At 55.7% G+C, this 56,404-nt stretch carries 53 protein-coding genes and 1 tRNA gene (1 of these 54 cut by a window edge); 25 read left to right on the top strand and 29 right to left on the bottom strand.

Going from position 1 to position 56,404, the window contains the following annotated elements; genetic code table 11:
- Together maiA and ACR0BU_RS19465 are read left to right on the top strand one after the other, a co-directional pair.
- A protein-coding gene (gene maiA, locus ACR0BU_RS19470; RefSeq protein ID WP_480738608.1) for a maleylacetoacetate isomerase crosses the window boundary here: on the top strand, positions 1-637 show its 3' portion. Its footprint begins 2 nt before the window's first position; the window shows 637 of its 639 coding nt (coding positions 3-639); only part of the start codon is in view: it crosses the left edge, with 1 base visible at position 1; its stop codon occupies positions 635-637.
- Between the two features lie 99 nt (positions 638-736).
- Positions 737-1,078, top strand: coding sequence for a DOPA 4,5-dioxygenase family protein (locus ACR0BU_RS19465; RefSeq protein WP_480738606.1), 342 nt, complete (start codon positions 737-739; stop codon positions 1,076-1,078).
- Here the strand turns inward: ACR0BU_RS19465 and ACR0BU_RS19460 are convergent.
- Entirely contained in the window at positions 1,075-2,703 is a 1,629-nt protein-coding gene (locus ACR0BU_RS19460; protein ID WP_480738604.1) for an acyl-CoA synthetase, read from the bottom strand. The genes ACR0BU_RS19465 and ACR0BU_RS19460 overlap by 4 nt on opposite strands.
- Positions 2,704-2,924: 221 nt before the next feature.
- Here ACR0BU_RS19460 and ACR0BU_RS19455 point away from each other — a divergent pair, with 221 nt between their 5' ends.
- The 3 genes from ACR0BU_RS19455 (at position 2,925) to ACR0BU_RS19445 (ending at position 5,902) form a co-directional block, all read left to right on the top strand.
- Positions 2,925-4,316, top strand: a complete 1,392-nt coding sequence (locus tag ACR0BU_RS19455; RefSeq protein ID WP_480738602.1) for an aminotransferase family protein — start codon at positions 2,925-2,927, stop codon at positions 4,314-4,316.
- Positions 4,317-4,460: 144 nt separating this feature from the next.
- On the top strand, positions 4,461-4,910 hold the full coding sequence (locus ACR0BU_RS19450; protein WP_480738600.1) for a hypothetical protein: 450 nt from the start codon (positions 4,461-4,463) through the stop codon (positions 4,908-4,910).
- Between the two features lie 173 nt (positions 4,911-5,083).
- Positions 5,084-5,902 carry a DUF2189 domain-containing protein gene (locus ACR0BU_RS19445; RefSeq protein ID WP_480738598.1) on the top strand — a complete coding sequence of 273 codons (819 nt, stop codon included), beginning with the start codon at positions 5,084-5,086 and terminating at the stop codon, positions 5,900-5,902.
- Positions 5,903-6,035: 133 nt separating this feature from the next.
- Here the strand turns inward: ACR0BU_RS19445 and rplT are convergent, their stop codons facing one another.
- The 5 genes from rplT to pyk form a co-directional block, all read right to left on the bottom strand.
- Positions 6,036-6,401 (bottom strand): 50S ribosomal protein L20, encoded by a 366-nt coding sequence (gene rplT, locus ACR0BU_RS19440; RefSeq protein ID WP_120634483.1) that lies wholly within the window; start codon positions 6,399-6,401, stop codon positions 6,036-6,038.
- Positions 6,402-6,415: 14 nt separating this feature from the next.
- The gene (rpmI, locus tag ACR0BU_RS19435) at positions 6,416-6,616 is read right to left on the bottom strand and encodes a 50S ribosomal protein L35 (protein ID WP_010443552.1); all 201 of its coding nucleotides are present in this window, start codon (positions 6,614-6,616) and stop codon (positions 6,416-6,418) included.
- A gap of 181 nt (positions 6,617-6,797) precedes the next feature.
- Entirely contained in the window at positions 6,798-8,351 is a 1,554-nt protein-coding gene (locus ACR0BU_RS19430; protein WP_298937161.1) for an alanine/glycine:cation symporter family protein, read from the bottom strand.
- Between the two features lie 13 nt (positions 8,352-8,364).
- Positions 8,365-8,802 (bottom strand): universal stress protein, encoded by a 438-nt coding sequence (locus ACR0BU_RS19425; protein WP_120634485.1) that lies wholly within the window; start codon positions 8,800-8,802, stop codon positions 8,365-8,367.
- Positions 8,803-9,079: 277 nt separating this feature from the next.
- On the bottom strand, positions 9,080-10,525 hold the full coding sequence (gene pyk, locus ACR0BU_RS19420) for a pyruvate kinase (protein WP_298937162.1): 1,446 nt from the start codon (positions 10,523-10,525) through the stop codon (positions 9,080-9,082).
- A 117-nt stretch (positions 10,526-10,642) separates the two neighbouring features.
- On the opposite strand from pyk, the gene ACR0BU_RS19415 reads away from it, so the two are divergent.
- The 3 genes from ACR0BU_RS19415 (at position 10,643) to ACR0BU_RS19405 (ending at position 12,131) form a co-directional block, all read left to right on the top strand.
- Complete coding sequence (locus ACR0BU_RS19415; RefSeq protein ID WP_480738596.1) at positions 10,643-11,380, top strand: N-formylglutamate amidohydrolase; 738 nt, start codon at positions 10,643-10,645, stop codon at positions 11,378-11,380.
- A gap of 88 nt (positions 11,381-11,468) precedes the next feature.
- A complete protein-coding gene (locus tag ACR0BU_RS19410; RefSeq protein ID WP_299083645.1) occupies positions 11,469-11,708 on the top strand; it encodes a DUF6868 family protein in 240 nt (79 codons plus the stop codon).
- Between the two features lie 108 nt (positions 11,709-11,816).
- Entirely contained in the window at positions 11,817-12,131 is a 315-nt protein-coding gene (locus ACR0BU_RS19405) for a DUF1244 domain-containing protein (protein ID WP_480738594.1), read from the top strand.
- 58 nt (positions 12,132-12,189) lie between these two features.
- On the opposite strand, the gene ACR0BU_RS19400 is transcribed toward ACR0BU_RS19405, so the two are convergent.
- From ACR0BU_RS19400 to dgcN, 3 genes are all read right to left on the bottom strand, one after another.
- Complete coding sequence (locus ACR0BU_RS19400; protein WP_299083651.1) at positions 12,190-13,050, bottom strand: D-amino-acid transaminase; 861 nt, start codon at positions 13,048-13,050, stop codon at positions 12,190-12,192.
- Positions 13,051-13,061: 11 nt separating this feature from the next.
- Positions 13,062-14,027: an N-acetyl-D-Glu racemase DgcA gene (dgcA, locus tag ACR0BU_RS19395; protein WP_480738592.1), complete on the bottom strand. Its 966-nt coding sequence runs from the start codon at positions 14,025-14,027 to the stop codon at positions 13,062-13,064.
- A gap of 69 nt (positions 14,028-14,096) precedes the next feature.
- Positions 14,097-15,098 (bottom strand): N-acetyltransferase DgcN, encoded by a 1,002-nt coding sequence (gene dgcN / locus ACR0BU_RS19390; protein WP_480738591.1) that lies wholly within the window; start codon positions 15,096-15,098, stop codon positions 14,097-14,099.
- Between the two features lie 294 nt (positions 15,099-15,392).
- On the opposite strand from dgcN, the gene ACR0BU_RS19385 reads away from it, so the two are divergent.
- Positions 15,393-16,355 carry an L-malyl-CoA/beta-methylmalyl-CoA lyase gene (locus tag ACR0BU_RS19385; RefSeq protein ID WP_480738589.1) on the top strand — a complete coding sequence of 321 codons (963 nt, stop codon included), beginning with the start codon at positions 15,393-15,395 and terminating at the stop codon, positions 16,353-16,355.
- A 72-nt stretch (positions 16,356-16,427) separates the two neighbouring features.
- Here ACR0BU_RS19385 and ACR0BU_RS19380 read toward each other — a convergent pair whose 3' ends face one another.
- Complete coding sequence (locus tag ACR0BU_RS19380; protein WP_299892358.1) at positions 16,428-17,006, bottom strand: PA14 domain-containing protein; 579 nt, start codon at positions 17,004-17,006, stop codon at positions 16,428-16,430.
- Positions 17,007-17,122: 116 nt separating this feature from the next.
- Positions 17,123-17,584, bottom strand: a complete 462-nt coding sequence (locus tag ACR0BU_RS19375; protein ID WP_480738699.1) for an Lrp/AsnC family transcriptional regulator — start codon at positions 17,582-17,584, stop codon at positions 17,123-17,125.
- Positions 17,585-17,648: 64 nt separating this feature from the next.
- Between ACR0BU_RS19375 and ACR0BU_RS19370 the strand changes: the two genes are divergently transcribed.
- The gene (locus tag ACR0BU_RS19370; RefSeq protein ID WP_480738587.1) at positions 17,649-18,245 is read left to right on the top strand and encodes a LysE family translocator; all 597 of its coding nucleotides are present in this window, start codon (positions 17,649-17,651) and stop codon (positions 18,243-18,245) included.
- A 1-nt stretch (position 18,246) separates the two neighbouring features.
- Here ACR0BU_RS19370 and ACR0BU_RS19365 read toward each other — a convergent pair whose 3' ends face one another.
- Positions 18,247-19,080 (bottom strand): AraC family transcriptional regulator, encoded by an 834-nt coding sequence (locus ACR0BU_RS19365; protein WP_480738697.1) that lies wholly within the window; start codon positions 19,078-19,080, stop codon positions 18,247-18,249.
- 124 nt (positions 19,081-19,204) lie between these two features.
- Here ACR0BU_RS19365 and ACR0BU_RS19360 point away from each other — a divergent pair, with 124 nt between their 5' ends.
- Positions 19,205-20,167, top strand: a complete 963-nt coding sequence (locus ACR0BU_RS19360; RefSeq protein ID WP_298937174.1) for an acetyl-CoA carboxylase carboxyltransferase subunit alpha — start codon at positions 19,205-19,207, stop codon at positions 20,165-20,167.
- A gap of 4 nt (positions 20,168-20,171) precedes the next feature.
- Here ACR0BU_RS19360 and ACR0BU_RS19355 read toward each other — a convergent pair whose 3' ends face one another.
- The 3 genes from ACR0BU_RS19355 to ACR0BU_RS19345 form a co-directional block, all read right to left on the bottom strand.
- The gene (locus ACR0BU_RS19355) at positions 20,172-21,302 is read right to left on the bottom strand and encodes a lytic murein transglycosylase (RefSeq protein WP_480738585.1); all 1,131 of its coding nucleotides are present in this window, start codon (positions 21,300-21,302) and stop codon (positions 20,172-20,174) included.
- Between the two features lie 112 nt (positions 21,303-21,414).
- Positions 21,415-22,062, bottom strand: a complete 648-nt coding sequence (locus tag ACR0BU_RS19350; protein WP_298937176.1) for a GntR family transcriptional regulator — start codon at positions 22,060-22,062, stop codon at positions 21,415-21,417.
- 30 nt (positions 22,063-22,092) lie between these two features.
- Complete coding sequence (locus ACR0BU_RS19345; protein WP_480738583.1) at positions 22,093-22,788, bottom strand: M48 family metallopeptidase; 696 nt, start codon at positions 22,786-22,788, stop codon at positions 22,093-22,095.
- A 100-nt stretch (positions 22,789-22,888) separates the two neighbouring features.
- Here ACR0BU_RS19345 and ACR0BU_RS19340 point away from each other — a divergent pair, with 100 nt between their 5' ends.
- Entirely contained in the window at positions 22,889-23,215 is a 327-nt protein-coding gene (locus tag ACR0BU_RS19340) for a TIGR02300 family protein (RefSeq protein ID WP_298937178.1), read from the top strand.
- A 143-nt stretch (positions 23,216-23,358) separates the two neighbouring features.
- A tRNA-Ala gene (locus ACR0BU_RS19335) sits at positions 23,359-23,434 on the top strand.
- A gap of 215 nt (positions 23,435-23,649) precedes the next feature.
- Here the strand turns inward: ACR0BU_RS19335 and ACR0BU_RS19330 are convergent.
- Positions 23,650-24,321: a hypothetical protein gene (locus tag ACR0BU_RS19330; RefSeq protein ID WP_480738581.1), complete on the bottom strand. Its 672-nt coding sequence runs from the start codon at positions 24,319-24,321 to the stop codon at positions 23,650-23,652.
- Positions 24,322-24,479: 158 nt separating this feature from the next.
- Between ACR0BU_RS19330 and ACR0BU_RS19325 the strand changes: the two genes are divergently transcribed.
- Both ACR0BU_RS19325 and ACR0BU_RS19320 read left to right on the top strand, forming a co-directional pair.
- Positions 24,480-25,838 (top strand): hypothetical protein, encoded by a 1,359-nt coding sequence (locus ACR0BU_RS19325; RefSeq protein WP_480738579.1) that lies wholly within the window; start codon positions 24,480-24,482, stop codon positions 25,836-25,838.
- A gap of 310 nt (positions 25,839-26,148) precedes the next feature.
- Positions 26,149-30,060: a hypothetical protein gene (locus ACR0BU_RS19320; RefSeq protein ID WP_480738577.1), complete on the top strand. Its 3,912-nt coding sequence runs from the start codon at positions 26,149-26,151 to the stop codon at positions 30,058-30,060.
- A gap of 406 nt (positions 30,061-30,466) precedes the next feature.
- Here the strand turns inward: ACR0BU_RS19320 and ACR0BU_RS19315 are convergent, their stop codons facing one another.
- From ACR0BU_RS19315 to ACR0BU_RS19270, 10 genes are all read right to left on the bottom strand, one after another.
- Complete coding sequence (locus ACR0BU_RS19315; protein WP_480738575.1) at positions 30,467-30,700, bottom strand: FitA-like ribbon-helix-helix domain-containing protein; 234 nt, start codon at positions 30,698-30,700, stop codon at positions 30,467-30,469.
- A 311-nt stretch (positions 30,701-31,011) separates the two neighbouring features.
- Positions 31,012-33,651, bottom strand: coding sequence for an aconitate hydratase AcnA (gene acnA, locus ACR0BU_RS19310; RefSeq protein ID WP_480738573.1), 2,640 nt, complete (start codon positions 33,649-33,651; stop codon positions 31,012-31,014).
- Positions 33,648-34,121 carry a ribonuclease E activity regulator RraA gene (gene rraA / locus ACR0BU_RS19305; protein ID WP_480738572.1) on the bottom strand — a complete coding sequence of 158 codons (474 nt, stop codon included), beginning with the start codon at positions 34,119-34,121 and terminating at the stop codon, positions 33,648-33,650. The genes acnA and rraA overlap by 4 nt, the downstream gene beginning before the upstream one ends.
- Positions 34,122-34,128: 7 nt before the next feature.
- Entirely contained in the window at positions 34,129-34,767 is a 639-nt protein-coding gene (otnC, locus tag ACR0BU_RS19300) for a 3-oxo-tetronate 4-phosphate decarboxylase (RefSeq protein ID WP_480738570.1), read from the bottom strand.
- Positions 34,764-36,041 carry a 3-oxo-tetronate kinase gene (otnK, locus tag ACR0BU_RS19295; protein WP_480738568.1) on the bottom strand — a complete coding sequence of 426 codons (1,278 nt, stop codon included), beginning with the start codon at positions 36,039-36,041 and terminating at the stop codon, positions 34,764-34,766. Before otnK ends, otnC begins: the two co-directional genes overlap by 4 nt.
- Positions 36,035-36,718, bottom strand: coding sequence for an aspartate/glutamate racemase family protein (locus tag ACR0BU_RS19290; protein ID WP_480738566.1), 684 nt, complete (start codon positions 36,716-36,718; stop codon positions 36,035-36,037). Before ACR0BU_RS19290 ends, otnK begins: the two co-directional genes overlap by 7 nt.
- A 93-nt stretch (positions 36,719-36,811) precedes the next feature.
- Positions 36,812-37,897, bottom strand: coding sequence for an isocitrate/isopropylmalate dehydrogenase family protein (locus tag ACR0BU_RS19285; RefSeq protein ID WP_282027311.1), 1,086 nt, complete (start codon positions 37,895-37,897; stop codon positions 36,812-36,814).
- A gap of 50 nt (positions 37,898-37,947) precedes the next feature.
- A complete protein-coding gene (locus ACR0BU_RS19280) occupies positions 37,948-39,489 on the bottom strand; it encodes a tripartite tricarboxylate transporter permease (RefSeq protein WP_299637589.1) in 1,542 nt (513 codons plus the stop codon).
- Positions 39,490-39,501: 12 nt separating this feature from the next.
- Positions 39,502-39,933, bottom strand: coding sequence for a tripartite tricarboxylate transporter TctB family protein (locus tag ACR0BU_RS19275; protein ID WP_480738564.1), 432 nt, complete (start codon positions 39,931-39,933; stop codon positions 39,502-39,504).
- Positions 39,934-39,998: 65 nt separating this feature from the next.
- Entirely contained in the window at positions 39,999-40,979 is a 981-nt protein-coding gene (locus ACR0BU_RS19270) for a Bug family tripartite tricarboxylate transporter substrate binding protein (RefSeq protein WP_480738563.1), read from the bottom strand.
- Between the two features lie 397 nt (positions 40,980-41,376).
- Between ACR0BU_RS19270 and ACR0BU_RS19265 the strand changes: the two genes are divergently transcribed.
- Positions 41,377-42,297: a GntR family transcriptional regulator gene (locus ACR0BU_RS19265; protein WP_282027315.1), complete on the top strand. Its 921-nt coding sequence runs from the start codon at positions 41,377-41,379 to the stop codon at positions 42,295-42,297.
- 3 nt (positions 42,298-42,300) lie between these two features.
- Positions 42,301-42,717, top strand: a complete 417-nt coding sequence (locus tag ACR0BU_RS19260) for a methylglyoxal synthase (RefSeq protein ID WP_480738561.1) — start codon at positions 42,301-42,303, stop codon at positions 42,715-42,717.
- A 551-nt stretch (positions 42,718-43,268) separates the two neighbouring features.
- Here the strand turns inward: ACR0BU_RS19260 and ACR0BU_RS19255 are convergent.
- Genes ACR0BU_RS19255 through ACR0BU_RS19245 form a run of 3 tightly spaced genes read right to left on the bottom strand, consistent with a single transcriptional unit; the run spans position 43,269 to position 46,587 of the window.
- Positions 43,269-44,198: a sugar kinase gene (locus ACR0BU_RS19255; RefSeq protein ID WP_480738560.1), complete on the bottom strand. Its 930-nt coding sequence runs from the start codon at positions 44,196-44,198 to the stop codon at positions 43,269-43,271.
- Entirely contained in the window at positions 44,199-44,906 is a 708-nt protein-coding gene (locus ACR0BU_RS19250; protein ID WP_200818573.1) for an FCD domain-containing protein, read from the bottom strand. It lies immediately after the preceding gene.
- A gap of 58 nt (positions 44,907-44,964) precedes the next feature.
- Positions 44,965-46,587, bottom strand: coding sequence for a GMC family oxidoreductase (locus ACR0BU_RS19245; RefSeq protein ID WP_480738558.1), 1,623 nt, complete (start codon positions 46,585-46,587; stop codon positions 44,965-44,967).
- Between the two features lie 244 nt (positions 46,588-46,831).
- On the opposite strand from ACR0BU_RS19245, the gene ACR0BU_RS19240 reads away from it, so the two are divergent.
- The 8 genes from ACR0BU_RS19240 (at position 46,832) to ACR0BU_RS19205 (ending at position 55,838) form a co-directional block, all read left to right on the top strand.
- Positions 46,832-48,301: an aldehyde dehydrogenase family protein gene (locus ACR0BU_RS19240; RefSeq protein WP_480738556.1), complete on the top strand. Its 1,470-nt coding sequence runs from the start codon at positions 46,832-46,834 to the stop codon at positions 48,299-48,301.
- 56 nt (positions 48,302-48,357) lie between these two features.
- Positions 48,358-49,332 carry an ABC transporter substrate-binding protein gene (locus tag ACR0BU_RS19235; protein WP_480738554.1) on the top strand — a complete coding sequence of 325 codons (975 nt, stop codon included), beginning with the start codon at positions 48,358-48,360 and terminating at the stop codon, positions 49,330-49,332.
- Between the two features lie 69 nt (positions 49,333-49,401).
- Positions 49,402-50,928 (top strand): sugar ABC transporter ATP-binding protein, encoded by a 1,527-nt coding sequence (locus tag ACR0BU_RS19230; protein ID WP_480738552.1) that lies wholly within the window; start codon positions 49,402-49,404, stop codon positions 50,926-50,928.
- On the top strand, positions 50,925-51,932 hold the full coding sequence (locus ACR0BU_RS19225) for an ABC transporter permease (protein ID WP_480738551.1): 1,008 nt from the start codon (positions 50,925-50,927) through the stop codon (positions 51,930-51,932). The genes ACR0BU_RS19230 and ACR0BU_RS19225 overlap by 4 nt, the downstream gene beginning before the upstream one ends.
- Positions 51,933-51,936: 4 nt before the next feature.
- A complete protein-coding gene (locus tag ACR0BU_RS19220; protein ID WP_480738550.1) occupies positions 51,937-52,932 on the top strand; it encodes an ABC transporter permease in 996 nt (331 codons plus the stop codon).
- Between the two features lies 1 nt (position 52,933).
- Positions 52,934-54,034, top strand: a complete 1,101-nt coding sequence (locus ACR0BU_RS19215; RefSeq protein WP_085823076.1) for a mandelate racemase/muconate lactonizing enzyme family protein — start codon at positions 52,934-52,936, stop codon at positions 54,032-54,034.
- Complete coding sequence (locus tag ACR0BU_RS19210) at positions 54,031-55,071, top strand: zinc-dependent alcohol dehydrogenase (RefSeq protein ID WP_480738549.1); 1,041 nt, start codon at positions 54,031-54,033, stop codon at positions 55,069-55,071. The genes ACR0BU_RS19215 and ACR0BU_RS19210 overlap by 4 nt, the downstream gene beginning before the upstream one ends.
- Positions 55,068-55,838 (top strand): SDR family oxidoreductase, encoded by a 771-nt coding sequence (locus tag ACR0BU_RS19205; RefSeq protein WP_480738547.1) that lies wholly within the window; start codon positions 55,068-55,070, stop codon positions 55,836-55,838. Before ACR0BU_RS19210 ends, ACR0BU_RS19205 begins: the two co-directional genes overlap by 4 nt.
- The last annotated feature ends 566 nt before the right edge of the window (positions 55,839-56,404 follow it).

The raw sequence follows: 56,404 nt of genomic DNA, 5'->3' as shown, positions 1-56,404 counted from the left end.
GAGCAAGATTGTTCTTTATGATTTTTGGAGATCCTCGGCCAGCTATCGGGTCCGAATTGCGCTGAATTTGGCCGGGATCTCATATGACGCAGTTGTCGTGGACTTGGTCAGCGGAGAGCAAAAGGGCGACGCGCATCGGTCACGCAACCCGCAAGGTCTGGTCCCCGTTTTGGAGATCGACGGGTTGAGACTGACCCAATCCCTGGCCATCATCGAATATTTGGACCGCACACGACAGCTAAACCTGTTCCCCGAAAACCCGGCAGATCGCGCCAAAGCGCAGGCGCTGGCCCAGTCGATTGCGGTGGACATACACCCGATCTGCAACCTTGCAGTCGCCAAACATGCGACCGTGCTAAGCGCGGATGCCAGCAACATGCCCGGCGCGTGGATGCAACACTATATTCGGCCCGGGCTGGAAGCGTTCGAAGCACTGCTAGCTGAGTTCACGCAATCGCCTTATTGCACAGGCACACAACCCGGGCTCGCCGATCTGTGCCTGATCCCTCAGCTTTTTAACGCCCGCCGCTGGGAGGTTGATCTGTCACACTTGCCACGCCTGTTGGCTGTCGAGGCAGCCTGCAGCGATCATTCCGCCTTTGTCGCAGCCCGTCCCGACCAGCACGCGCCAGCATAGCAAATTTTTGTGGCGTTCAGCACAGACCCTGTGTGCTGGTGCGGGTAGTCCAGAGCGGCGATGGGACCTAGCTTTGTGTCATTACAAAATGAGGTTCAGATGTCAGAAATCACCGGCTATCACGCGCATATCTATTTCGACGCAGACACCCAAGCGACAGCGCAACAGATCTGCGAAGAGGCAGCGCACCTTTTTCCAATCCAAATGGGACGGATGCACGCGCGAAACGTTGGACCGCATCCCCGCTGGAGTTGCCAACTGGGTTTTGCGGCAGACGCGTTTGATCAGGTCATTCCATGGCTGATGTTGAACCGGCAGGGGCTCACGATATTCACCCACCCGGAAACCGGTGATCATCTCGCGGATCACCGTGATAGAGCCATATGGATGGGCGAGATGCTGGACCTGGATTTATCCATCTTTGACAAGGTTCACACCTAAACCAGGGCGCGCGCCTGATCCCGCAGAACGAACTTCTGAACCTTGCCCGTTGACGTTTTTGGCAAGGTTCCGAACACCACCGATTTTGGCGCTTTGAAATGGGCCATATTGTCCCGGCAAAAGGCGATCAGATCTGCTTCGGTCACCGATGCCTCCGGCTTTAGCTCGACGAAGGCGCACGGTGTTTCGCCCCATTTCTCATCCGGTCTGGCCACGACCGCGGCCTCCATCACGGCAGGATGTTTGTACAGAACGCCCTCAACCTCGACGGATGAAATATTCTCACCCCCAGAGATGATGATGTCCTTGGACCGGTCTTTCAGCGCGATGTAGCCATCGGGATGCATGACACCCAAATCACCTGAGGCGAACCAGCCACCAGCAAAAGCCTTATCCGTGGCTTCGGGGTTCTTCAGATACCCTTTCATCACAACGTTGCCCTGCATGAAAATCTCACCCATGGTTTCGCCGTCTGCTGGCACCGGATCCAGAGTTTCCGGGTCAGCCACCATCAGCCCCGACAAGGCGGTGTATCTGACACCCTGCCGCACTTTGAGCGCAGCGCGTTCTTCGGCGGTCTTGCTATCCCATTCTTCTTTCCACGCGCACACAACCGATGGGCCGTAGGTTTCGGTCAGCCCATAGACATGGGTCACTTCGATACCCATCGCCTCCATCGCCTCGATTACCGCTGCGGGTGGCGGGGCACCGGCGGTCATCACCTTGATCTGGTGGCCGAAATCCTTGAGGTGATCCGGCGCATGGGCGAGCATGTTCAACACAATCGGCGCGCCGCAAAAATGGCTGACTTTTTCATCCCTGAAGGCCGCATAGATCGGTTCAGCCCGCACCGCGCGCAAACAGACCGAGACCCCGGCGTTGGCCGCCATGGCCCAAGGGAAACACCAGCCATTGCAATGAAACATCGGCAGCGTCCACAGGTAGACGGAATGCTTTGGCATATCCCAGTCCAGAATGTCCGACTGCGCATTCAGCGTGGCCCCACGATGATGATAAACTACTCCCTTTGGGTTGCCGGTTGTTCCCGACGTGTAGTTCAGCGTGATTGCGTCCCATTCATCGGCGGGTAGGGACCAATTGAATTCCGGGTCACCTTCGCCCAGCAATGCGTCATAGGTCAGGTCGCCCAGACGCATGCCGCCATCAAAGCTGGGATCTTCGATATCGATGACCAGAAGGTTGCGCTCGACATGCTTCAAGGCCTCTTTAGCGACTTCCGAAAACTCAGGATCGACGATTAGCACCCTGGCTTCTGCGTGGTCCAAAATGAACGCAATGACCGGTGCATCCAATCGCGTGTTGATCGCGTTCAGAACTGCGCCTGCCATAGGCACGCCAAAATGCGCCTCATACAACTCGGGGATGTTGGCTGCGATGATCGAAACGGTATCCCCCAGTCCCACGCCCCTTGCATTCAGGGCGCTGGCCAGCCGGCGGCAGCGGGCGTAGGTGTCTGCCCAGGTGTATCTGCGATCGCCGTACACCACCGAAGGGTAATCCGGATACACCTGCGCGGTGCGTTCAATAAAACTGAGCGGTGACAGAGGCGTGTAATTTGCGCGGCATTTGTCCAAATGACGTTCATAGATGTTAGGGTCAGTCATCCGCCAATCCTCCGTTATCGCAGTGCGCGCGACTTGAGCATAAAGTTACCCGTCTGACAAACCCGTATAAATACGTCGGCCGCATCGACTGGCGATACGGGATGATGTGATCTGGCCCTATCTACATCCGGTCTTTCGCGGTGATCTGAAGCATCTTAAACACATGCAGGGACGTGGTCATTCCATCTCCCGCACACCGCATCTCATTGAAAGGACATGTCATGGACGGCACGTTCAACGAAAACGATCTTTCCCGCGTAGTCGAGGCCGACCGCGCCCATATCTGGCACCACCTGATCCAGCATAAACCCTTTGAAACCAATGATCCGCGTATCATTGTCGAAGGAAAAGGCATGCGGGTCTGGGACCAGAAGGGCAAAGAGCATCTGGATGCGGTCTCGGGCGGGGTCTGGACTGTGAACGTAGGCTATGGTCGCGAATCGATCTGTAAGGCGGTCTACGACCAGTTGATGAAACTGTGCTATTTCGCGAATTCAGCTGGTTCGATCCCCGGTGCCCTGTTTGCTGAGAAGCTGATCGAAAAGATGCCAGGCATGAGCCGGGTTTATTACACCAACTCCGGCTCTGAGGCGAACGAGAAAGCCTTCAAAATGATCCGCCAGATCGCGCATAAGCGCTATGGCGGCAAGAAGACCAAGATCCTCTATCGCGACCGTGACTACCACGGCTCGACCTTGGCAGCGATGTCGGCAGGTGGTCAGGACGAACGCAACATGCAGTACGGCCCCTTTGCACCGGGTTTCGTGCGCGTGCCCCATTGCATGGAGTACCGCAAGCACGAGCTGGACGGCGCACCGGAAGAGAACTTTGGTGAATGGGCGGCCAACCAGATCGAAGAGGTGATCTTGCGTGAAGGCCCCGAGACTGTTGGCGCCCTGTGCCTTGAGCCGGTCACCGCTGGTGGCGGCGTGATCGAAGCGCCCGACGGGTATTGGCCGCGCGTGCAAGAGATCTGCAAGAAATACGATATCCTGCTGCATATTGATGAGGTCGTGTGCGGCGTTGGCCGGACCGGCACCTGGTTCGGTTACCAGCAATACGGCATCCAGCCCGATTTCGTGACGATGGCGAAGGGAGTTGCCTCGGGCTATGCGGCGATTGCGTGCCTTGTGACCACCGAAGACGTGTTCGACATGTTCAAGGACGATGCCGCTGATCCGATGAACTACTTCCGCGATATATCAACCTTTGGCGGCTGTACCGCTGGTCCGGCGGCCGCGATCGAGAACATGCGGATCATCGAAGATGAAAATCTTCTGGGCAATTGTGTCGACATGGGCGATCGCATGACAGCGAACCTGCAGGCACTGATGGAAAAGCACAAAGTCGTCGGCGACGTGCGCGGCAAGGGCCTGTTCCTGGGTGCCGAATTGGTCGCGGACCGGTCATCTCGCGAACCTGTTGACGAGAAGCTGGCACAAGCGGTTGTGGCCGATTGTATGGCGCAAGGCGTCATCATCGGCGTCACCAACCGCTCGGTTCCAGGTCGCAACAACACGCTGTGCTTCTCACCGGCACTGATCGCAACAGCGGATGATATCGATCAAATCACCGATGCAGTCGATGGCGCGTTGAGCCGGGTGTTTGGCTGACCTGATACCTAGGCACCTGCCCTGTCGGAATTGTGAAAACCGGCGCTATCCGCGCCGGTTTTTTCTTTAGAACACCAGAGTTTGTCAATTTCCCGAACTCGGATAGCCTGTGATCACCACATCCCGACGCAGGAGACCCTCTTGATGTTACGCAATCTCGTCGCAGCCCTTATCCTTGCCATCGCCACTCCGGCCTCTGCTGATGACGGCAGCGGCTTTCCGCAGATCATCGGTACCTGGGCCGGCACCTATCTGGTGGCCTTCGCCAAGTCGAACCCAAACCACGATAAAGGTCTGCTGCAGACCGAAATGGAGTTGGAGATCACGAAGCTGGACGGCAACCTGATCACCGCCACCAACCGCTGGCGGCGGATCGGTGACAAAGACTGGATCGTTGAAGAAGCAATGGGCACCTTCAGCCTGGATGACCCAACCCGCTTTGTTCTGGCCGAGGCCGGGATATCGGGCGACGATGTTTCATCTGGTATTTTTAACGGGGTTTATGTGGATGACGTGATCATGGTTACTTATGCCGGACCCGGTACGGGCGTGGCGTTTGCGGTCCAGTTGGTGAAGAAAGACCCCAGCAATTAGGCACGAGGCTCCGCTAAAGCTAACTATGCACGCCAGCAGAATTTGGCTGCCATCCTACTTCTTGCTCTTATACCTCCACTGATGCAGACTTTAATCAGGAAGGATGTCTGCTTCACCGCTTAGCAAGTTGGCAGACCACCCAGCGCGACACCATTCTTTGAGAGGAGTGTGTCATGGCATCCAAAACTACAGGATCACCACCACCGGAAAACCTGACGCCGCAACATACGGCCGGGCCCCAAATCAATAAGGTAACTACGGGTGATATCACAGCATCGCTGAATGCAGGGTTTTCCGACTTTCTGGCGCGCCCCTTCATGAGCTGCTTCTTCGGCTTGTTCTATGCGGTTTTCGGAATCCTGATGGTTTGGAGTCTGGTCTGGCTCGGCAAGATCTGGATGATCATTCCTGCCATCGTAGGCTTTCCGCTGGTCGCGCCCTTTGCCGCTGCCGGGCTTTACGAAATGTCCCGGCGGTTGCAGAACGGAGAGAGTTTCGGCTGGTCAGAAATCCTTACCGTGATGGCCAATCAACGCAAACGCGAAATGGGATGGATGGCCTTTGTCACCCTGTTCATTTTCTGGGTGTGGATTTACCAAATCCGGCTTTGGCTGGCGATCACCCTGCAGAACGCATCCTTTTCGGATTTTGAAGGGTTCTTGAATACCGTATTCTTCACATCTCAGGGCTGGACCTTCCTTGCCATCGGCACCTGCGTCGGCGCATTTCTGTCGGCGGTACTATTTTCGGTGACCGTCGTTGCCATGCCCATGCTGCTCGACCGGGAGATCAATTTCGTTTCAGCCATGTTAACGTCCTTGCGCGTCGTTGCGGAAAGCCCGGGTGTCATGCTCACTTGGGCAGCGATCACCTCAGTTACGATACTGTTGTCGCTGGTCCCAGCGTTTTTGGGCCTGATTTTCACCCTGCCGATCCTGGGCCACACCACGTGGCATCTTTATCAACGGGCGGTATCACCAGCGCAGGAGTGATCTGTCCGAGCATCACCATGGGCGTTGTGCGAATTATTTTGCCGGAGTGTTGCTGAGTTCACTTTCGGCTATCAACAAAAAAAGGCCGCCCCATACGGGACGGCCCTTCATTCACTGTCTCTCTAAAAGACAATCAGGCGGTCAGAGCAGCCTGTGCCTGGGCGACGATCGCGCCGAACGCTTCCGGTTCGTGCACGGCCAGGTCGGCCAGAACTTTGCGGTCCACTTCAATACCGGCCAGAGTCAGGCCGTTGATGAAGCGGGAATATGTCAGAGCCTCGTCATGGCTGCGCACAGCGGCGTTGATCCGCTGGATCCACAACGCGCGGAAGTTGCGCTTGCGGTTCTTACGGTCACGGGTTGCGTACTGGTTGGCCTTGTCGACGGCCTGAGAGGCAACCTTGAAGGTGCTTTTGCGACGACCATAATAGCCTTTTGCGGCCTTGATGATCTTCTTGTGACGGGCGTGGGTTACGGTTCCACCTTTAACGCGGGACATCTCTAAATCTCCTCTTAGCGGTCGTAGGGCATGTAGCCCTTGACGATCTTGGCGTCGGGGGCGGACAGGGTGGTGTTGCCACGGGCATCGCGGATGAATTTCTTGGTCCGCTTGATCATGCCGTGACGCTTGCCGGCCTGGCCAGCAAGGACCTTACCGGTCGCAGTCACCTTAAAGCGCTTTTTCGCGCTCGACTTTGTCTTCATCTTAGGCATTTCCGTCTCCTTTCGGGGTTCGGTACTAAACGCGACTCGGCATGCCACATTGGCCGGTCACGCGATCAGAAGCGCCGTTTACGCAAGTTCGGTCATACTGGCAAGGGGGTTTGGACCAGAATCTGCGGTTTTTGCAGGTTGGTCAGGCACCGGGGCGACAAGGGCCGCCCCGGTGGTATGATTAGTGGCCGAATTTACGGATTTCACCGCTCTTCAGTCTTTCGCTGTAGGATGCAAGCTCCTGACGCACCACTTTCATCAGGAAGTAGAGCGCAAAGACGTTCACAACCGCCATCGCGAAGATCGCCGCATCCGAGAAATCGATGACCGGGCCGAGGTTGGCGGCGGCACCGATGACCACGAAGATGCAGAAGATGACCTTGAACACCAGTTCCTTGGTCTGGCCTTCGCCGAACAGATAGGTCCAGGCTTTGAGGCCGTAGTAGGACCAGCTGATCATGGTCGAGAAGGCAAACAGAACCACTGCAATCGCCAGCACGTATGGGAACCAGCTGAAGGCGCTGCCAAAGGCCGCTGAGGTCAGGCTGACACCCGAGTTGCCATCGACAGTGGCAATCGCGTTGCCTGCTTCGTTGAGCATGTATTTGCCGGTATCCGGATCGACGATCAGCTGCTGGGTGATGATGATCACCAGCGCAGTCATGGTACAGATCACGACCGTATCGATGAACGGCTCAAGCAGCGACACGAAGCCTTCGGTGATCGGCTCTTTGGTCCGAACCGCCGAGTGTGCAATGGCCGCAGAACCAACACCTGCTTCGTTCGAAAACGCCGCACGACGGAAGCCCTGGATCAATGCACCGACCATGCCACCGGCAACGCCCAGGCCGGTGAAGGCACCAGCGAAGATCTGACCAAAGGCCCAACCAATCTGATCGGCGTGCATGATGATGATCACCAGTGCCGCTGCCACATACATGACCCCCATAAACGGCACGACCTTCTCGGTCACGCGCGCAATGGATTTCAGACCGCCAACAATCACCATGAAGACGATTGCCGCAAAAACCAGACCGGTGATCCAGCCGGGATAGTCGCCGGTAATGCCCGCAATCTGCTGATGCGCCTGATTGGCCTGGAACATGTTGCCGCCGCCCAGCGCACCGAGGATACAGAAGATTGAGAACAGAACCGCCAGTATCTTGCCGCCCGGCAGACCCAGCTCGTCGAACCCTTTGGACATGTAGTACATCGGACCACCGGACACGGTGCCGTCATCATATTCGTTCCGGTATTTCACACCCAAAGTACATTCGGTGAATTTAGACGCCATGCCCAGCAGGCCCGCGACGATCATCCAGAACGTGGCGCCCGGCCCGCCGATACCCACGGCGACGGCCACACCAGCAATGTTGCCCAGACCGACCGTACCCGAGAGAGCCGTGGCCAGGGCCTGAAAGTGGCTGACCTCACCCGCATCGTTGGGATCAGAATAGTCGCCTTTAACCAGGCTGATCGCGTGGCTAAAAAACCGGAGCTGCACGAAGGCGAAGTAGAGCGTGAACACAGTGGCCGCAATAACCAGCCACCCCACGATCCATGGGAATCCCGTTCCTGGAAACGGGGCAAAGATAAAGCTGACAAACGGTCCTGTCAGATCAGCGAAAGCTTGGTTGATTTTATCATCGAGGCCAGGCGCCTCTTGCGCGGCTGCCGCGCTGGCCGTGAAAGCCGCAATTGCGGCGGGCAGGCCCAGTTGTTTTAGCGTTTTCATTCTTGCGCCTCCCTCAATTCACAACCGTGACCGGAACATCTGCGTGCATCACCAGATTTTGGGTCGAGCTGCCAAACAGGCGTTTCTTGAACCCATCCGCCGAAGCCCGGCCAACGACGATTTGCACACCGCCGTTCTCAACCGTTATGGAATTCAGCGTTTCCGCCACGTCTCCATGACGCACTATTCCATGTGCTTCAAATCCGGCTGCTTTCAGAGCGTCGACAGCCGGCGTGACAATGCGTGTTGTCGCCAGATCAACCTCTTCTTCGCGCCGCTTGTGACGCTGTGCGTTTTCTTCCGGTGTTTGGAAAGTGTAGGGGGACCATTCGATTACATACGCAACCAGAAGTTCGCATGTCCCGATCCGCTTCGCCAAGTCTTTGGCAAATGCGATCGCGCGCTCTCCGGTTTCTGTCCCGTCCAGTCCTATGACAATCTTTGTTGTCATCTCGTTCCTCCATTATTGTTGATTTCACCGGGGCCCGTGCCCCCGGCAGAGCAGCCGGAACTTGGAACATTTGGCTTTGACTGCCCTTAGGTCATTTATCAGGAAATTCTACCTGAAAAGGAAACTCATTTTGTCGAATTCGCTCATAAGTGTCATAAAATGCTGAAAATCAATGCTTTTTTTGAGCACCAGAAACGACAGAAGCGGCCTCATCAGGTGTCACACCAGATGAGGCCGCTGCCAGAATCTCTCTAATCAGCCGGGGTCTTGGCCCGGTTTACTCCGGATCAGTGCTGTAAATCAGGCGTTCGTCACACGGGGCAACGCGCAAGATATTTGTCGAACCGGGCACGTTGAAAGGCACACCCGCTGTCACAACGATCTGATCGGTTTCGGTGGCAAATCCACCCGCGCGGGCGGCGCGGGCTGCGTTCACAACGGCACTTTTGAACCGCTCCAGCTCGGGCGTCATCACGCAGTTGCAGCCCCAACTGAGGCACAATCTACGCGCCGTGCCTTTTTGTGAGGTCATGGCGATGATCGGCACACCGGGCCGTTCGCGCGCAGTCAGCGACGCCGTTGTCCCGCTTTGGGTAAAACAGCAGATCGCCTTGATGTCAGTTTTCTCGGCAATTTCACGGGCCGCTGCAACGATACCATCAGCAACTGTGGTTCCTTTGGCACTACGCGAGGCGGCGATGATCTGGGTATAGGTCGGGTCGGCCTCAACCTCGATCGCAACCTTGTTCATGGTCTGCACAGCCTCAATCGGATAGGAACCGGCGGCAGATTCGGCACTGAGCATGATGGCGTCTGTGCCCTCGTAGATGGCGGTTGCCACATCCGAGACCTCGGCCCGTGTGGGCATTGGGCTTTCAATCATGCTTTCCAGCATCTGCGTAGCGACGATCACGGGTTTGGCCGCACCGCGACACCGGCGAACCAAACGTTTCTGGATTGGTGGAACCGCTGAAACTGGCAGTTCAACACCAAGATCGCCCCGGGCGACCATGATCCCGTCTGACGCGTCGAGGATATCGTCGAACGCTTCGACCGCAGCGGGTTTTTCGATCTTGGAAAGAATGGCAGCGCGGCCATCGGCCAGTGCGCGCGCTTCGAACACATCCTTTGCACGCTGAACAAAGCTCAGCGCGAGCCAGTCAACGCCCAGTTGGCAGACAAATTCCAGATCGCCACGATCCTTGGCTGAAAGTGCTGCTAGCGGCAACACGACATCCGGAACGTTCACGCCCTTGCGGTTCGATATCGTGCCACCGACTTCTACGCTGCAATTGGCAAAGTCCTGACCGCACTCCTGCACAAACAGGCGTATCTTGCCATCATTCACCAGCAGGCGTGACCCGGGCTCAAGTGCTGCAAATATCTCGGGGTGTGGCAAACAAACGCGGGTTCCGTCCCCTGCTGCTGGATCCAGATCCAGACGAAAGGATGCGCCCTCTTCCAGCTCTTCCGCATCCGCGGCGAAAACACCCACACGCAGCTTGGGCCCCTGAAGATCAGCCAGAATGGCGATCGGGCTATCAAGATCCTTTTCGACTTGCCGAATAATCCGATGCCGTTCGCGGATTTCATCGTGACTGCCATGGCTCATGTTCAGACGAAACACATCGGCACCCGCCTCGTGCAAAGCGCGGATGGTGTCGTAATCATTAGACGCCGGTCCCAGCGTCGCCACGATTTTTACATTTCTCAGGCGTCGCATTGGTAGGTGCTCTCCTAGATCTCTCAATGTTACCGCAAACAGCGTTAGTGTGCTTATTGCGCAATTCCCTTTCTGAGGCAACTGCACTACACCTGCGACAAACTTGATGACAGGCACATGACGTACACCCCCTTCTTTACGCACGGCGAGGATCGCCCGTCCCGCTGGCTGATCACATGCGACCATGCAACAAACATGGTTCCCCCGGAAATCAACGGCGGAGATCTGGGCTTGCCCCGCGAAGATATGGAGCGTCACATCGCTTATGATGTCGGGGCCTACGAAGTTTCGAAACATCTGGGCGAGATCCTGAACGCCCCAGTGATTGCGGCCAATTTCTCGCGTCTGGTGATTGATCCGAACCGCGGCGAGGATGATCCGACGCTGTTGATGAAACTCTATGATGGGTCGATCATTCCGGGCAACCGCCGCGCCGATGCTGCCGAGCGTGAGCGACGTCTGAACATGTGCTACCGCCCTTATCATCAGGCTTTGGAACGTATGGCTGCCCTGCCCCATGCTGTGATCGTGTCCATGCACTCATTCACGCGGCAACTTCGTGGACGTGAGCCGCGCCCCTGGCATGTCGGTGTCTTACACACCCCGGACAAGCGGTTCGCGGATCCGCTGATCCACCGATTAGCGGCCGAAGGTGATCTGTGTGTTGGCGTGAACGAGCCTTACACGGGCGTGCTGCCCGGTGATGCGATAGACAGGCACTGCACGGTGCACGGGCGTCCCAACGCGCTGATTGAATTGCGCAATGATCTGATTGCGGGTCACCATGGGCAACGCGAATGGGCGGAGCGACTGGCAAAGATTCTGCAAGACGCTCTGGCAGATAGCTGTCTGTGACATAAGGGCCAGCAGCGGCCGTTTTAAGCCTCGAACTATTGTGAGACAGCCCGACAATTCCCACATTATTGGGACGAAGGAGGCAAAGATGACACAGGAATTCCTGACAACCGTTTTCGGCTGGATGACCGTTCTCAACATCGCCGTTTTGCTGTTTAGCACCCTGATGATCCTGATCATGCTGGACTGGATCGCCGGCATCCACGGGCGCATGTTTCAGATGGAGCGCGCGGACGTCAAAAAAGCCTATTTTCGATATTTGGCAAACTACAAGATCCTGATTATCGTATTCTGCCTGATGCCATGGCTGGCGCTGCACCTTGCATAAGGTATTCGCCGGCAATCGCCATCGGTCACAAGCGCGGTATCATTGTAACACAGCCTGAGGCTTGCTAGGTCACTCGAAACCAATACGCCAACAACTCGGAGCCCAACCATGGATCAGCAAACCGAAATCGAACTTCAGGCCGCTGCCTTCCGCCGGTTGCAAAAACACCTGATGCAGGACCGGACGGATGTGCAAAACATCGATATGATGAACCTGACCGGTTTCTGCCGAAACTGCCTGTCGCGCTGGTATCAGGAAGCGGCCAACGAAAAAGGCATCGAGATGGGCAAAGATGAGGCCCGTCAGGTTTTCTACGGTATGACGATGGATGAGTGGAAAGCTAATTATCAAACTGAAGCCAGCCCCGAGAAAAAGGCCGAATTCGACGTCGCGTTTGAAGAAAACGTAGGTAAGAAGGATTAGTTGGCCGGTTTGATATGTCGAAAGCCCGCCGGTCTGGCGGGCTTTTTACGTTTTGCCGTCAGATTGCGGCTTTACGGCTTTCGTCCAGGTAAATCTCACGCAGACGTTTGGCGATCCGACCCGGCGTTCCGTCGCCCAGCTGTACACCGTCAATTTCGACCACTGGCATCACAAACGCGCTGGCCGAGGTGGTGAAGGCCTCGTCAGCCTCTTTTGCCTCATCAATGGTGAACAGGCGCTCTTCGATTTCCATCTGTGCTTCAGCCGCCATGCGCAGTACTGCCTTGCGGGTGATTCCGTGCAGGATGTCAGTTGACAATGGGCGAGTGACAATCTTGCCGTTTTTGACGAAGTAAGCGTTATTACTGGTGCCTTCGGTCACATAGCCATCTTCGATCATCCACGCATCATCCGCGCCAGCCTTTTTCGCCATCATCTTGCCCATCGATGGGTACAGCAACTGCACCGTTTTGATATCGCGGCGACCCCACCGAATGTCGTCAATTGAAATGATCTTGGCGCCTTTACGGGAGGCTGGGCTATCCGCCAATCCAGGTTTGTTCTGAGTGAACAAAACGATGGTTGGTTTGGTGTCATCCGCCGGGAATACAAAATCCCGATCGCCGTCGCTTCCGCGCGTGACCTGAAGGTAAATCAACCCCTCTTCGATGTCATTCAGCTCGACCAACTTACGGTGAATAATGAGCAGATCCTCCTTGCTGCAAGGGGCAGCCATGTCCAATTCATCCAAAGACCGTTTAAGCCGTACCGCATGGCCTTCAAAGTCGATCAGCTTTCCATCCAGAACGCTGGTCACTTCGTAGACGGCATCCGCCATCAGAAAACCCCGATCAAAGATCGAAATCTTCGCCTCGGTTTCCGGCAAATATTCGCCATTCACATAAACGGTGCGGGTCATGTCTTCTCTCCTCAACCCCAGAGCGCCACTTCGGGTGGGTGCACTCCGGCGTTATCAAAAGTCAGCGGGGTGTTGCGGTCTTCGGCCAACAGAAGCGGGCCGTCAAGGTCCGTTACCATCGCACCCTGCGCCAGCAATGTCGCAGGCGCCATGGCCAGCGAGCTGCCGACCATGCAGCCAACCATGACGCTATACCCTTCGGCCAGCGCGGCCTCGCGCAGTTGCAGCGCCTCGGTCAGACCGCCGGTTTTGTCCAGCTTGATGTTGACCACATCGTATTTGCCCGTGAGCGCCGGAAGGCTTGACCGGTCGTGACAGGATTCGTCTGCACAAACGGGCACCGGACGCTCCATCCCGAACAGCGCATCGTCGTCCCCAGCAGGCAGAGGTTGCTCGACCAATGCAACGCCAAGCCGCACCAGATGAGGGGCCAGATCGGCATAAACCTCGGCCGACCAGCCTTCGTTGGCATCGATTATGATGGTTGCATTTGGGGCACCGGTCCGCACGGCCTCAAGCCTGGGCATGTCATCAGGTGTTCCCAACTTGATCTTCAGCAATGGGCGATGGGCGTTTTGGGCAGCCTGAGCGCGCATCGCCTCGGGTGTGTCTAAAGAAAGGGTGTAAGCCGTGATCTCGGGGGTTGGTACCGGAAGGCCTGCCAGTTCCCAGGCGCGTTGGCCTGCTTGTTTGCATTCCAGATCCCACAGCGCGCAATCGACCGCATTGCGGGCGGCGCCTGCAGGCAGCAAATCCATCAGACTGTCGCGCGTGAAATCTGCGGGCAGACCTGCGATCTCGGCCTCAACCGAAGCCAGCGTTTCATCGTAGCGGGCATAGGGAACACACTCGCCCCATCCCTGATGCGTGCCGTCCGACAGACGCACCGTCAGAACTTCGGCCTGCGTACGTGACCCGCGGGAAATGGTAAAAACCTGCGCCAACCGGAATACATCCCGCGAAACATCAACTTGCATGCTTGTTCCCTTGCCTACCTCATTGGGCGCCCCGCGACCCTCACATTGGGCACGTGGCATCCGAACCTCTTACATTGCCGCCAACGCGTCGACCAGCTTGCCCGAGCCAAAACGGAAAGGATCAGTCGCAGGCAGACCCATTTCTTCCTCAACCCTAGTCAGATATGCACTCGCATCTGCTTCGCTCATGTACTGAGTGTTGACCGAAATGCCAACGACCTGACACTCCGGGTTTGCAACCTTGGCCAGTGCCAACGCTGTATCCCGAAGAGTTGCAAGCGACGGCAACTGATAGGTTGGCAGTCCGCGCATGTGTTCACGGGTCGGCTCATGGGACAGGATCAATGCGTCCGGCTGACCTCCGTGGATCAGTGCCATAGTCACGCCGGAATAAGACACATGGAACAAGGACCCCTGCCCTTCGATCAGGTCCCAGTGGTCGTCGTCATTGTCCGGTGTCAGCCATTCGACTGAACCGGCCATGAAGTCCGCGATCACCGCGTCCAACGGAACACCGTCACCAGTGATCAGAATGCCGGTCTGACCGGTGGCACGGAAGGTGGACTTCATACCCCGCTTACGCATCTCGGCATCCATTGCCATGGCGGTGTACATCTTACCAACCGAGCAATCGGTGCCCACGGCAAGACAGCGCTTACCTTTGCGTTTGATGCCATTAGCGATCGGATATTCGACTTCGGGCACACGGACATCGTGCAATTTGCGACCGGTGGCCTCGGCAACGGCGACTAGATCCGGTTCGTCACGCAGCAAGTTATGCAAGCCGGACGCCAGATCGAAACCTTCCTCCAGCGCCATCACCAAAACCTTTTTCCATTCCTGGCTGATCACACCACCACGGTTGGCCACCCCGATGACAAGCGTCTTGGCACCTGAGTCACGCGCCTCGGCCAAGGTCATGTCGGTCAGGCCCAGATCCGCTTTGCACCCGTCCATCCGGTATTGCCCTACAGCGTTTTCCGGGCGCCAATCCTTAATGCCTATAGCCACTTTGGCTGCCAATTGGTCGGGCGCATCGCCCAAAAACAGCAGATACGGTGTCTCGATCATTGCGGTGCACTCCTTTGATTCTGGCATAAGCTAGAGAAGCAACAAGACGAGCGTTTCGCGTTTTAGTTGGCCGCCTTGTATATGCACGCAGTATTCTTGCGCATTTTTATGAATCGACGCGAAAATCTTCGAAGTTTCCAAAATGATCAAACTTTCATCGCTCGTTTCCAGCTTATCGACGTATATTCTGCGCTTGCATTGCCGCACTTGCACAATGAAGCTTGCGCTACTCCGCGCAATTTAATACCCCATTGAACAAGAAAATCGTAATTTCATTACTCACGTGAGGTCCAGATGAGTTTCCGCATCCAACCCGCCGCACCGGCTCGGCCCAATCGCTGCCAGTTGTTTGGCCCCGGTTCGAACACAAAGCTGTTCCCTAAGATGGCGGCATCAGCCGCGGATGTCATCAATCTGGATCTTGAGGACTCGGTGGCCCCGTCGGACAAGGATACCGCGCGCGCCAATGTGATCGAGGCGCTGAACACCGTCGATTGGGGCGACAAATACATGTCCGTTCGCATCAACGGGTTGGATACGCCCTATTGGTACCGCGACGTGGTCGATGTGCTGGAACAAGCCGGGGATCGTCTGGATCAGATCATGATCCCAAAGGTTGGTTGTGCGGCAGATGTCTATGCAGTCGACGCGCTGGTCACAGCGATCGAACGCGCCAAGGGGTGGACCAAACCGATCTCGTTCGAGGTCATCATCGAATCTGCAGCCGGCGTTGCGCATGTCGAGGAAATCGCTGCTTCATCCCCCCGGATGCAAGCGATGAGCCTGGGGGCCGCGGATTTCGCCGCTTCAATGGGCATGCAGACCACAGGCATCGGCGGCACACAGGAAAACTACTACATGCTGCGCGAAGGCGAAAAGCACTGGTCCGATCCGTGGCACTGGGCGCAGGCTGCAATCGTCGCCGCGTGTCGCACACATGGCGTGCTGCCGGTCGACGGCCCGTTCGGGGATTTCTCGGATGACGACGGGTACATCGCACAGGCCAAACGGTCCGCAACACTGGGCATGGTCGGGAAATGGGCCATTCACCCCAAACAAATCGCGCTTGCCAATCAGGTTTTCACCCCATCAGACGAGGCCGTGTCAGAGGCCCGTGAAATCCTGGTCGCGATGGAACAAGCCAAAGCGAATGGTGAAGGCGCAACTGTCTACAAAGGCCGGCTGGTCGACATCGCGTCGATCAAGCAGGCCGAGGTTATCGTTGCTCAGGCGGAACTGATCGCATCGAACGGCTAATAGCCGTAAGAACCCAAATCAAAGGCGCCGGTATGGCGCCTTTGATTGTTTCTAGTCGACCGTCTTTTCGGGTCAGCGGCCAAACACATCGTTCGGCGTCCAGGTGAAGCGTTCGCCCTGCTTACCCCATTTCATCATCAGGCAAGATGACCCGTATTTCTGGAAATACTTAATCTTCAATGGGTACCAACCCGCCTGCGGAACTTCGACCTCGGTCCGTTGATTGGCTTCGCACGGCTGACGCCCGTTCACATATCCAATCTGCTGGCCACCGACCCACGCTTCGAGCCCATCATTTGACCATGTCTCCAGCTCATAGACGCCAGCAGAGTCGAAACGGATGTATCCGGAAATGTCGGCGGCAACGTTGTAGGCCTTGCCAAACGTCAGAACAGGGTCGCCATCTTCAGTATCGCGATAGTCCAGGCCCTTCAAAGGCGGCCCCGCTTTTGCCTTCTTCAAAAGGTGGTCCACTTTGGACAGGTTCTGAATTTTCCGAGGGGGATTTCCCTCCCACGCGTATTTCACATCCAGCCCTGCCTTGGGGCTGGGCTGCGGGCTTGCAGGTTGCAATTTCAGAGGGGCTGCAACGGCAGCTCCAGCGATAAGCGCAATGGCAAACGCCATCGCCCCGGTTCGAACGTAGTTCATATTTGTCTCCCTGTGCGCGCCTTATTTTGGGATTAGCCCCGTTGGCAACGTCCTTGGAATGACACTAGGACGTGATTTTTTACCCTGCAAGAGCGTGAAAGTTCACAATTTCACCGTCAAGCCCGCAAATCCTTGGGCGATCCCATCACCACATAAGACGTAATTGAGGTGACATGCGGCAAGGTTCCCAGCACCTCGGTATGGAACGTTTTGTAAGATGGCAGGTCGGCACATTCGACCCGCAGCAGATATTCGATGGTGCCCGTGATGTTATGACACTCGACCACCTCAGGCGCCTGTTGCAGCGCGCGTTCGAAGCCTTCTTGAACCGCTTTGGTATGCTCTCCCAGGCCAACACCGATATAGGCAACAAACCCAACACCCAGTGCCGCCGGGTTCAAAATCGCCCGGTAGCCGGTAATGACACCAGCCCGCTCAAGCTCTTGCACGCGGCGCAGACAGGCAGATGGGGACAGACCGACGCGATCTGCAAGTTCCAGATTGCTGATACGCCCATCCAAAGAAAGCTCACGCAATATTTCTTGGTTTATTCGATCAGTTTTCGCCATTAGTTGCAGCAAATATGCATAAGCGCACGAAAACGCAATTTCATTTGCCCCCAAAGCGGCAATTATCCGCAACATGACTTATGACATATTGCTGGCCCTGATCACTTTTGCCTTCGTGTCCTCGATCACGCCGGGTCCGAACAATCTGATGTTGATGGCCTCAGGCGCAAATTTTGGGTTCCGGCGAACAATCCCGCATATGCTGGGAATTGGTCTGGGGTTTACCTTCATGGTTTTGCTTGTCGGCACCGGTCTGGTTCAGGTGTTCGACCGGTATCCCATCAGCTACACCGTCCTTAAATTCGCATCGATTGCCTATCTGCTCTATCTCGCCTGGAAGATCGCACATGCCGCACCGGCGCAGGGACAAGATCTGTCAGGCACACCAATGACGTTTCTCCAGGCCGCCGTCTTTCAATGGGTCAATCCAAAGGCTTGGGCGATGGCGTTGACAGCGACAACGGCTTACACACCTGATCAGACGTTGAATGCAATTGTGGTCGTCGCGCTGGTGTTTGGCGCGATCAACTTGCCATCCGTCAGCACGTGGACGTTGCTGGGGCAGCAGATGGCGCGGATCTTGACCAACCCGCGCCGGTTGCTGGTGTTCAATTGGACCATGGCAGCGTTGCTTGTGGCCTCGCTCTACCCGGTTCTCTGGCCAAGCTAGATCACTTCAGCGGCAGGCAGATTTCGGTCAGCAGTTCTTCTGGCGGGGTTTCACGGGGGTCGTTCAGGTAGATCTCGTAACACGGTTGATCTGCCGGTTCTTCACCCGATTCCGGAAGCCAGTTGCCAAACAAGCTGTGGTAGGCGGCGTGAAGGCCGGAATACGGTCCTTTGAACGTCAGCACTGCCGTTTTTCCACCCTGAATCTTAAGGTCATCCATTCCTTCAGGTGTCTGATCCCCTCGGTATTCGGCCCCCGCAAAGCTGTGCAGCTGATCTTCGGGCACCGTGTCAGGGCTGTCGAGGTACAGGCCAATCACCGGGCCCACCTTGGACCACAATTCGCGCGACTCGCACAGGGCACTAAAGGCCTCAAAGCTCTTGCCTATTTCGCCATAGGCCCCTTTGTGCGGCAGGGCGACAACGCGACGTGCGGGTTCGGTACGTGTTGTAACGGGATGCATTGGATATTCTCCGGTTTTGAAATGAGGGTTGGCTGGCAGAAACTGCCCGGCCTTGCGAAAGGCTGTGGGGCTTCTGCCGTAGGCCTCGGAAAAGGCCCGCGCAAAAGACTTTAGATTGGGATAACCGACCTCGACCGCGATCTGTGCAACTGGCTTGTCCGATTGCACCAGCCAGATGGCGGCGCGGTGCAACCGCAAGCGCCGCACGGATTGCGCACAGGTTTCACCAGTGAGCGCGCGAAAAACACGATGCCAGTGAAACCGCGACATGGCTGCGACATCCGCCAGCGTGTCCAAAGACAGGTCACCTGCGGGATTGTCATGGATATAGGCCAATACGCGCAATACGCGGTCTTCATAGCTTGTGGCCATAAGGATATCCCTTTCGTCTGCTTGCCCTACCGAGGTCGCATATTCCCAACCCACAAATCTTGCTGAGTTGCATCCCGGGCGACCTTTGGTCATATAGCAGGGAACTTCCGCGTTGAGAGGCGTCATGACCCAGTATCTGGATTTCGAAAAACCGCTGGCCGAGATCGAAGGCAAAGCCGAAGAATTGCGTGCGCTGGCCCGCGCCAACGAAGAGATGGACGTGGCCGAAGAAGCAGCTGCGCTGGATACCAAGGCCGCCAAACTGCTGGACGAGCTTTATGCAGAACTGACCCCCTGGCGGAAATGTCAGGTAGCGCGTCACCCTGAGCGCCCGCATTGCAACAACTATGTTGATGCGCTTTTCACTGAGTTTACCCCGTTAGCGGGCGACCGAAACTTTGCTGACGATCTGGCGGTGATCGGTGGTCTGGCGCGGTTCAACGATCAGCCCGTCATGGTGATCGGGCACGAAAAGGGCTCGGACACAAAGTCGCGGATCGAACGCAACTTTGGCATGGCGCGGCCCGAAGGGTACCGCAAGGCTGTACGCCTGATGGAAATGGCGGGGCGCTTTGGCTTGCCGGTGATCACTCTGATTGACACAGCAGGCGCGTATCCGGGCAAAGGTGCCGAAGAACGCGGCCAGTCCGAAGCCATCGCACGGTCGACGGAGATGTGCCTGAAGATTGGTGTGCCTCTGGTTTCCGTGATTATCGGTGAAGGCGGGTCGGGTGGCGCGGTCGCATTTGCCACAGCCAACCGCGTCGCGATGCTGGAGCATTCAGTGTACTCGGTGATTTCACCTGAAGGCTGCGCCTCGATCCTGTGGAAGGATTCCGAGAAGATGCGCGAGGCGGCCGAAGCGTTGCGTCTGACTGCTCAGGACCTTTACAAGCTAGGCGTTTGTGACCGGATCATCACCGAACCCAAAGGCGGCGCCCATCGGGACCGTGAAGCAACGGTTGAATCGGTACGGGCCGCGATCGCTGCAATGCTGAAAGAGCTGGACGGCAAGGATTCGGCGGCCCTGATCAAGGACCGCCGTCAGAAGTTTCTGGATATCGGCTCAAAAGGGTTGGCGGCTTAAACCGTCAACCACCCAGCTGGCGCAGCAGCGTAACAGACGGGTCTCCGGTCACCGGCAAACCATTGGCCCGCTGATACGCGCTGATCGCGGCTTCGGTGTTTTTACCAATCACACCATCCGCACCTTGCGTGTCATATCCTGCCGACGTCAGGCGGCGCTGAAGGTCCTTGCGATCTTCCAGCGTCAGGCCGGTGGCATCTGGTCCGAATGAGGCCTGAAACGGCGCACCACCCGCAATCCGGTCTGACAAATGCCCGACGCCAATCGCGTAGCTGACCGAGTTGTTATAGCGCTTGATCACCTGAAAGTTGCGGAATACGGCGATCCGTGGTCCCGGTGTCTGTGGCTGCAGAACGGCCACCGGTGTACCGGATACTGTTCCAGCCTCTCCACCCCAGGGTTGCCCACGTACCCAGCCGGCGCGCGACAGGTACGCGGCTGTCGAAGCCAGTGAATCCGTCGGGTCATCTGACCAGATATCCCTGCGCCCGTCCCCGGTGAAGTCCACGGCATAGGCCAGGTAAGAGGTTGGGATGAACTGGGTGTGCCCCATGGCTCCGGCCCAGCTGCCCGTCATATTGGCAGGTGTCGTATCGCCATTCTGCAGAATTTTCATCGCCGCGACCAACTGGCTTTCAAAGAACTGACCACGCCGCCCGTCATAGGCCAAGGTCGACAGCGCCGAGACCACAGGAACGTCACCACGTCGCTCGCCATAGCGGCTTTCAAGCCCCCAGACGGCGACGACCACTTCTTTGTCGACGCCATACTGCGACTCGATCTGCGACAAAACGGGGCCATAGCGTTGCAGCATCTGCTGACCGGTACTGATGCGCTCATCCGAGGCTGCGATCGCAAGATAGTCTTCCAGCGAGCGTTTGAATTCGACTTGATTGCGGTCACGCTCGATCACATCAGGCAGATACCCTGCCCCGACGAAAGCGCGGTCGATCGTGGTCTGAGAAATTCCCTGAGAGACAGCACGCCCTTTGAAATTTGTTACCCACGCATCCCAACCTGTGTTGGGAACCGGTCGCATGCGCGATGCTGGCGCGCTGGATGGCACTCCGCCACCTGTACAGGCGGCCAGCAATGTTGACCCAAGCCCGATAGAAAAGGTCCGTCGATTGATCATGACTGTAATCTGCTCTTGTTTGTGATTTGCCTCAGCGTAACGCAGTCGGCTTTCTCAGACCAGAACTGTGCGCATTGCCTTGCAGCCGGTTGGCAGGTCGGCAACAAGCCGCTCAACTCACCAAAAGACGCAGACCTTGGGTCACATCCGAGCGCACGGCCAACCGCAGCCCTGGCTCGTCTCCGGCCTTGAGCGCAGCGATAATCAGTTTGTGATAATGAGGAGGCTCGGTGCGTCTGAGCCGCCCGTACAACGCGCGCATCGTGGGGCCCAGTTGCAACCACACCGTCTCGGCAATCGCCAACATTGCTGGGGCTTGCGCGCGCAGATAAAGCGTCCGGTGGAATTCCAGATTGGCGCGAATGTATCCAACCGCATCGCGCTTGGTCACCATCTCAGCCACGTTCATGTTGATGCTCTGCAACCGGTCGATCAAAGCAATGTGCGCGCGTGGCAAAGCCCGGCTGGCCAGTTCAACCTCGAGAAGCGCTCGCAGCGCGGCCAGTTCCTCGATCCGGTCATTTGTAAGCTCGGGAGTCGACACGCGTCCAGATGATGACAAGAACAGCGCCCCTTCGGCGGATAAGCGGCGCACAGCTTCGCGCGCCGGCGTCATCGACACTCCGAATTCCTTGCCGATGCCACGCAACGTCAGCGCCTGGCCCGGGGCAATCTCGCCATGCATAATGCGTGATCGAAGGGCGCGATACACCCGGTCATGAGTGGCTGGCTGGCTGTCAGTTGGACGTGTACTTAGCATAGCCCCATGTGATCACAAAAACCTTTGGGGTCAACTGGGCGATGCATCAAACCTGTAGCGATGCAATTCTGCCCCATTATCCCGCAACCATCGACGCTGCTTTTCGTACGGGCCAAATATTCGCTCGACCTGCGACCAAAATGCGGGCGAATGGTTCATTTCGACCAGATGTGCCACCTCATGCGCTGCCACATAGCGCAAGACCTCTGGCGGCGCGAGGATCAATCGCCATGAGAACATAAGCCCACCTTGCGAACTGCAAGACCCCCACCGGGACCGCGTATCACGAAGGCTCAGGCTGTTATAGGAACGACCCAGAATCGCCGCATAGTCATCGCAGGCTCCGGTCAATCGATCCCGCGCAAGTTCTTTCAAAAACCGAGCCAATCGACGCGGCTCGGCCCCGGCAGGAACGGCGACCGCATCGGGCTGCAACAACACCCGTCGGCCGGACGTGGGAACGATTCGGCGGTCAGACCCTTCAACTGGGATCGTCAGTCCGACTTGAACCTCTGCCAGAACTGGCTGTTCTTGTAGGTGCTGCCTTATCCATTCTTCCTTGGTGCGCGCAAAACTCAGCGCCTTAGACTCGGGAATACCTTGCGGATAAGTCAGTGTAACCCGCCCATCCAATTGGGAAATCCGCAAACTGATACGCCGCGCACGCGCTGATTTTCGCAATGTCAGCGGCACAGGAGGCGTCCCCGGCAATGCGTGATCTTCCATATTGCAATTTCTCCTGCGCAAAGGCTTTGACAGTGCCCGCCGCCTGTGGCAGGTGAGCTGAATCATTTAGACGACACACCTGATATCAAGGGGATTTGACATGCCCAAGGAAGAATGGGGCGTAAAGCGTGTTTGCCCGACCACCGGTAAGCGATTTTACGACCTGAACAAAGACCCGATCATCAGCCCCTACACCGGCGATGTCGTGGAGCTTGAAACCGGCAAAAGCCGCATGATTGCGGCAGATGCCGAAGACGCTGCGTCGGCCAAGGCGCGCAAAGAAACATCCGAAGAAGAAGTGACTCTTGAAGAGGATGATACCGTCGACGTCGAACTCGACGACGATCTTCTGGACGATGATGATGACGGCAACGATGATGTATCGTTGGACGAAATCACCGACATCGCGGCAGAAGACGAAAGCTAAATTCGGTACGAGGCGGCAGCGGCCGCCTCGTACCAACTCGCGGCCGACGCGTGCGGAAACTTTTCTCGCAAATCCAATTTTGGACTTGAACTCAACCGCGCCGTCTCATAAACGTCCGCCCACCGCCGATGCGGTACCAGTATGGGGCCTTAGCTCAGTTGGGAGAGCGCTTGCATGGCATGCAAGAGGTCAGGGGTTCGACTCCCCTAGGCTCCACCAAATCCTAATTGATGATGCGCCACCCATAGTTCTTCCTTTTTGGCAGCAGAACTTTCCTTTGTGGCCGAAACGGAACTAAGTTCGCTGTGCAGTGAACTAAAGAGAACCCCATGCCATCATTGCTGCACCTGCGGAACTCTATCATTGCATTCGTAGCTCTCAGTCCAATGCGGCCGTTCGCTTACGTACAATTCCGAAGACAGCGGTCAACTGAGTCACCAAAGTCCCAGAAAAACATCTCCGAAGACGGCTTGTGTGATGTCCAGCGTTGGAAACGCTAGCAACACAATTCCCGTGATCCCAAGAATTAGTGACACGAAGCGCGCCAAACGGAATGTATGCATCTCGCCGGCCCACCATTCTCGCGAAAGGTAGCTGATGTAGTCGCCATGCTTGTTGAACATGAATGTTCGCACATCAGGCCGGTAGCCTGAAACCAGCGGCTTCTTGTTCCTGAACTTGTCATGCACTTTCCAGAACAATTGCAATCTCGGCTTCCAATGATCGGAAAACACTTGTGCTTCCATGCTGGCAAGCTCATGGACGCTATAGCGTTCACCGACTCTAGCGGCAAACTCCATGTCTCCCTTGGCTAGGTCCAAAACCTGAGGACGAAAAATCCGGAAGATCAAATTGGAAATCAGCAATAGTAGGCTACCAAAGAATACTAGCCTCATCTTGGTCAAGCCGGTCAGATAAAACGGTGTTTCTGCGCCCGGTTCAACACCTGCGATCAGCCGAAATGAAGCTATTTCTGCGATTTGGTCGTTGAACAGGATCAGATACCCAATGATCGGCACCAACGCGACGACACGCGTTAAGTCATTGTTGGCAACTCGTTCAACTGACTGCCATTGCATGAGCTTCCAATCAGAATGGAACTTCATTGAAATGCGCTACTCCCAAACAATCGTGGTCTCCCAGCGACACGAGAGGCTGTACCCCTCAACGTTCTGAGGACGATACCTCATTGAAAACTTGACGGAAAGCTGCAGCGGCTGTCTATTTGAGACATGATATTCAATTTCAAGTTGTAGGCGCATAGATGACTGAAAAGTTGCCAGATTACTTGGCTCAAGGCGAAGCTGCCCGTTTGTTCCCCGTTCTCTCAACCACGTCAAAGGAAGGCCGAACAACATCCATTGTGCTGGCCTGTATGGTTCAGATTGAAGAGCTCGGAGCCGCGCTGCTGCAGTCAATAGGCCAGAAGCGAGGAAAACGGGCCCAGGTTCATGCTTTCACCGAGGTTGTGTTCAAGAACCAATCCAAGACGATCAAGGATCGGCCCGACGGCTTGATTGTCCTGAAGGTTGGCTCTCGCGAGTGGAAGGCCCTTGTTGAAACCAAAGTTGGGAACAACGCCCTCGATGCCGAGCAAATTGAACGATACCGTGCTCTTGCCAAAGAGAACGGCGTCGATTGCGTAATCACGATATCTAATCAATTCGCGACTACGCCGACAGCGCACCCTGTTGAGGAAGTCAGGAAGAGCAGGTCCAAGATTCCCGTGTATCACTGGTCTTGGATGCATGTGGTCACGACTGCGGAGTTGCTGATCAGCAATGAGCAGGTCGAGGACAAGGACCAGCTACTGTTGCTGAATGAGCTTAGGCGCTTCCTCAATCATGAGAGCGCTGGCGTCCAGGGCTTCCATAGGATGCCCAAGGAATGGGGCGATCTCAACAAACTGGTGTCGTCTGGCGGCGTCATTCCAGCACGGTCGCCAGAGGCACAGATCGTGGTCGACGCTTGGCACCAGGAAACACGAGACCTGTCGCTGATCTTGAGCCGATTGGTGGAAACATCCGTTAGTGAGAAACTGCCGCGCAAGCACATCAGTGATCCGGCTCAGCGGAAAAAGGATGAACTGCTGATGCTTCGCGAACAGCACCAGCTACAATGCGCATTGGATGTCCCTGACACGGCAGCCCCTATCGAAGTCACTGCAGACCTGAAGCGACGGTGCGTCGACGTCGGTATGACCATCCGAGCGCCTGAGGATAAGAAATCGACAAAAGCTAGGTTGAATTGGCTCCTGCGACAGATAAAAGTCGATAACATGGAGGGGCTGTATGTTCGCTTGCTTTGGCCTGGTGCTAGCGAGCCGACGCAACACTTGGTCTCAGATCTGCGGGAAGACATTGATATTTGCCAAGAAGGTAAGGACCATCTGGTTACGCACGGCTTCCACGTTTTCCTATCAAAGCGCCTCGGCGGGCGGTTTACACAACAGGCCAACTTCATATCAGATTTGGAAGAAGTCGTTCCTCTGTTTTACGGCGAAGTAGGCGCAAATCTATCTGTCTGGAAAAAATCAGCCCCGCGGATCAAACAGGATAAGCCAACCGCTGAGGACGTTTCCATCGACGCAATCGCAGAAGATGCAGAGGACTTTGATGGTTGATTTTGCTTTTCAGACTAAGCTCTTTGAAACGTAGATCTGTAGTCTGATTGTCTTTTTAAGCGCGCACCCACCAGAAGCTCACATTTCTTTGCCAAGGCATGACAGAATAGCAACGGTTGGCTCGGGAGCGAAATCGGCACGTGTAGTCGTCCGAACGAACCTCCAGATATGGTGCGGCGCAAAAAGCAGTGGGATACATCCACCCAATTGCCTCGTTGTATTAAACCCATAGCCAACGGGGAGCCGAAAATTCGAGATTACAAAAGGCGAACCTGACAGATATCTGTCTGGTCAAAAAAATGAGGCATATGTGGCAGACGAAAATGAATTTTTCCAATTGATTTCGGACTTTGTTAAAGGCAAGGCAGGACCTCCAGATGCACATTCCGCAATTGTTTCCTTCAATTCTGACATTGATCCTGCCGGCTTTGTTCCTCCCAAGCTAAGCAATACATTCAAAGATTTCGGCTCTGAGTATCCAGTCGTGAGTAGAGCCCTTGGGAAATGCCGCTTCTTAGATTGTCTCGCCGTTTTTGGCGGGATGGCCACGTTACCGGAGTTGCAATCCAACGCGTTTCGCTTGGATGTTTTGGTCCACCTGACCTTTCTCTACGCTAAGGGCAAAAATAGACCTAAACCTTCTCAAATAGCTGCTTGGTTCAATAAACTTGATAGTGGAACTTGCGGGCGTCAAGAAGATGCAGCTGAAGACGTTTTCTTGACAAATGTTACCTTCGAAGGGAGTACATATCGCCTATTTGAAGGTACGAGCGAAGGTAATCGCTTTTACACACAGCTGTTTTTGACGATCATTGAAAGTATGCCCTCAAGCGGGCAATTTCTCTTCATCAAGGATGCCATACACTCTATACTGAAGCTGTCTGACGCCATAGCGGAACGCGCAGGTCTTCCAGCATACTGTGTCGGAGAGGTGGCACCTCGATCGCATCTTGGAGCTCCGGACAATAGAGTGATTTCTGAGTTGCGCTCGCGAGTGATGTTCTCAATGAACGATCTTGTCTCGTTGGGCATTTCTGTCGAGTCTCTGAACCCATTTTTTATCGCACAAGATGCATTCCCCAATCTTGGTGACTTTTCGTCAGGCCATACACCCTTAGAAGCAATGCCCATTACCCAAGGCAAAGATGGCGTTGTTGTCTTTCTTCCATCTTGTATCGGCCTCGCTATCCGGCATTTTTCCATCACCTACTGCATCAATACCGGCATGAAGCAGCGGGTCGAAGAAGCATTGGTTCGAGCGTATATTGCTCACTTTGCAAATGAAGGTATTCTGAAATCGGCTCCTCCACCCTTGCAAACGCAACGGATTGGCAATCAAACGATCTCTCAATTGGTGAAAGAGATCGATGAAGGCCGCTACCTTCACCTTCTTTTTGTCTTCGATACTTTCGATGGCTTCGAGGACGGCTCGTTCGCATCAATGAACGCAAGTGACGCAGACTCCGTGTTGGTTGGGAAGTGCATTGAGCACACGCATAAGGTATGTTCAGAGAACGAGGGTTTCCGTGAGGGGTTCACCGTTATCGTACCCTGCGGTTGGGGCCGATACTTTGGTATTGGGCTAAATGAAAACCCAGATAAGTGGCGTTCGGAGATGATCCCTCCACACGACTTGCTTACGTTACATCACACCCCATCATTCGATGTACTTGACCTTCTCAGGATTAGAGATGCTCAAGATCGGTTCGAAACTCTTGGTTTCAGCTTCTTGAACGGCAACGGCTTTTTGAACCTCTACGGTTGGATGGTTGGCAACGATGGCCACATCATCAAGCATGATGAGTTTCGCAACACGGCAGACGAAAAACCAATTGGTGGGATGACGATACCAATGACATGTGCTTTGTTGCCACGCTTCAAAGCCTACATGGGCACCGACATCAAAGCCATTCGAAACCCGGAAGGCGAAGTTGCTCGCTTGCGTCGCGTTCACGGATCCCCACGCTATGGTTCAGAAACACTTTCGCCGTTTTACGCCGACATAGAAGCTTTCAAGACGCATACGTTCCGCTCTGTCTACATCGGGCAGAACAATCTTTATTGGGTTGACGTGTCAGCCGCAAAAGAACTCGATCCCGACGTTCGGTACCAAATGCTTAGCATGGCAAACCATTGGGCAGAGTTCGTGTTCAAACATCTAGACGAGCAATCAGAAACTCCATCGGGTAAAATAATTCTTTGCAAACTTCACTTTGACGACACAGCAATGCCGGATGGGAATGATCCAGCTTTGACAAACGCAGAGGTTATGTCCCTCTTCTCGCAGACAGACATTGAACATGGCCCGAACTGCCATGAATGCTTAATAACCGTGAATGAAGGTTTCTTATCTGCTCAAAGGCGCGTCGACAATCTGGCTGAGCGCTCGCTGGTACAGTCGATCATAGAGGCTTCTCTCAACTTATTAGGAATGAATGCCACCGATACGCATGTGTCGATCATGACTCAATCTGTGGTCAAATCAGACAGAGCTCGCCACTTTCATGCGTTTTCAGTTCCCAAGGCACATGATTTTATTCGCGAAGACCTAAAAGACGACCCTATTTTTATTTCTCGTTTTGACGATGCCACCCTGCGTCTTGGCCTAGGCTGGATGGCGCAAGAACGCTCCGCACCGTACCAAATCGAAGGGGTAAACGACTGTACTGAGTTTTTGAAAGACTTAGTGCGTGCGTTGGTCTCGAAATTTAAGTCTGATTTATCGGTTTTCGAAAGAAGTGCAGTGGTTGATTTATGTCTGCGCAACCATGAATGTGCCTCTAAAGAGATCGACACTTGGAAACGAACCTTCGGCGCAGTCGAGGCTCTGAGCGATGAAACAGCACTGGCGTCTGAGGAGGCCGTTGAAAAGCTAGGCCAACTCAATGCCACTTGTATGACTTCGCGTATCATCGTGGAAGCGGCTTTGTGCGAGTGTCCTTTGGGGGAAGGGTTAGTTCCCGGTCACCATGATATCGGCCCATTGATGGTGATGGCTTCATTCATGCACCATATGGGCGGATATTCTGATGCAATTAGGTCGGGAGCGATGCCTCCCAAAATAGAACTGTCGCTTGCTGGAGAAGTCATGATGGATCATGGTTTCTCAGATCAAGTCATAAATCCCTTTGGAGAAATGTATCAAGGGGCGGGTTTGACACGAGCGAGTGCAAGCTATGGAAGCCATTTTGGCGAAACAGAGCAAATAGTCGAAGAAGATGCTGAAACCGAAACAGCCGATAGTGAGGAGGCTTCAGAGCACGAGAAGCGGAATACTGATTTTGCAGGTGTTTGGCAGGACGAATACGACTGCCCGTTCGATGTCATGCAAGCGGTTTGGAATGGTTTTCATAACGTCTTGGAGGACGAGAGGAAGGCACTGATAAAATGGACACGCTCAGAACTGGTTGCCCGTCTAGTCAAGGAGACAAACCTTACACCGGAAAATGTGCAGACTTGCCTCGATCCGTTTATCTATACACCGCGCGAGACATGGAATTGCTCGCCTGCGGGTTTGGGAGATTGGGCCTGGGCGCCTTGGAGGTTTCAGAGGCCACTATCCATTGTCACACGTCCAATTATTCAGCTGGATGATGCGGATGACCCGTCCTTCATTATCGCTCCTGCGATGGTTACAACTCACTTGAATAACTTCATTATTGGAGCGCGCACGGGTGATATTGAGCGGCGACTATTCCGCAAGAATGGCCCTATGTTTAAATGGATTGATCGGATCAACGCCGAGGTCGGGGAAGCATTCAATGAAAAGGTTGCTAGGCGCTTCCGTGAAATCGGTTGGAAAGCACGAGCCAATCTTTCTGACGGGCAGATATTCAACAGAAAGAAGACACAAGGTTTTGGTGACGTGGATGTGATGGCTTGGAATGATGCAGAGGGTCGTGTTCTTGTAATTGAATGCAAGGATTTATCGACGGACAAGACAATCGGTGAAATCGCGAAGCGGCTTGAAAAGTATCAAGGGGCAGTAAAGGACAAAGGCAAGAAAGATGATCTGAGGAAGCATCTTGATCGATGTGAAGCCATTGAAATGGAAACCGACAAGGTGGCCAGCTTCTTGGACATGGAGATCAACCAGATTGATCGCGTCTTGCTCTTCAGCGACGCGACACCGTTACAATATTCGTCGATTACAGAAACGCATAACGTCGCCTTGGTGACGTACGAGGAAATTGCTCAAAACTTTGGGCTAGAGATCACTTAAATACCGCAAAATCCTAGGGGGCCCATCTACAGTGCGTTAGTCGGGGGCTTTCGCAACCTGGGAGACCGCTGATAGTCGAAGAATACCTGCGCGAGTATCCCGTCTTGAAACATCGGCGGGACCCTTCACTTTAAACATCCCTTCTACAATCAAAAGTAGAACAGGGGTGAAATAACAAAGTGAGAACATCGCTGAAAGGGTGTTATGTGAAGCAATCCCTGGTTGAGTAGCTGTGGTGCACGGCACCTTCTATGACCCACATCGAAACGGAAGTCCTATCGCGAAAAGAAGCTGGAGTAGAGGGCTTGGGTTGTGGGGACTTCTGTTCGCTTTACCACTGGGCCGATGAAACCAGGCTTTGATCTGCGACCATTTACTGAAACAAAGATGATCGCACCTTAAAAAGTCAGCTGAAGTCTGTCGGTTCTGGGGCTTCGTCGCTCCGCTTGATTTCAGGAAGAAACGCGTTCAGGCTCTGTACGTATTCCACAATTACATCACCAACTTTTTCTGACGGTCGTGACACGTCGTCGAGAAGTTGCCGCGCGGCTTCCTCGATGCTTACACCTCGTTCCGCTGCGATAATTCGCAGACGCCCATAAGCTTCGAACGATAAGTTTTTGACAGTCAAATTCGCCATTGGAACCTCCACTTCGGAACCTACTATCATATCCTAGACGCAATTGCGTTGCCGTCATTTTAGTCATTTGCACTAAAAAAACGATCCCTGCCAGATAGTTTTGGCCCGCCCATCGGACCGTCGGAGCACCTTGCGGCTAAGGTCCAAAGCGAGCCCAAAAGTACAAAATGCTGCAAAATCTGCCAATGACTTCGAATTCGCAAAACTGGACGTTGGTTTGATTGAAAGCAATGCAAACAGTGCATTTGCCTAGCATTTCCAGTTACAACCGCATCAGCCAGCTCTGCCCTATTCGTTCAAAGCAGGTCGTTCTATTCGCGGCCTTCAAGGCTGAGACCCATGATCTTTGACAGGACGCCGCCGTGTCGCAGCAAGTCGACCTCTTGGAATGTTTCCACCGCCACTTTGCAACGGATATCGCCCAGCACTTCGGTGCCGCGCTGCCACTGCAAAGTAGTTTCCAGACCAGGCACCAGCGTCTCAGGTGGCAGGTTCACAGCGAAGCGATCCTCAGCGCGAATGCCCGCCGTCTTGGGATCGAAACCGTCAATGATCTGCACCGGTACCACGCCCATACCGATCAGGTTGGTGCGGTGGATGCGCTCGAAACTTTTGGCGACCACGGCGCGGATGCTCAGCAGTGCTATGCCTTTGGCCGCCCAGTCGCGGCTGGAGCCCATGCCATAGCGGTCACCGGCCAGAATGATAGTGGGCTGCCCTTGATCCGCCAGGATTTGGGCTGCTTCGTGCAAGGGCAGGATGCGCCCATCCTCGAGCGTTGTCTCAGCAGGGGCCAGCCCCTCTTGCAGGAAGTTCACCGCAAGCCTGTTTGTGAAGAGGCCACGTAGCATGACCTCCCAATTGCCGCGATAGGCGGCATAGACATTCATGTCCTTGGGATCACCGCCGCGAGCGCACAGCCATTTGCCCGCCAAACTGGTTGGATCCACCCACCCCGCCGGCGAAATATGGTCGGTCGTCATATCATCCCCAAGCACCATCAGAGGCGTGGCGGTATAGTCGCCTAACCGCGATTGCTGAGGCTCGGCGGTGAATTTCGGCCGCCGCAGATAGCGCGAGGTTAGCTCCCACGAGAAGCGCGTGCTGTCATGGACCTTAATCCGGTTCCACGCGGCATTATGGGTGGCCGCAGCAAAGGCGGCGGGAACGTCCGCCTGACGATAGCCCGCGTTTAGAAGTGCCTTTATTTCAAAGATATCGGGCCAGATGTCGCGCAGATAGATCGGCTGACCCTCTGCGCCCTTGCCGATCGGGTCATTCAAGATATCGCCAAAAATATCGCCCTTCAACGCATAGGCAACGACCAAGGGTGGCGAGGCCAGATAGCCCAGATCCAGCTTCGGATGCACCCTCCCCGGAAAGTTGCGATTGCCCGACAGCACGGCGCTGATCGCCTTGCCGTCCTTCAGCGCGGTCTCGATCACCTCGGGCAAGGGGCCGGAATTGCCGATGCAGGTGGTGCAGCCATGGCCAACCAGATCAAACCCCAGTGCCGATAAATCGGGGATAAGGCCCGCGCGCTGCAGATAATCCCGTGCCGACGGCGAGCCCGGCGCCATCGAGGTTTTAACCCAGAACGGCGTCGTCAGCCCTAGCGCCCGCGCCTTGCGCGCCAACAACCCGGCCGCGATCATCATGTAGGGATCCGAGGTATTGGTGCAACTGGTGATCGCGGCAATTCCCACCGCGCCGTCGGGCACCACGCCTTCGGTGCGGGGCGCACGGGACAGCGGACGGTCCAGCGCCGTCTCGACCCGAACTGCGGCATGTGCCGGGGCGCAGGTGTCCTGTGGGCGACGCGGACCAGAAATAGTCGGGGTGATCGCGGTCAGATCAATCTCGATCGCCCGGTCAAAGCGCGGTGCGGTGTCGGGATCGAACCATAGACCCATGGCGCGAAAAACGGGTTCGATACTGCCCGTCAGACTGACGGGCCGCGCGGTGCGTTTCAGATAGGCAACGGTTTCGCCATCCACCGGGAAAAACCCGGTCGAGGCACCGTATTCCGGCGCCATATTGGCAATCACGGCGCGGGCATCGGCGCTGAGCGTAGACAGGCCGGGGCCGCAGAACTCGACAAAACTGCTGGAGACATCAAGCACCCGCAACCGGTGCGCCACTTCAAGCGCCAGATCGGTCGGCATGGTGCCCTCGGGCAGCTGACCAGTCAGGCGCACGCCCACCACTTCGGGCATGCTCAGGGTCGTGGCTTGGCCGAACATGACGCTTTCCGCCTCGAGCCCGCCGACACCCCAGCCCAGCACGCCAATGCCATTGATCATTGGTGTGTGGCTGTCAGTGCCCAGCAGCATGTCGGGGTGGGCCTGTCCATCGGCGCAGATCTCAAGCACCGTTGCCAGTTGTTCAAGGTTGATCGTGTGCATGATCCCGGTGCCCGGCGGATGCACCGTAACCCCATCCATATTCTGCGATGCCCATTTCATGAAGCCATACCGCTCGCGGTTGCGGGCGATTTCGTTGCGAGCATTGGCCGAGAACGCCGCCTGCGTCGCATAGCGATCCACCGCCAATGAATGATCAACCGAGACGTTGACCGGCAGGTTCGGAGAGAGAACGCCCGGGTCGCCGCCGGCCTCGGCCACCGCGTCACGCATCCCGGCAATGTCCGCCAGTGCGGGCGTGCAGGTGGTGTCGTGCATTAGGATGCGGTTGGGCATGAAGGTGAGCTCAAACCCATCGTTTCGCCCCTCAAGCCAGGCATCGAGCGCAGCTACCAGCGCGTCCGACTGGCCGGTGGCGCGTAGGTGGTTTTCGGCTAGAAGACGCAGGATAAAAGGCAATCGATCCAGTCGGTCGCCCAAAACACGTGGAAGGTCCGTGGCCCTTAAACGGCGCGTCCCTGCATCAATTTCCAGATCGGGGATCACCTTATCCTCGCTGGAGTCCAAATGGATAGTGGCCGCAGTCACACGAGTTTGACCTTGCTATGCAATACTCCATCGGCGTCGCCATAGATCCAGTCGCCCGGCGCAATGGTCACACCACCGATGTGAATATCGCAGCCAGCTTTGCCCCAGCCCATTTTCGCGCTTTTCACCGGCGAGGTTGCCAGTGCGAAGACCTGCGTCGCCATCTGCTCGATCTCAGCGCTGTCGCGAATGGAGGCGTTGAGAACCAGCCCCACCCATCCGTTATTGATCGCCATTTTCGCGATCATATCCCCTAGAATGGCAATGCGGGTGGAACCGCCGCCATCTACGACCAACACGCGGCCCTCGCCGGGCCTTTCCAACTGCGCGCGCATGACCATGTTGTCTTCGAAACACTTCACGGTCTGCACTGGGGCGGCGAAATGCGGTGCCGTGCCGAAGCGACGAAACGGCAAGTGAACAAGCGACAGTTTGTCGGCGTGGTCATCAATTAGGTCAGCAGTTTTCATTTCGGTCTCACATATTTGCGTAGGTTGCTTTCAGGTCGGCCACGTCGGCCTCGCTCAGGAGGCGCGTCTTTTGCCCGCGCAGTGCTACAAGAAGTTTGGCAGTTTCTTCCAGCTCTTCTGCCGCGCACACGGCCGAGAACAGATCCTTGCCCGACACCACGGGGCCGTGATTGGCCAGCAGAACTGCGCTGTACGCGCCCTTCAGGTCACGGATCAGTTCGCCCGATTTCGGGTCGCCCGGTTTGACGTAAGGCACCAGTTTCACCGTGCCCACGCGCATCACCACATAGGGTGTCAGTGGTGGAATGCAGTCATCGGGGTTGGTGTCTTGTAGACAGGAAAGAGCGGTCGCCCAGGTCGAATGCAGGTGCACCACGGCCCCCGCCTGCGGACGGGTTTCATAGAAGGCCTGATGCAGGAACACTTCCTTGGTCGGACGGTCGCCCGCCACGTGATTGCCATCCAGATCGATTTTGCTAATCCGGTCGGGATCAATCGCGCCCAAAGTAGAATTGGTCGGTGTCATGAGGATGCCATCGGGCAGTCGGGCTGAGACATTGCCAGCCGTCCCGACCGAAAAGCCCCGGTTGAACAGGGACGCACAGAGGTTCGACATCTCTTGGCGCAGATCTGCTTCGGTGCTCATGTCCACCCCTCCATGATGCGCAGAGCTTTAGTAAAGAAGTCCGGCGCGCCGAAATTTCCTGATTTCAGCGCAAGCGAGATCGGTTGATCCTCGCCCAGTGTCAGGACTGGAACGCCTGGGTCGATTTCCGCGCCGATACGCATCGCAGGCGAGCCAAGTTCGCCCGCCACTGCCTGCGCCACCGCGCCCGAAGTTTCGCCGCCCGCCACAACGATCCGGCGATAGCCGCGTTGCACCAGTGCGCGGGCGGTGTCGGCAAACAGAGCGTCCAGCTTCTCGGCCACGGCCTCGCGACCGAACTTGCCTTGAATCGCTTTCACCTCGTCGGGGGTGCCAGAAGAATGGACCAGGGGCGCATTGCCGGTGTTCTCAGCGATGAATTCCAGCAGGTCATCCATTGTGACCCTCCCATTCATGACGCCGGGTACGTCGATGGCATAGGTCGGATGCGATTTCTGATGCTCGGCCAGCTGACCGCGCGTCGCACCAGAGCACGACCCCGCCAGAATGGCCTCGGGGCCTTGAATGCCTTCTGCAGAGGGCAAATTGGCCTTGGCCTGACCGCTGCGAATGAAGTTGCGCGGCAAGCCCAGCGTGATGCCCGAACCGCCCGTAACCAGCGCAGCGCCTTCAAGTGCCTCGCCCAGCGTCAGCAAGTCTTCGTCAGATACGGCATCGGTCACAGCATAGTGTTCTTCCGCACCTTGCAGCGCAGCCCGCACCTGTTCGGACCCGGCCAACACGGTCGACAGCGGCAAATGACCCACCGCATGCTCGGTCTGCAAGCGCAGGAAGCGGCGCAGGTCGGGATCCGTCATCGGCGTCAACGGATGGTTCTGCATCCCACTTTCGCTTAGCAGCATGTCATGCACGAACAGATGGCCCTGGTAGACCGTGCGCCCGGTCGTCGGAAAGGCCGGACAGACCACCACGCCGCGCGCCCCCAGCTTGGCGGCCAGAGCATCGGCCACCGGGCCGATATTGCCTTCAGGCGTTGAATCAAAGGTCGAGCAATACTTGAATACGATCTGCTTGCAGCCCTGATCCAGAAGCCATTTCAGCGCCTCGAGGCTTTCGCGCACCGCATCTTCAACCGGGTTCGAACGCGACTTCAGACTAACAACGCCGGCGTCGATGTCCGGTGCGGCAGGGCCAGTAGGCACGCCGGGATACTGGGCGGTTCTCAGACCTCCTTCGCCGTCAATGCCTTTGGCCAGAGTGTTGGCGACATCGCTGCCGCCAGTGAAATCATCTGCGATAACGCCAATTAGCATTGCTGAACCTCGTTATTGTGTTCGATCCGGCGGCGGATTTCTTCAATCGCGGCCTCAGGGCTGGTCAGAACAGGAACGTCAGTGCATTCGCGCACCGCATTCGCAGCGCTGGCCATGGAAAACTGCGCCAGCAGGATGACATCCGCATCAGTGATCATGGCGGCGGTATTGGCAATCAATCGGTCGTGAGTTTCGTCGTCGCCAGCCTTTTTGGCGTCCAGCGCGCCCTCGCAAAAGGCCGAGGTGATTTGCGCGATGCTGCCTTTCTCGCGAGCAGCCTCAAGGAACTCATCCTCCATCCCACCGGCGGCAGGTTGGAAAGTGTACAGCATGACAACTCGGTCTCCGTGGGAGAATGCCGCTTCGAACATAGCTTCGTTAGGCTTCATTACTGGAATGCCCGCCTCGAAATTGGCACGTTCGATGGCCGCCCCGAAGGCGGAACAGGTGAATAATACCCCATCGGCCTCTGCAGCCTCGGCATAGCGGGAAAGGTCGATTATCCGGCGCAGAAGGTCAGCGGAAAGTTCCGCCGATTTCGCACGATCCACCGAAAGACCCTCTTCCAATATCGAGATCATCTCGGCTTCCGGCCAAAGCTTATCTGCGGCGTCCTCGATCGGATCAATCGCCACTTTGGTTGCATGAATAAGCGCTATGCGCGGTCGGTCTTTCATCTTTTTTGCGTCCTGAAATATTCGGCGACACCACAGGGAGAGAGGCAGTGCCGCCGAAAAGCTGCGGGCAAGAGTTGCCCGCAAGGAGTATCCTCAAGCTGCAACGCTTTCGCGCGCTACGGCTTCTGCGACGAGGGAGCCAAAGGCGTCACAGTTCACGGATCCACCCAAGTCACGGGTGCGGTTTTCCGAGACGTCGATCACTGCGTCCACGGCGTCGGCAATGGCTTGACCGGCATCCATCAACTTCTGGATGCCACGCTGTTCGCCCAGCCAGGTCAGCATCATGGCCGCTGATAGGATCAACGAGGTCGGGTTGGCGACGTTCTGCCCCTGAATATCCGGCGCCGATCCATGTTGCGCCTGAGCGCAGCACAGACCGGTTTCAGCGTTGGCGTTGATCGACCCTGCCAGACCCAATGACCCAGACAATTCCGACGCTAGATCCGACAGGATGTCCCCGTAAAAGTTGGTAGCTACCACCACGTCGTAAGCTTCGGGTTTGCGCACAAGAAGTGCGGCGAAAGCATCGACGATCAGCTCTTCGGTTTCAACTTCGGGGAAGTCCTTGGCCACTTCGCGGAAGCATTCCAGGAACAGTCCGTCGGTCATCAGGAACGAGTTTGCCTTGTGGATCGCCGCAACCTTCTTGTTGCGTTGCATTGCCAACTTGAAGGCTTCGCGACAAATCCGCATCGAGCCGTGGCGGGTGATCTTGCGTACCGACAGCGCCATGTCGGGGTCGGGCATCATCTCGCCCACGCCCTTGTACATGTTTCTGTCAGGGTAGAAGCCCTCGGTGGCTTCACGCATGATCACCAAATCCATGCCTGGCGCTTTGTTCGGGATGAAGCTGCGGGTACGTGCGGGACGTACGTTTGCATAGAGGTCCAGCCCGATGCGGAAGCCAGCCGACACGTTGCGTCCACCTTCGACAACCGGGGGATAATCCATGTGTGACTGAGTGCCTAGGATCACACCGTCAAATTCGGTGCGGGCGCGATCCAGAACCTCTTCCCGCAGGGTGATGCCGTGGTTCTTTAAGCTGGTGAAACCGCTCTCTTCTTCATGGAAGGTCAGTCCCAGATCAAAGCGTTTGTTCGCAGCTTCGACAACTTCCAGGGTCGCCGCCATGATTTCCGGCCCGATACCATCGCAGGGCAGTGTCATGATACGCATACTAGTCTCCTATGATCGGCCATTTGGCCAAGTTCGTTGAGGGTGTCGGCTTAGTCGCCGACGAATTCTTCTTGATCGCGTGCGGCTTCCATCCGCTTCTTCATGCGACGCCCCATCAGCATGGGCAGCACGAAGCCGGCGATTGCGACAAGCCACAGGATAATGGCCAGGGGACTGCCGACGAGGATGAACCAGTCGCCATCCGAGATCGTCATGGCGCGGCGCAGGTTCACTTCCATCTGGTTGCCTAGGAGAATGCCAAGGATCACGGGCACCAGAGACACGTCGAGTTTGCGCAGAACCCAGCCAGCAATCCCAAAGCCCACCATCAGCATCACGTCAAAGGTCGAGCCGGTGATCGAATAGATGCCTACGAAGGAAATCATCGCGACGATCGGCATCAGGATCCGGGTCGGGACCATAAGCACACGGGTGAAGATGCCTACCAGCGGGATGTTCATGGCCAGTAGGATGAAGTTCGCAAGGAACAGCGAGGCGATCAGGCCCCACACGATGTCCGGGCTTTTCGAAAACAGCAGCGGACCAGGCGTGATGTTCAGCTGCAGCAGCACTGCCAACAGAACCGCCGTTGTCCCCGAACCGGGAACACCCAGCGCCAGCATCGGCACCAGTGCGCCACCCGAGGCCGCGTTGTTGCCCGCTTCCGGTGCCGCGACGCCGCGCGGGTCACCTTTGCCGAAGGTCTTGCCATCACGGTCAACCGCTTGCTTTTCCAGCGAGTAAGCCAGGAACGAGCCCAGCGACGCGCCCGCACCGGGCAGAACGCCCGAGAAGAAGCCAAGACCCGTGCCGCGCGCCATCGAGGGAAGGCAGCGCTTGATCATCTTGAAGTCGGGCATGATCCGGCCAATTTTGGTTGCCCCGGCTGAGCCGACTGCGCCACCGCGGTGATGCTCGAGGAAGATGAACACCTCGCTCAGTGCGAACAAGCCGACGATCGCAATCAGGAAGTCGATGCCGTCATAAAGGTGTACGTGGTCGAAGGTGAAACGCTGCGAGCCCGTCTGGCTGTCGCTGCCAATCATGGCAATGCCCAGTCCCAGCGCTGCCGCAAATGCCGATTTTGCCTGGTTAGTGGACGAGATGCCGCCAAGGGTTGCAAAGGCCACCGTGAACAGTACGAAATACTCGGCCGGTCCAAATAGAAGGGCTATTTTCACCAACTGCGGGGCCAGAACGACCAGACCACAGGTGGCCACGAAGGCACCTACGAACGAGGCAACCCCAGACAGCGACAGGGCCTCGCCTGCCTTGCCCTGCTGGGCCATCGGATAGCCGTCCAGACAGGTCATCATCGCCGGTTCGTCGCCGGGAATATTCAGTAGGATCGAGCTGATCCGTCCCCCATACATGGCACCGTAATAGACACTGACCAGCAGGATCAGAGATGCGGTCGGGCCCAGACCCAACGAGAAGGCAATGGGGATCAGGATCGCTACACCATTGGCTGGGCCAAGACCCGGAAGTGCACCCATCAACGTTCCCAGAAAGCAGCCGATGACCGCCAGCAACAGGTTCTGCGGGGTGAGTGCGATGGCAAAGCCATCTGCAAGAAGAGACAGAATTTCCATAGGTATCGCTCCTCAGAAACCAAGTGGACCTTTGGCCAAAGCAAGGCCGAGGATCAGGTGGAAAACGACGTAGATACCAACCGAGGTACAGACCCCCGTTACGAGGGACCAAAGGGGTTGTGTCCCCAGGCGCCACGTCAAGTAGGCCGTTGCGAATACAGTCGAAATCAGGAAGCCGATTTCGGGAAGCGCCCGGCTGTATGCAAACATGACAGCTGCCGCGAAGACGATTTCGGCAAATTCGCGCATATGCGGCCATTCCGGTTCGTCGTCGGGGCGCAAGATGAAGTAGAGCGAACAAAGCGCGACGATGGAGCCTACGATGTAGGGGAATGCACGCGGACCAACCACATCGACCATGAAGCTGTCTTTGATCGTTGACGCGGCCCAAATATAGAAGATGGCGAGCGCCAACCCAAAGCCGCCAAAGATGCGGTCACTCATTTTCTCCTCCCTTTCATTTGATGTGCAGTGGGCTGGCCGGTTCATGCGGCCAGCCCGAAGTCGCGTTATTGGATAATGCCAATCTCTTTCGACAGCTTGGTCACATCAGAGATGCTGCCCGCCACGAAGTTGTGCATATCGTCGCCGAAGTTGTTGAAGGGTGCGATTGCAGCTTCTTCAAGGGTTGCCTGGAAGCCCGGGTCGGCAACCATGGTCTTAATGGCGTTCGACCAAAACTCTTTCGCTTCGTCCGAGGCACCAGCGGGCATGTATAGACCGCGCCAGTTCGCACCAACCACGTCATAGCCCAGCTCTTTTGCGGTGGGGATGTCCGGGTAGTTGGCCAGACGCTCGGGCGCCATGATGCCGATGATGCGGATGTCACCCGACTCCAAGAAACCCAGCATTTCCGAGAAGTCACCTGACAGCGCTTCGGTCGCACCCGAAAGCAGACCTGTCATCGCTTCGCCGCCACCGTCAAACGAGACGTATTTCAGCTGCGTGACGTCTTCCATTCCTGCTTCGCGTGCCACCAGCATGGGCTTGATGTGATCGAAGCTGCCAACCGACGAGCCACCAGCGATACCGACCGAACGCGGATCTTCCAAGATCGCGTCCATCATGTCTTTTAGCGTCTGGAAGGGCGAGTCTGCGCGAACAGCGATGGCGCCATATTCCGCACCGAAGGTCGCCAGGAAGTGTACGTCATCCTGCGTCGCGTCCTCATAGATGCCCTGCGCCATACGCGCGCTGGTCGACATAGACGCTGCAACGATCAGGTTGTTGTCTTCGTTACGCTCTTTGGTGACGTGGGCAAAGGCAACACCGCCGCCGCCGCCCGACATGTTGGTGACTTGCATCGAATCTTCGATGACACCCAGATCAAAAAGGTGTTTGGCGGTTGTACGGCAGATGAAGTCCCAGCCACCACCCGGGTTGGACGGGGCGATGCACTGCGGGCTTTCAGCTTTGAATTCAGCGGATGCAGTACCCACACCGGCCAGCAGGGCAACGGTAGCGAAGGCGCTTGCACGAGTAAGTTTCATGAACACGAGGTGGTCCTCCCATTTTTTGATGTTCGGTAGCGCGAATCTCGCGCCAGTAACAGGAATTGCATATTTGATTGCAAAAAGCCAATTTAAATTTGCTTTTACGCGGTCAAAAATCCAAAGTCACATTGCTGCATATTAGCCGTACTGTTGCCGCATCGCTGCAAAAGCATTGATTAATAACAACTTACTTTTCTACCCGGCGTCACCGGAGCTTGGCTTTTGTTCTACCGGACTGGCAAAAAACCAATCATGGGCACGTGACAGTTGCAGAAAGGTGTAGACCTAAATCCAATTTTTTGGTTTTTATAACTCATAAAGCCAGAAAACTGGGGCGTTCTGGAAAGGCAAATGCAATCTGGGATGCCCCCAAATCAACCCATCGGTGATTAGGATGTCGGGAAGAACAAGCGAGCTTTCGAGGAAGATCTCCAACCGGCTACTACATGACATAGTGTCCGGCTCCCTAAGTGCCGGAGAGCATGTCAGCGCCCAGCAGGTTGCCGACAGATACGGCGTTTCGCGTACTCCGGTACGCGAAGCTTTGGTTAGCCTTGAAAACCAGAAGGTACTCGTCCGGCAACCAAACCGCGGATATTTTGTTGCAGACAAAATCCCATCAAAGATAAATTCTACCCTGGCAAAAGCGATGCCCGAGGGAAATGAGGACTATCAAACCCTCGCCAACGACTGGCTGACCAACCAGATCCCCGAGGACGTTACTGAACAGTTTTTGCGTCAGCGATATGGCTGGACTAAAACCAAGGCTCACGACCTATTGGCCAGGGCATCCCGGGAAGGATGGGCAGAACGCAAAGAGGGATACGGTTGGCGTTTTTTGCCGGTTGCCAAGACCCCAGAGGCTTTCGATCAGATCTATAGATTTCGAATGGCGATCGAACCCGCCGCCATGCTCGAACCCACTTTCGAGCTTGATCACAAAGTCTTGGATGAACAGCGGCGTATTCAGGAAGGCATGTTGAACATGGATGTGAAATCAGCTCCGGACGAGTCCTTGCTCAAGAACGGTTCGCTGTTTCATGAAGAACTGATCAAACTCTCGGGCAACCCATTTTTCCTGATGTCACTACAGAGAGCCAACCGGATGCGCCGCTTGATGGAGTACCGGGCTGAAGTCAACCGCGAACGCCTGATCGAGCAATGCTCTGAACATCTCGAGATCTTGTCTCTTTTAGAGCGCGGCAACGTTGCAGATGCCTCTTACCGGATGCGCCAACATTTAAGCGGTGCCCTGAAACGCAAATCGCCGCTGGCTTGGAGCTGGGCTGCGGACAATCCGACGGAGGCCGATTGAGCGATGCCGCAAGACGTTAGAACTGTGCCCATGATCCACTCGATGGCCTTGGTTGCGCATGACAAGATGAAAGATCAGATGATCGAATGGGCGAATGCGCATAAGTCCGAACTGGCAAAGATGGAATTGTTCGGCACCGGCACGACCGGGGGGCGTATCGCTACTGAAGTCGGGTTACAGATCACCTGTCTGAAAAGTGGCCCTCTCGGAGGTGACGCGCAAATCGGCGCGATGATAGCTGAAGGGCGCCTTGATGCGCTGATCTTTTTCATCGACCCGCTTTCCGCGCTGCCTCACGATGTGGATGTGAAGTCGCTGCTACGACTGGCCACGCTGTATAACACCGCGCTGGCCATCAACGTGGCAAGCGCGACGCTGCTGGTGCGCGCGGCTAGCGTTAAAACCGCCAAAACTACCTGAGGATTCACTTTCCGCACAATCTACCAAAATATGAATGTCTGCGGAGGGGCTTTAAGGGGTCATTCAGGTAAATAAAGCTAATATCGGTTTTGTCCGCGAATGGTGATTTCGTTCAGCGCCAAATCTTGCACGCGCAGCGAATGACCGGAACGCGGGCTGCGACCGCAGAATGCTAGCAGAGTACCGAATGTCTCTTATGGGCCGTCTGCGTGATCAGCTGGCAGCGGGGCAAGGGCTTCTGCTGCAACAGCACCGAGCTCCGAAATGAGCCCAAAATGACTAATGCTGCGCAACGCTCCAAGGTCCGTTTTGTTCGTCAGTAGGGTTATTTTGAAAAAACTTCCGATCTGCGGCGGCACAGTAAGTTCCCAGTTATGTCCACGCAGACATGCTGTTCGATCCTACTGACCACGATTCGCTATGCAAATCACTTTGGCACGCTATCTGCCGATCTAGTACCAGCCTCAGGTCAGCATCCGAAGCCTCGAACAGCACTCCATTTCCCAATTTCTCGGGGGCTTTGGTTTGCGCCAGAAGGCGCTTACATTATTTTAAATGCACTGTATTGGAGTGATTGCCCCATTCCATTTGATCACTTCTGCTGCCAGGTTGTGACCAGCTTTCAGACATTCGCGAACGCCCTTACTCTTGACATGTGCTGCGAGGAAACCAGCATTGAAACTGTCCCCTGCGGCTGTGCTATCAACGACTTCTGCTACGGTGGGCAAACCTTGGGCTTTCTGACAAGTAGTGAGATTGATTGGACCAAGAGCTCCCCGTTTCAGTGCGCCAAATTCCACACCAAGACTGCCTAAACGGCGCAAAACATCTGTTTCGTTTCGATCGCCAAAAAGCTCAATCTCATCGTCCAGTGAAGGCAGCGCGATATCGGTCAGCCGCCACATTTCACGATTTAATTCCCTAGCCGCTTTTGTGCTCTCCCACAGACGTGGCCGGTAATTACTATCGAAAGCAACAGTACCCCCTCCTTTGCAGAAGCCGCTTACAAAATGAAGCAGGTTTCTTCTCACCTCAGGCGTGAGAATTGCTAGTGAAATACCGGACAAATACAGTAAATCGTAGCCGGCCAATTCTTCCAATGGAACTGAGCACGGGGCTTGAAAAAGCGTGCGAGCAGCGGAGTCGGAACGCCAGTAAGTAAAGCTGCGCTCGCCGTTTTCGTCCGTATCTATGGCATAGAGACCTGGATTTTTGTCGTCGCGAATTTCAATGCTGGATGTGCCAATTCCGTGTGCGGAAATCGATTTCATAATGATCTGTGAATAGGGATCCGAACCCAACGCCGTACAGTACGCAACAGACACATCGGTGTCGGCTAAAATCCGGCTCAGGTAAACGGCGGTATTGAATGTGTCACCGGCAACGCCCAGCTTTGCGTTGACACCATCATCCGACACAATCTCGATCATCACTTCGCCGATGCAGCAGATCTTCTGAATCGGACGCTTATTTCTTGCCACCTAAATCTCTCCGAATGTTTGTCGCACCTGATCCCAGGCATTTTCGAGGTGGCGCTTGAGCGCATCCTCAGCTGCGTCTGGGTCGCGCATAAGAACTGCGTCAAAGATTTCCTTATGGGCCTTAAAGTTCTTTTGGTTTCGGTCCGGGAGTCGTGGCATTTGCATCCAATGGGGTGCTAGCCACGTTGTGTAGGCCCGGTTGACCGCTGGCAGCACCGGATTCCGAGGAATTTCATACAGGATCCGGTGAAACCCAATATCGGTTTCGTAAAACATTTCGCTGTTATCTATAGACGCCTCGTTTGCTTCCAGCGCCTGTTTCAATGCGGATATATCATGTTTGTCCGCTGTTTTGGCGGCTTCCCGAACCAGCGCTGCCTCAAGCAAGATGCGTGTGTCAAACAGATTTCTAACGCCTCCGGGCTGGTGCAACAGATGCGTGACGATGCTTTCGATCGCGCTGAAAGCACTGTCGTATCCCGGTTTTCGAACCAGCGGGCGGTGCCTCGGGCGCGCTTCAATCAATCCTTTGTTCGACAATGCGACAACTGCTTCGCGAACGACTGTTCGACTGATCCCGAATTCCTCCATCATGTCGCGCTCGGGTGGTAGTGGCTGGCCATCTCCAAGCTCACCGGTCTGGATTCTCTGAGCAAGGATTGCGACGACATTGTCCGCGGCCCGTCCATTTTCAGCTTGGTTTCGCACAAAGATTTCCTTTCGGTAGCAGGGACTACACAGACCATTGCCTCATGCAGATTAAGTATTACAAGCGCCCAAGGATCAGGTCGGCACAACGATCCCCCATCATCATGGCAGGCGCTTGAGTGTTTCCGGCATTGATATCCGGCATCGCAGACAGGTCGCAAACCCGAAGATTTTCAACGCCTCTCACGCGCATTCGCGGATCAAGAACTGCCAGTGGGTCGTTGTCAGCACCCATTTTCGCGGTACCTGCCGGATGGTAGTTTGTTTTGACAAAACGTCGGCAATACGCGCGCAGGTCTTGGTCTGAGCGCACCTCAGGCTGTGGCAACATGACTTTGTCGATCCGGTCGGCAAGAGGTGGCGCGTTGAATGCCTCGAGAAAGAACCGTTGGCCCTTAACCATCTGGTCCATATCCTCCTCGTCCTTCAAAAGGTTCGGCGACACGCTGGGCATGGCCTTGGGATCGGACGACGACAGCTTGACGGTCCCTCGGGACCTAGGTTTGATTACAACTGTTGTGACCGTCAGCCCATAGCCATCCTCGACCAAATGACGGGTATCGCGGTCGACATAGACGATCGGAACGCAAAAGGCCTGAATCGTTGGCTCTGCCTCCGGGTCCTGAGGATTGACGAAAGCACCTGCTTCAACACCAGCGCTTGTGATCGGACCACTTCCAAAGAGCTTAAACTGAAGGCCATTCCGGATCATGCGCCAGCCTTCACCCTGTCGGTAGTACCCGCCTTTCCCCTTGACGCGTGCAGTGATGGGAACTTCAGGGTGATCCACCAGATTTTCACCGACACCGGGCAAATCCACCGCGCATGGGACATCGAATTCCCGAAGATGTTCGGCCGGGCCTATCCCCGACAGCATCAGGATTTTCGGCGTTACCAAGGAGCCTGCAGAAAGTATCACTTCTCCGCTGCACCTTGCCGTGTGAACATTGCCCCTCCGATCAGCAAACCGAACACCGACGGCTTTGCCGTTCTCAATAACGACGCTCAGAACTTCGGACTGCAAACGCACGGTCAGGTTTGGGTCATTCTTCAGAGGCTCAATAAATGCATACGCTGATGATGACCGTCGACCGTTTCGGTTCATGAATTGATAGAATCCCACACCGCGCTGCCGCTCCCCGTTGAAATCCGGTGAAATCGGTTCGCCCAGGCCCTGAACGGCCTGCACGAACAGCCGGGACAGATCATCGATATGACCCGGGTCGGACACCAACAGCGGTCCACCTGTGCCGTGGAGATCATTGTACAGACGATTGTTGTCTTCCATGCCGCGAAAATGCGGTAGAACCGCATTCCAACTCCAGTCGACGCCGTCATTGCTGCCGTGCAAAATGTCCTGCCACGCGTCGTAATCTGATGGGCGCCCGCGCATGTAAACCTGCGCATTCACAGACGAACCTCCACCAAGCACATGCCCTTGGGGGATGTCGTGGACGCGCCTTCCCAGATGCTCCTGTTCTACAGTCTTGTGATAGCGCATGAATTTCGTGCCGTTAATCATTTTGAAAATACCCGGCGGCATGTCCAAAAGCGGGTGTTTGTTGGAATGCCCCGCCTCAAGAAGAAGAACCCGGTTTTTCCCGTCCTTGGCCAACCGAGCGGCGACCACGCAGCCGGCGGCCCCTCCTCCCGCAACGATATAGTCGTATTCGACGGCCATACTGCTCCTCCCATAGAACAACGCCTGTTTAGTGATGCATGCAGGACATGCGCCTCCGGCAGCCTAATAACCATTCTCGTTGGAAGGCTTTCGGAGTAGCGGCACCTCAGGCATATATGATCATACCAAAACTTTCAAGGGAGAGCCCAAAATATCAAATATGGCACATTTTTCACGTTTTCTCTTGACCTAAGCGCGAATCTAGGTGATTTAGAAAGATGTTTGGTACGACCAAAGGTGAATCGTGTTAGATTTTGATATCCAGTCCGGAAAGATCCTCAAAGCGCATATGCTCATCGATGGCGCGTGGGTCGACGACGCGGCCGGTGATCGGGTCGAAGTGGAAAATCCAGCGAACGAGCAAGTTTTCGCCACGGTACCGCTTGGATCGGAAGATGATGTGGCGCGAGCGTTGGAAGCGGCGCATAAAGCGCAATCTGACTGGGAAATGGTCCCGGCTGTGCAGCGCGGGCGAATTGTTCGGCGGCTTGGCGAACTCGTTTTGAAACGGACCGATGATCTGGCTCGGATCATCACGATGGAACAGGGCAAACCCTTCAATCAGGCGCTGAGTGAAGTCACCGCCTCGGCTGAGTTCTTGTTTAACGCTGCCGATAATGCGCGGCGCATCGAGGGGGATATTCTTGTCTCGGACAACCCCGATGAAGAGATTTTCATTCGACGCCACCCCTACGGTGTGGTCGTCGGGTTGACCGCCTGGAATTACCCGTCTGCTCTTGTCACCCGCAAGCTTGGCCCCGCCCTGGTCGCCGGGAACGGTTTTGTTCTGCTTTCGCACGAGATCACACCGCTTTCCGGTTTGTTTATCGCTGCACTTGCGCAGCAAGCGGGGGTGCCGACCGGACTGTTCAATGTGATTACGGGCCGAGGCCCTGTGGCGGGTCAAGCCCTTGTGCAGCACCCACTCACGTCTATGGTGACTATGACCGGCAGCAACCGGGCTGGACGCGAGATCTTTCGGGCCGGCGCCGACGGGATGAAAGTCTTGCGCCTGGAGCTCGGGGGAAAAGCGCCCTTCATCGTATTGGAAGACGCCGACATAGACCGGGCCGTTGAAGCGGCGATGGTTTCGCGATTCACGAATTGCGGTCAGATCTGTACTTGCAATGAGCGGATGTACCTGCATCGTTCAATCGCCGATGAGTTCCTCGAGAAATTTGTTTCAAAAGCCGCAGCCATGACGATCGGCGACCCTATGGACAACCCGGACATGGGCCCAAAGGTCAGTGGACCAGAGGTGGACAAGGTGGCTTCACTGGTCCGGGCGTCGATCGAGGCTGGTGCCGAAGTGCTTCTGGAAGGCGGCCCACTGAACCAAGGCCCCCACTCGAAAGGTCATTGGATGGCCCCAACGGTTTTGGAAGTCAAAAACAACAACACAGCCGTGGTTAAAAACGAAGTATTCGGGCCAGTGGTGCCTGCCATTCGAGTGGACGATTTTGATCAGGCATTGGCGATGGCAAATGACACCGCATTCGGATTGTCCGCCTATGTATTCACAGCAAATCATCGCCGCATCATGCGAACCCCTAAAGCGCTGAAGTTTGGCGAGATTTACGTCAATCGGGCCAATGGCGAACAGGTGCACGCGTTCCACAATGGCTGGGGTCAGTCCGGCTTGGGCGGAGAAGATGGGAAATATGGTTTCGACGGGTACCTGCGAAAGCAGAGCCTTTATCTAAACTGGGGGTGATCCCGGTAATTCAGCGGCTTGGAGGATGCGGCCGCTTTCAACTTGGAGGAGAAGTAATGAAACGTCGAATAATGCTTGGATCTGCAATTGCGCTTAGCGTCGGCCTGGGTGCCGGACTGGCCATCGCCGAGACACCGCCGCTGGAAGCCAAAGACACGTATCGTGTGGGCTTCCCACAAATGGAGTCCAACAATCCATGGCGCATCGCGCAAACCAAATCCTTCCACGATACAGCCGAAACCTGCGGCTGGGATTTGATAGCGACCGACGCCGCCGGGTCTGCCGCCAAACAGGTTGCGGATGTGGATTCAATGATCGCGCAGGGTATCGACGTTTTGTTCCTTCCCCCACGCGAAGAAAAACCACTCATCCCTGCCGTCATGAAGGCAAAAGCCGCCGGAATTCCGACCTTTCTGGTAGACCGCTCGGTTGATCCAAGCGTTGCGCAGGCGGGCGACCACTACGTATCATTCCTTGGGTCTGATTTTATTGAGCAGGGCCAACGCGCCGCAGACTGGCTGATAGCAAATTTTAGCGGTGAAAAAGGCGTTATTGTCGAGCTTGAAGGGACGACCGGATCTTCACCGGCAAATGACCGGAAAAAAGGTTTTGACGATCAGATCGCGACGGATGACCGGTTTGAAATCGTCGCTTCCCAAACCGGCGACTTTGCCCGTGATCTGGGGCGTCAGGTGATGGAAACACTGCTACAGGCGCATCCGGACGTGAATGTTGTCTACGCCCATAACGATGAAATGGCGATTGGCGCTATTCAAGCACTGGAGCTTGCGGGTCGTAAACCGGGGGAAGATGTAATCATCGTGTCGATCGACGGCACACGCGATGCCCTGCAGGCCATTATTGACGGCAAGATGGGTGTCACTGTTGAAAGCTCACCTTTCTTCGGTCCGCTCGCTTGTGACGTTATGAAACGGTACGCGGCCGGGGAAGAAATTCCCGGCTGGATCAAGGTCGAAGATCGGATCTTCACCAAGGACAACGCCGCCGATCATATCGACGAAGCCTATTAACCACTCCCTGTGTCGAAGGGGGCGGTATGCCGTCCCCTTTGATGCCTCTCATCGCAAGAGATCACGCAAATGACCGATTTGATCGAAATGAGCGGTATCTGTAAGGCGTTCGCCGGTGTGGTAGCCTTGCAGGATGCCCAGCTTCATTTGAAGCCCGGTGAAGTTCATGCGGTTATTGGCCAGAACGGCGCCGGAAAATCCACCCTTATCAAGATACTCACAGGTGTTTACCGCAAGGATTCCGGAAGTGTTAAAATCAACGGCTCTGAAACCGGAATTAGCACTCCCCGTGAAGCACAGGATGCAGGGATTGCAACGATTTATCAGGAGCTGAGCCTCGTACCCCTGCGCAGCGTGACGGAAAACGTGATGATGGGGTACGAGCCGCGCACGAAACTCGGGCTAATCGATTGGCAACGCGCGCACCTGCAGGCTGAAAAGATTTTGAAACGGTTCGGCGTGGACATCGATGTTCGCGCGCAACTTGGAACCTATTCCACCGCGATACAGCAGCTTGTTGCGATTGCCCGTGCCGCTTCGATGAAAGCGCAGGTTGTGATCATGGACGAAGCCACATCGTCCCTGGACGATCAGGAAATAGATATCCTTTTCGGGGTCGTGCGTGAACTGAAAAAGCAAGGCGTTGCAATCCTGTACATCTCGCATTTTCTGGATGAGCTCTACCAGATCTGTGATCGGGTGACGATCATGCGGGACGGCCAGACAGTTGGTCAGCATGTGGTCTCCGAGACAACCAAATTAGGGTTGATTTCGGAAATGCTGGGTCGCGACCCGGAAGAAATCGAAGCGGCAGGTATGACCGGTCTGGGCGGTGAAAAGCGAAACCAGCCTGGTGAGGTTTTGCTGGAGGCTGACGAGATATCCACCGGCCACGGATTGAAAGACGTCACGGTATCGGTGCGTAAAGGCGAGATCGTCGGTTTGGGCGGCCTGCTTGGATCTGGCCGAACTGAAGTTGCACGGGCACTGTTCGGGCTGGATGCCTTAAGCAAAGGTAAAATCGCCCATTGCGACGGCCCGGATCGTATCAGCAATCCGGCACATGCGATCGAAGCCGGAATCGGCTTTTTAACCGAAGATCGCAAGCGCGAAGGGATCATTCCGCATATGTCTGTGCGCGAAAACATGACTCTCGCCCTGCTGCCCCGGCTTCGGAAATTCGGCGGGGTGGATCGCAAGCGCGAGCAGGAGCTGGTGGGGTCTTTCATACGTTCCCTGGGCATCAAAACCGCAAGCATAGAACAGCCGATCCGTGAATTGTCGGGCGGCAATCAGCAAAAGGTCTTGCTCGCGCGATGGCTGGCGCTCGATCCAAGACTGCTGATTCTCGATGAGCCGACCCGCGGGGTCGATGTCGGCGCCAAATTCGAAATCCAGTCGATCATCCGAGACTATGTTGAAAAAGGTCTTGGCGTTCTTCTGATCAGCTCAGAATTCGAGGAACTGGTGGAAGGGGCGGACCGGATCGTCGTGCTGCAGGACGGCCATTCCGTCACGGAACTGGAAAACCCCGGGGTAACCGAGGAAAGGCTGATCGCTGCCATCGCCCACCACTATGAAAGGGGTGCAGCATGACCCCAGAGAACAAACAAACCTTGAACACCAGCAGAACCTCAGGAACGCGACTGCAGTTCGACTGGAGCTGGGTCAGCAACAACGGGGGAGTGATCGCACTAATCGTGATCCTGGCTTTCAACGTTATAGTGACACCAAACTTCCTGAACCCGCAGACCCTGTTCGTGAATATCAGTCAGGTAGCAACGATTGCAATTGTGGCTGTCGGGATGACACTGGTGATTGCCACTGGCGGCATCGACCTGAGCGTTGGTGCGGTCATGGCGTTGGCAGGGGCGATGGCACCCCTGATCTTCACGTCACCATTTGCCGAGGCGAACCCCCAAATAGGGCTGGTTCTGTCTATTGTTGTGCCTGTGTTGGTGGCGTTGCTTTGTGGTGCATTCAACGGGTTCATGGTGAGTTACCTCAATGTACAACCCATTGTCGCGACGTTGATTTTCTTTATCTCCGGTCGCGGAATCGCATTGGTTCTTACCAACGGAAATCTCCAGACATTCACTAACCCGGAGTTCAGTTATCTGGGTACAGGCAAGATCCTTGGGTTTCCGTTTCAGGGTTATCTGGTCCTTTTGATCGCGGTTGTGGTGTGGTGGGTCGTGAACCAGACAGTATTTGGCCGTCAGCTCTTGGCAGTCGGCGGAAACGAGAAGGCCGCGCGATTGTCCGGCGTTCCTGTCAAACGGGTCAAGATCGGGGCCTACGTGATCTGCGCCGGACTTTCCGGCATGGCAGGCCTGATCGTTGTCGCAATAAACTCCGCTTCGGACGCGGCACGGATTGGCAACCTGATGGAACTGGACGCAATCGCAGCAGCCGTTGTGGGTGGTGCTTTGTTGCAGGGCGGTAAAGCGCCCATATTCGGCGCCATACTGGGTGCCGTGATCATACAGCTCGTCAAATACACGCTATTGGCCAACGGGGTCGCGGACGAAGTCGCGTTGATCGCCAAAGCCGGGATCATCGTGACAGCAGTATACCTTCAGCAAGCGCGCAAGGAGTAAACCGATGCTTGATACATCTGCATTTGACCTGCGCCGCTATCTGCAAGGCAGTACACACAGCATCGGCGTTTGGATCGCGCTTGTCATCCTGATCCTGTCCGGATTGCTGCGCTACGAAAACTTTGGTGGAGCCTACAATATCTCCTCCTTCTTAAACTATAATGCGATGTTCATAGTGATCTCTGTCGGGATGTGCTTTGTGATCCTGACGGGTGGCATCGATCTGTCGGTAGGCTCTGTTGCGGCGTTCACCTCGGTTGTTGCAGCTTATTTATCACCCTACGGAATCCAGATCGCTTTGCCCGGCGCGGTGGCCGCTGGTCTGGCAATTGGGGGGTTGAACGCGTTTTTCGTTGTCGCAATGCGCATTCCACCTTTTATCGCCACGCTCGCCACGATGCTGGGTGCCAAAGGCGGCGCTTTGGTGATCTCGGGTGCACAGACGATTTCGATCGACTGGGAATCGAACTTTACCAAAATGGGCCTCGAAAAGGCGTTCGGTGTTCTGCCCTGGACCATTGTGATCACCTTTGTACTGGTCGTCGCGCTGTGGATTATTCTGGAGAAGACGTCACTGGGGCGCACAGTTCTTGCCGTCGGTGGCGGTGAGGATGCCAGCATCATGATGGGCCTGAGCGTCACAAAGGCGAAGATCTTTGTCTACACGCTGAGCGGCGGTTGCGCGGGTCTGGCTGGTGTCTTTCTGGCCTCCGGATTTGGCGCAGGTCAGCCTCTAGAAGGTGTCGGGTGGGAACTGTCTGCGATCGCATCTGTTGTTGTTGGCGGCACATTGCTGACCGGTGGCCTGGGATCTGTCCCGGCAACCGTCGCAGGTGCACTGTTGCTGGGTCTGGTTTTCAACATCCTGAACTTCGAGAACGGCCGAGGTGTCATCAGCCTGAGCGCATACTGGCAGATGGTGATCCGCGGCGCCTTCCTGTTTGTCGTGATTGTCTTCCAAAGCCGCGTGGCGTCATCATCCAAGGAAGGAACGGTTTGACATGGGAAAAATCGCAAGCGTTTCCGTGAACCTGTTTGATGTCCCCCTTGCGGAGGTACTGACGGATGCGAAACACGGAGATCATACGCATTTCGAATTGGTCACTGCGACTGTCCGGCTTGAAGATGGCAGCGAAGGCACCGGCTATACCTATACCGGTGGCAAGGGCGGGCGATCCATCGCCGCAATGATCGAACATGATCTGGCATCCTTCCTGACCGGGGAAGAGGCCGACAATGTAGAATCGTTGTACGATGCGATGCAGTGGCATGTTCACTACGTTGCTCGAGGCGGCATAGCATCCTTTGCAATTTCCGCCGTCGATATCGCGTTGTGGGATTTACGGTGCAAATCTCTGGGCAAACCTCTCTGGCAGATTGCAGGCGGTCACAGCAACAGATGCCGAGCCTATGCGGGTGGTATTGACCTGAATTTCCCGCTTCCGAAATTGCTCGCCTCCATTCAGGAATACTTGGACCAAGGCTTCAACGGCGTAAAAATCAAAATCGGGCAGCCCACACTGGAGGAAGATGTCGCACGGGTCGAAGCGGTACGGAACCTGATTGGACCGGACATCACGTTCATGGTTGACGCCAACTATTCCATGAGTGTGGAACAGGCAATTACCGCCGCGCGTGCTTTTGAGCCTTACAATCTGACCTGGTTCGAGGAGCCGACTATCCCTGACGACTACAAGGGCTTTGGGCGCATCGCGACCAACTCGAACATTCCATTGGCCATGGGTGAAAACCTACACACGATCCACGAATTTGAATACGCAGTGGCAGATGCGTCGCTGGGTTACCTACAGCCGGACGCGTCCAATTGCGGCGGTGTAACGGGTTGGCTGCAAGTCGCGAAACTCAGCCGGGACCACAATCTGCCGATTTGTTCGCATGGAATGCAGGAATTGCATGTCAGCCTTGTCAGCGCGCAGGAAAACGCCGGCTGGATCGAAGTACATTCCTTCCCGATTGACCAATACACCACCCGCCCGCTTCACGTCGAAAACCATTTGGCCGTTGCTCCTGACGATCCTGGGATCGGCGTCACCTTCGATTGGAACAAGCTTCGCCAAGCGCACGAGGAAATGCACTCATGACTCCAGACAAGATAACCGCGGCCTACTACCGTGGTGACAAGACATTCATCGTCGAGACAACCGAAGTGCCACAACCAAAACCGGGTGAAGTTCTTTTAAAGATCGCCTACTGCGGCATTTGCGGCACCGACATGCATGTCTACCACGGAAATATGGACGCACGCGTCGGGCTGAACCGCATCGTCGGTCATGAAATGTCGGCTACTGTGGCGGAGGTTGGCGAAGGTGTGTCCGAGTTCGACATGGGCCAGAAAGTCGTCGTGCGTCCCCTGGCAGCCTGCGGCAATTGTCCGGCCTGCGCGGAAGGATATTCGCACATTTGTCACAACCTGCAGTTTCTGGGCTTGGACACGGATGGGGCCATGCAGGAATACTGGTCCGTTCCGGCCGAGACCCTGCATGTTCTACCAGAAGATATACGCCTGGACCATGCCGCGCTGATCGAGCCGGTAGCGGTCGCCTGTCACGACGTGCGGTTATCGCAGTTAACACCCGGCGAAAACGCTGTAGTCATCGGTGGCGGACCCATTGGTGTACTGGTCGCTATGGTCGCCAGAGAAGCAGGAGGCAACGTCACAATCTCAGAGGTCAACGAAAACCGCCTGAGAATCGCGGGCCAGCTTGGTTTCGATACCGTCAATCCTTTGAAAAGCGATCTGGTCGCAGCGATCAACGAAAAGACGGGTGGCAAAGGGGCGGAGGTCGTGTTTGAAGTATCCGGGTCTCAGCCGGGCGTCGATGCCATGACGACCGTCGCCGCGACCCGCGGGCGTATCGTGATGGTGGCGATCCATGCGGCACCTCCCAAGGTCGACATGTTTCAATTTTTCTGGCGGGAACTCAAGTTGATTGGAGCCCGAGTTTACGAGCCCGAGGATTACGAGAAAGCCATCGACCTTATCAGAAATGGCGCGGTGGATGCAGAGACAATCATAACCGATGTCAGCCCGCTGACGGATATTCAATCCGCATTCGAAGCGCTCGACAGCAGCCCGGTTGCGATGAAAAGCCTGATCAAGGTCGGAGGCGGACAATGAGCGGTTACTCGATGTTTGACCTGAGCGGAAAGACCGCCGTTGTCACTGGCTGCAAGCGGGGGATTGGGCGGAGCATGGCTGAAGCTTTGGCAGAGGCGGGTGCCGACATTGTGGGGGTCAGCGCGACTCTGGAACTGGAAAACAGTGAAGTAGAAAAGACGGTCCGTGCACTTGGGCGCGCATTCAAAGCGTATCAGTGCGATTTCCGAGACAGGGAAGCCGTACTTCAATTCGCGGCCCAGTTGTCTCAGGACGGCATTGTCCCAGATGTTCTCGTCAACAACGCTGGAACGATCAAACGTGCCCCCGCCGCTGAGCACTCGGATGAGTACTGGGACGAAGTCATCGACGTGAACCTTTCCGCTCAGTTCATTCTGGCGCGTGAGATAGGTGCCGCGATGTTGAAGCGCGGCAGCGGAAAGATCGTTTTCACGGCTTCACTTCTGACTTTCCAGGGGGGGATCACAGTGCCGGGATATGCGGCCTCCAAAGGCGGGATCGGCCAACTGACAAAAGCGCTGGCCAATGAATGGGGGGGCAAAGGCATAAGCGTCAATGCGATTGCGCCCGGCTACGTCGCGACCGACAATACGAAGGCCTTGCGCGACGACGCGACCCGTTCGCAGGCTATTCTTGAACGGATACCATTGGGTCGGTGGGGTAAACCGGACGACTTTGCAGGTCCGGCCGTGTTCCTGAGTTCTCCAGCGTCCGACTACGTAAATGGTGAAATTCTTGTTGTGGATGGCGGTTGGATGGGCCGCTAACAACAGCATTTCTCAGGCGCTGGTATACCGAAACTCGCTAGGTAGCTAAGCCCACAGCAGGACAACAACACCGCCCATGAGCGTGGGCCTCACTGAGGATTTCGAAAGCCAAAATCTGGGCCAACTGTATTAAAAACACGCCGATCAGCGCGGTTTTACGCTCAACTTCATGCCTAAGTCCACGGCTATCAAAGCAATCTGGAGTTTCTAGTGCGGACGTTGAATCGATTGAGTACAATGGCGGCTTTGTCCGCGTTGCTGTCATTGGGGCATCACGCAGCATTGGTCAAAGTGGGACTCATTTCGGGCACTCGCCACGATCTGCCCCACGGACGGTTACTTGGAGGAAAGCGGGCTTTGTCTGCAAGGATGAAGGGAGCTTTTCAACTTACATTACGCCAACGGATTTCAGCCTATCTGCTGCCGTACTCCAGTGAACTCCAGCCTCTTCTGCCGCTCTATTTACTGATGATGCTGAGCAGCCTCATCTGAATGGTCCAATTTGATTGTTAGTGCATCATCGGCCTGTGATCCATCGGGATGATGGTTTCGGGCGCTGGCGGGCG

It is taken from the genome of Ruegeria sp. CK2 (assembly GCF_056536585.1).
Note: the sequence above shows the minus strand (reverse complement) of the source record. Positions and strands in the feature narration are given on the sequence as shown.

What these genes read in the sequence shown, in the direction of transcription:
- ACR0BU_RS19400 (WP_299083651.1), bottom strand. Translation starts at nt 13,050, where the DNA reads ATGACCCGCACCGTTTATGTGAATGGCGAATATTTGCCGGAAACCGAG.
- ACR0BU_RS19285 (WP_282027311.1), bottom strand. Translation starts at nt 37,897, where the DNA reads ATGCGTATCATGACACTGCCCTGCGATGGTATCGGGCCGGAAATCATG.
- ACR0BU_RS19380 (WP_299892358.1), bottom strand. Translation starts at nt 17,006, where the DNA reads ATGAACTACGTTCGAACCGGGGCGATGGCGTTTGCCATTGCGCTTATC.
- ACR0BU_RS19230 (WP_480738552.1), top strand. Translation starts at nt 49,402, where the DNA reads ATGACCGATTTGATCGAAATGAGCGGTATCTGTAAGGCGTTCGCCGGT.
- ACR0BU_RS19245 (WP_480738558.1), bottom strand. Translation starts at nt 46,587, where the DNA reads ATGGCCGTCGAATACGACTATATCGTTGCGGGAGGAGGGGCCGCCGGC.
- ACR0BU_RS19425 (WP_120634485.1), bottom strand. Translation starts at nt 8,802, where the DNA reads ATGACAACAAAGATTGTCATAGGACTGGACGGGACAGAAACCGGAGAG.
- ACR0BU_RS19410 (WP_299083645.1), top strand. Translation starts at nt 11,469, where the DNA reads ATGACACAGGAATTCCTGACAACCGTTTTCGGCTGGATGACCGTTCTC.
- ACR0BU_RS19315 (WP_480738575.1), bottom strand. Translation starts at nt 30,700, where the DNA reads ATGGCGAATTTGACTGTCAAAAACTTATCGTTCGAAGCTTATGGGCGT.
- ACR0BU_RS19330 (WP_480738581.1), bottom strand. Translation starts at nt 24,321, where the DNA reads ATGAAGTTCCATTCTGATTGGAAGCTCATGCAATGGCAGTCAGTTGAA.
- ACR0BU_RS19260 (WP_480738561.1), top strand. Translation starts at nt 42,301, where the DNA reads ATGCCGCAAGACGTTAGAACTGTGCCCATGATCCACTCGATGGCCTTG.
- ACR0BU_RS19340 (WP_298937178.1), top strand. Translation starts at nt 22,889, where the DNA reads ATGCCCAAGGAAGAATGGGGCGTAAAGCGTGTTTGCCCGACCACCGGT.
- ACR0BU_RS19215 (WP_085823076.1), top strand. Translation starts at nt 52,934, where the DNA reads ATGGGAAAAATCGCAAGCGTTTCCGTGAACCTGTTTGATGTCCCCCTT.
- ACR0BU_RS19360 (WP_298937174.1), top strand. Translation starts at nt 19,205, where the DNA reads ATGACCCAGTATCTGGATTTCGAAAAACCGCTGGCCGAGATCGAAGGC.
- ACR0BU_RS19355 (WP_480738585.1), bottom strand. Translation starts at nt 21,302, where the DNA reads ATGATCAATCGACGGACCTTTTCTATCGGGCTTGGGTCAACATTGCTG.
- ACR0BU_RS19370 (WP_480738587.1), top strand. Translation starts at nt 17,649, where the DNA reads ATGACTTATGACATATTGCTGGCCCTGATCACTTTTGCCTTCGTGTCC.
- ACR0BU_RS19415 (WP_480738596.1), top strand. Translation starts at nt 10,643, where the DNA reads ATGACGTACACCCCCTTCTTTACGCACGGCGAGGATCGCCCGTCCCGC.
- ACR0BU_RS19265 (WP_282027315.1), top strand. Translation starts at nt 41,377, where the DNA reads ATGTCGGGAAGAACAAGCGAGCTTTCGAGGAAGATCTCCAACCGGCTA.
- ACR0BU_RS19365 (WP_480738697.1), bottom strand. Translation starts at nt 19,080, where the DNA reads ATGGCCACAAGCTATGAAGACCGCGTATTGCGCGTATTGGCCTATATC.
- rplT (WP_120634483.1), bottom strand. Translation starts at nt 6,401, where the DNA reads ATGTCCCGCGTTAAAGGTGGAACCGTAACCCACGCCCGTCACAAGAAG.
- dgcA (WP_480738592.1), bottom strand. Translation starts at nt 14,027, where the DNA reads ATGCAAGTTGATGTTTCGCGGGATGTATTCCGGTTGGCGCAGGTTTTT.
- ACR0BU_RS19455 (WP_480738602.1), top strand. Translation starts at nt 2,925, where the DNA reads ATGGACGGCACGTTCAACGAAAACGATCTTTCCCGCGTAGTCGAGGCC.
- pyk (WP_298937162.1), bottom strand. Translation starts at nt 10,525, where the DNA reads ATGCGACGCCTGAGAAATGTAAAAATCGTGGCGACGCTGGGACCGGCG.
- ACR0BU_RS19280 (WP_299637589.1), bottom strand. Translation starts at nt 39,489, where the DNA reads ATGGAAATTCTGTCTCTTCTTGCAGATGGCTTTGCCATCGCACTCACC.
- otnK (WP_480738568.1), bottom strand. Translation starts at nt 36,041, where the DNA reads ATGCTAATTGGCGTTATCGCAGATGATTTCACTGGCGGCAGCGATGTC.
- ACR0BU_RS19345 (WP_480738583.1), bottom strand. Translation starts at nt 22,788, where the DNA reads ATGGAAGATCACGCATTGCCGGGGACGCCTCCTGTGCCGCTGACATTG.
- ACR0BU_RS19445 (WP_480738598.1), top strand. Translation starts at nt 5,084, where the DNA reads ATGGCATCCAAAACTACAGGATCACCACCACCGGAAAACCTGACGCCG.
- ACR0BU_RS19405 (WP_480738594.1), top strand. Translation starts at nt 11,817, where the DNA reads ATGGATCAGCAAACCGAAATCGAACTTCAGGCCGCTGCCTTCCGCCGG.
- ACR0BU_RS19220 (WP_480738550.1), top strand. Translation starts at nt 51,937, where the DNA reads ATGCTTGATACATCTGCATTTGACCTGCGCCGCTATCTGCAAGGCAGT.
- rraA (WP_480738572.1), bottom strand. Translation starts at nt 34,121, where the DNA reads ATGAAAACTGCTGACCTAATTGATGACCACGCCGACAAACTGTCGCTT.
- ACR0BU_RS19430 (WP_298937161.1), bottom strand. Translation starts at nt 8,351, where the DNA reads ATGAAAACGCTAAAACAACTGGGCCTGCCCGCCGCAATTGCGGCTTTC.
- ACR0BU_RS19450 (WP_480738600.1), top strand. Translation starts at nt 4,461, where the DNA reads ATGTTACGCAATCTCGTCGCAGCCCTTATCCTTGCCATCGCCACTCCG.
- ACR0BU_RS19290 (WP_480738566.1), bottom strand. Translation starts at nt 36,718, where the DNA reads ATGAAAGACCGACCGCGCATAGCGCTTATTCATGCAACCAAAGTGGCG.
- ACR0BU_RS19205 (WP_480738547.1), top strand. Translation starts at nt 55,068, where the DNA reads ATGAGCGGTTACTCGATGTTTGACCTGAGCGGAAAGACCGCCGTTGTC.
- ACR0BU_RS19325 (WP_480738579.1), top strand. Translation starts at nt 24,480, where the DNA reads ATGACTGAAAAGTTGCCAGATTACTTGGCTCAAGGCGAAGCTGCCCGT.
- ACR0BU_RS19465 (WP_480738606.1), top strand. Translation starts at nt 737, where the DNA reads ATGTCAGAAATCACCGGCTATCACGCGCATATCTATTTCGACGCAGAC.
- ACR0BU_RS19210 (WP_480738549.1), top strand. Translation starts at nt 54,031, where the DNA reads ATGACTCCAGACAAGATAACCGCGGCCTACTACCGTGGTGACAAGACA.
- ACR0BU_RS19460 (WP_480738604.1), bottom strand. Translation starts at nt 2,703, where the DNA reads ATGACTGACCCTAACATCTATGAACGTCATTTGGACAAATGCCGCGCA.
- ACR0BU_RS19385 (WP_480738589.1), top strand. Translation starts at nt 15,393, where the DNA reads ATGAGTTTCCGCATCCAACCCGCCGCACCGGCTCGGCCCAATCGCTGC.
- ACR0BU_RS19225 (WP_480738551.1), top strand. Translation starts at nt 50,925, where the DNA reads ATGACCCCAGAGAACAAACAAACCTTGAACACCAGCAGAACCTCAGGA.
- dgcN (WP_480738591.1), bottom strand. Translation starts at nt 15,098, where the DNA reads ATGATCGAGACACCGTATCTGCTGTTTTTGGGCGATGCGCCCGACCAA.
- ACR0BU_RS19275 (WP_480738564.1), bottom strand. Translation starts at nt 39,933, where the DNA reads ATGAGTGACCGCATCTTTGGCGGCTTTGGGTTGGCGCTCGCCATCTTC.
- rpmI (WP_010443552.1), bottom strand. Translation starts at nt 6,616, where the DNA reads ATGCCTAAGATGAAGACAAAGTCGAGCGCGAAAAAGCGCTTTAAGGTG.
- otnC (WP_480738570.1), bottom strand. Translation starts at nt 34,767, where the DNA reads ATGAGCACCGAAGCAGATCTGCGCCAAGAGATGTCGAACCTCTGTGCG.
- ACR0BU_RS19235 (WP_480738554.1), top strand. Translation starts at nt 48,358, where the DNA reads ATGAAACGTCGAATAATGCTTGGATCTGCAATTGCGCTTAGCGTCGGC.
- ACR0BU_RS19270 (WP_480738563.1), bottom strand. Translation starts at nt 40,979, where the DNA reads ATGAAACTTACTCGTGCAAGCGCCTTCGCTACCGTTGCCCTGCTGGCC.
- ACR0BU_RS19350 (WP_298937176.1), bottom strand. Translation starts at nt 22,062, where the DNA reads ATGCTAAGTACACGTCCAACTGACAGCCAGCCAGCCACTCATGACCGG.